The sequence below is a fragment of the Streptococcus sp. 32226D021BW genome (genome assembly GCF_053545015.1).
Window position 1 is genome coordinate 57,672 of the sequence record NZ_JBPPVC010000002.1, and the last position, 57,671, is coordinate 115,342.

Genomic DNA, 57,671 nt, shown 5'->3' on the forward strand with positions numbered 1-57,671 from the left:
TACAAGGCATAGTAGAATGAGACATGAGGATAGATATTTTTCAAGTAGCCTTCTTCCACCGTAGGGTCATCAAAGGTCCCACCGCTCCTCAATACGGTTATCCACTTACGGTAAGTTGCCAAGATAGACTGGTAATTATGATGAAGAGTGGGTTGGCTAGATGAACCTGCTTGATTGTTTTCCTCTGACTGGCTAGTCTGGGTTTGACTGGAACTCTCTTCCAATACGCTTGAGCTCGTACTACTTAGGCTTGAAGCTGAGGTTGACGAGCTGGTTGATTCTTCTAACTTGCTGCTTGAAGCATCGGTTGATGAGCTTGTTTTTGTAGAAGAGCTAGAACTTGTTAAGCCTGTTTCTATCGAAGAGGTCTGGCTTGAACAAGCTAGTAGGCTGACTAACAGAATAACAGATAAACTTGCATAGCTTATATACTTAGTGAGCAATTTCATCGCTACTCCCTCCGACTATCTATGCTTTAGGCTTCCTGCATATCTAAGTATTCAATCTTGATACACTTGTTCATGACGATGTCATGACGACCGGCCTGGCGCAAGATTTCCTCTGCTTCTTGACTTTCCAATCCAAGCTGAGCCCAGAAAACCTTGGCTTCTGTCTGGACAAACTCACGCGCCACATCTGGCAGAAACTCACTCCGACGAAAAACATTGACAATATCTATAGGTTGGTCAATTTCTGCTAGACCGGCATAGACAGTTTCACCTAAAATTGTACTGCCTGCGGCCTTAGGATTGACAGGAATAATCTTGTAGCCAGCCTCTTGCATAAGTTTAGAAACACGATAAGCTGCAGTTTCTTCACGGCTAGATAAACCAACGACTGCAATGGTTTTAGAATGCTTCAAGTAGTCAAAAATGACAGCTTGACTAGGGTTTTGAAATGAATAGGTCATAGATTCCTCCATCTATGTTTGAAAAACAAACAGATAAGCCCATCAATAAACTAGTTCAGCATAGTGTAGATGAAAATGGACATATCCATCAGAATGAACAGTTATTTCTTAGAAATATTGAACAAAACGTCCTTGAGCTCGCCAATTGTTTTCTTAAGGTTGGTACGGTCCTTGTCCAAACCTGGATCTAAAGAGTAATAAATGGAACCAACTACAACTGAATCATCATAGGCACCAGTCGATTCCATACGGTAGAAGGTAATACGAGCCATTTTTTGATCCTTCATAATTTGACGACCAACTTGCCATTCTTGGTTGTTTATGGTGACAATTGTCTTTTCAATAAAAGAATGGTTGGTTTCAGCCATACGAGCCTCCAGCTCTTCTGGTGTCATATTACGGCCTTCTTCAAGAGGTGATGTATTAAATGCATTGATATTATACAGCTGAACCATAAAGTTACTAGAATTGATCTTTACATCATAGACAGCTGCAATCGTTTCATCTTCCGTATTCTCAGCATTAATAGTCCAAGTTGTCGGCACATCATAGTAACGGAAATATTCCTTAATATTGCCAGCCTCATCCTTTTCTGCAACACCATTGTTGGCAGCATGGATTTTGTGACCTTTTTGAGCTGGATCTGCTGGTGGATTAGCATTAACAACCACGACAGGTGCATTAGCAAGAACATTCATGGTTTCGTTGCTTGTATCTTGTTTTTCTTTTAAAATAGGTAATTGTGTTGAAAAATCAGCTCCAGAAGGGTTGGTACCCTTGTTTTCCGTTTTTTCTCCACAGCCTGCCAAAAGCAAGCTACATAATCCAATACATACTAGTGTTTTCTTCATGTCATTCCTTTCTATTTGGCTTCGTACCAGGTCTGGCCATCATTTTCATCGGCAATCAGTGGAACTGACAAGGCAACTGCAGATTCCATCGTCTCTTTCACCAAATTTTTGACCGTTTCTAATTCAGACTTCGGTACTTCAAGCACAATCTCATCGTGTACCTGAAGGAGCATGCGCGTTGACAGGCCTGCTTCTTCAATCGCCCTGTCCAAGTTAATCATGGCCACCTTGAGTATGTCTGCTGCCGAACCTTGAATAGGCGAGTTGATGGCTGTCCGTTCCGCAAAATTACGGACATTGAAATTACGTGAGTTAATCTCTGGCAATTCCCGACGGCGTTTGTAGATAGTCTCTACAAAGCCCTTATCTCTGGCTTCACGGACAATGGTTTCCATATAGTTCTTGATACCAGGGAAACGCTCAAAGTAGGTGTCAATGTAATCCTTGGCTTCCTTACGGCTAATGCCCAAGTTATTGGACAAGCCAAAGTCTGAGATTCCATAAACCACACCAAAGTTTACTGCCTTGGCATTGCGGCGGTCATTAGCTGTCACATCTTCAGCCTTTTCAATACCAAAGACCCGCATGGCAGTCGAGGTATGGATGTCTACGCCCTTCTGGAAGGCTTCGATCAAATGCTCATCCTTAGAAATATGAGCCAAGACACGGAGTTCAATCTGTGAATAATCCGAAGCCAGAAGTACGCTGTCTTCAAGCGAAGGAACAAAGGCCTTACGAATGAGGCGACCTTGTTCTAGACGAACAGGGATATTTTGCAGGTTTGGATCTGTTGAGGACAGACGACCGGTCTGGGTCAAATCCTGTACATAACGAGTATGGATCTTACCATCTTCTAAAATGGCATCCCGCAAACCGATAACGTAGGTCGATTGGAGCTTGGTAATCTGGCGATAGTCCAAGATCTTAGAAACCACTGGTGCAATTGGGGCCAGGCGTTCTAAAACATCTACTGCTGTTGAGTAACCTGTCTTGGTTTTCTTGGTGTATTCCAAAGGCAAGCCCATGTCTTCAAAGAGGATAGTTCCCAGTTGTTTTGGCGAGTTGATATTAAATTCCTGACCTGCTAACTCATAGATTTCCTTGGTCAGTTGTTCAATCAAAACTTCATTTTCAGCCTGCATGGTTTGTAAAGTTTCTTTTTGAACCTTAATCCCTGTGATTTCCATTTTAGCTAGGACATTGGCCAAAGGCAATTCCATATCAAATAGCAATGAAACCTGCTGGTTTTCTTCTAGTTTTTCCAGCATAACTGACTCGGTTTCGATGAGGACCTGTAGCTTGTTGGCAAGATGGGGGAAGAAATCTGCTCGCTCTGGAAGTGCCAGTTTTGCCCCCTTGCCATAGATTACTTCGTCGGGTACTAAACGAGTCTGACCATAAAGGTTGGCAATAGTGGTAATGGCGTTGTCCTCTACTGTTGACAGGAGGTACTTTGCCAACCGGCTGTCAAAGCTAGCCAGCGGTAAGTCCAAGCCGTGACGAGCTAGGAGGACTTTTCCACGCTTGAAGTCATAGGTTTTAACAGGCTGTTTTTCTAAGAAGTCACGCAAGATTGGGCTGTCGAGGAGTTCTGGCCCTCCAACATAAATCTGCTCTTTGTCACCCCAAGCTAGTCCCACCAAGTCTTCTCGGTGGTAGTTCTCACCCAAGATTTCAAAATAGAAAAATTGATCTGGGTGTAGCATATCCTCTGTCAATTCGGTGACTGTTTGAAACTCGACTGCAGGAAGTTCTTCCTCAGCGCTAGTTCCCAACTGAGCCCGTAATTGTTTGAAGCCCATGTCATCATAAAATTGTCCTAGTTCTTCGACTTTTGGTCCCTCGTAGATAAGGTCATCAAGTCCTATTTCAATAGGAGCATTGGTGTCAATGGTGGCAAGGGTTCGAGAAAGAAATGCTTGTTCCTTGTCAGCAATCAGATTTTCCTTCATCTTTGAAGCCTTCATGCTGTCGATGTTTTCGTAGATGCCGTCTAGGGAGCCATGTTCTATCAGGAGTTTGAGGCCTGTCTTTTCACCAATTTTGGTCACGCCTGGGATGTTATCGGACTTATCACCCATGAGTGCCTTGAGGTCAATAAATTGAGTGGGGGTAATGCCCATTTTTTCCATGAGGTAGGCTGGGGTAAATTCTTCGAATTCAGCTACGCCTTTCTTAGAAATCTCAACTACGGTATTTTCGTCTGTCAGCTGGATCAGGTCCTTGTCACCGCTGACAATGGTCACATCGAAAGGAATCTCTGTCCGCTCTGCCATTTTGTCCAAGGTACCGATAATATCGTCTGCCTCGTACTGAGCTAGCTCATAGTGCTTAACCCCCATGGCATCCAACATCTGACGGATAAAAGGGAACTGCTCGCGGAATTCGTCAGGTGTCTTGGCCCGGCCCGCCTTGTAATCGGCGTACATCTCAGTACGGAAGGTGGTCTTTCCAGCATCAAAAGCCACGAGAATGTGGGTCGGCTCAATCCGCTTCATCATGTGGTCCAGCATGAGGTTGAAGCCGTAAATGGCGTTGGTATGCAGACCGTTGGCATTCTTGAAACGGTCGATTTGATTATAAAGTGCAAAGAAAGCACGGAAGGCTACGGAAGAGCCATCAATGAGTAATAACTTATTTTTTTTCATAGGTCTATTATAGCATGACTTCGATATTTCTCCTAGAATATAAGAAGTCAAAAATAGATATAAAATAGCTAGACTTGGATAGCCCAGACTTGTCAAATATCCTCGATAGGTTTACAATAGAAACATGATTACAATTGAACGTGTATTAGAAATCTTGAAGGCGGATGCTAACTTCTGCCATATCAAACAGAATGACCAGACTGACAGCACATGGACGGATGTCCAGTTTGACGCTCTCAGCTACGACAGTCGCACGGTTAGCCCGACGACCCTCTTTTTTGCCAAGGGCTTGGCCTTTAAGAAAGAATTTCTGGAAAAGGCTATCGAGGCTGGTCTTGCTTTTTACGTGTCTGAAATCGACTATGAGGTCGGCATTCCTGCTATCATCGTCCATGACATCAAGCAGGCTATGAGCCTGATTGCTATGGATTTTCATGGTCATCCCCAGAAACAGCTCAAACTCCTAGCTTTCACCGGCACCAAGGGTAAGACAACGGCGGCTTATTTTGCTTTTAACATTCTCAAACAGAGCCACAAGCCTGCCATGCTTTCGACCATGAACACCACACTGGACGGCAAGACTTTCTTTAAGTCTGCCCTGACCACCCCTGAGAGTCTGGACCTCTTTGCCATGATGGCGGAGGCGGTCCAAAACGGCATGACCCACCTGATTATGGAGGTGTCCAGCCAGGCCTATCTGGTCAAGCGGGTTTACGGGCTGACCTTTGATGTCGGCGTTTTTCTCAACATCAGCCCCGACCACATCGGCCCCATTGAGCACCCGACTTTTGAGGACTATTTCTATCACAAGCGTATGTTGATGGATAATAGCAGAGCAGTCATTGTCAATACTGGGATGGACCATTTCGAAGTGGTGAGAGACCAAGTCAGCTCCAAAGACCATGACTTTTACGGTCCAGCTTCTGAAAATGAAATCACCCAGTCAGCAGGTTTTGACTTCACAGCGACCGGCAAATTGGCTGGCCATTACGACATCCAGCTGATCGGTGGTTTCAACCAAGAAAATGCCATCGCAGCCGGCCTCGCCTGTCTCCGCTTGGGAGCAAGTCTGGAAGATATTCACACAGGGATTGCCCAAACCAATGTCCCTGGCCGTATGGAAGTCCTGACCCAGCAAAACGGTGCCAAGGTATTCGTGGACTACGCCCATAACGGCGATAGTGTCAAGAAGCTGATTGATGTCGTCTTAGAGCATCAGACAGGTAATGTCATCTTGATTTTAGGCGCTCCTGGTAACAAGGGAGAAAGCCGCCGCAAGGACTTCGGTCTGTTGCTCAATGACTATCCTCAGGTTGAGATGATTCTGACCGCTGATGACCCCAACCGTGAGGACCCAGCTGCTATTGCTGAACAAATCCGTACCCACATGACCCGACCAAGCGACTTTATCTTGGACCGGGAAGAAGCCATACGCACAGCTATGAGCCAGACAAACTCTCCGAAAGATGCCGTCATCATCGCCGGTAAGGGGGCTGATGCCTACCAGATTGTCAATGGTGAAAAGGTCGCCTATGACGGTGACATCGAAGTAGCAAAACGCTATCTATAACGAAGAATCCTTGTCCATGTGACAGGGATTTTTTATAACCATTCTCATCAAATTAAAATTGTCAGAAAACTCTTTGTTTCTATCAAAAACTATGATATAATGGATATCTATGTGAGTAAAGGAGGGCGTATGGCAACCATTTCAGCCAAGGATTTAGAACTTTCTTATGGACAAAAAACTGTTCTATCCGAGCTGTCCATTGAAATTCCGAGTGGAAAAATAAGTAGTATTATCGGTCCCAATGGTTGTGGAAAATCCACATTTTTAAAGAGTCTTAGTCGCATTATTCCGGTTGATAAGGGAGCGGTCTATTTAGATGGAAAAGACATGCAACAAATTCCGACAAAGGAAATTGCCAAGCAGTTGGCCCTACTCCCTCAGGTCCAGGAAAGTTTGGATGGAATTCGTGTCTATGATTTAGTATCTTATGGTCGCTTTCCTCATCAAAATGCCTTTGGTAGATTGACGAACTTAGATAGGGAGAAAATAGCTTGGGCAATGGAAGAAACGCGAACTTTGGAATTTGCTGAATTGCCTGTGCAATCACTTTCAGGAGGTCAACGGCAACGAGTTTGGATTGCTATGGCGCTAGCTCAGGATACCGATACGATTTTTCTAGATGAACCCACTACCTATTTGGATATGCACCACCAGCTAGAAGTGCTAGAATTATTAAAGAAACTCAATCGAGAAAATGGCAAAACGATAGTCATGGTTTTACACGATATCAATCTCGCTGCCCGTTTCTCTGACTATCTGATTGCTATGAAAGACGGTAAGATGATTCAAAATGGAAATGTGGAGGAGGTCATCACGGTTGAACACCTACGACAAATTTTTGACATTGAAGCAGAAATATTACCTGCCAACCACTATGGTTATCCGATATTAACTACCTATACTCACACCAAACCTTCTACAAAAAATAAGGAGTTATCATGAAAAAGTTTTTACTTTCTCTTAGTCTCGTTTTGTCAGTTCTAGTCTTGACTGCCTGCTCTGCTATTTCACAAAAGGAAAGCCAAACTAGCCTATCCACTATGCCAACTATCGAGGGCGTCTCCTACTTTGGTGATGTACCAGCTCAGCCTAAAAAGGTTGTCAGTCTCAACTTTGCCAACACTGGCTATTTACTGCAATTAGGCTTCGATGTAGTCGGTGCTACCTCCTACGACTTGGAAAATCCAGCCTTCTCTGAAAAACTCAAAGGAGCTACTGCTGTTACCAGCGAGGATTTGGAAGCTATCGCTGCGCTGGAACCGGACCTTATCGTAACCGGTTCATCAGATGAAAAAATCGAACAGCTAGCTGAAATTGCACCTACCATTTCCCTAGAATACGGCAAGCATACCTATACTGAAACCTTGACAGTCTTTGGTCAAATCTTTGGTCAAGAAACCGCCGTTGAAAAATGGCAAACATCTTGGAAAGAGACAGTTGCAAGTGCAGCCAAAGATATCAAGGCTAAAACGGGTGACAATGTAACCTTTACTATCATGGGTTACCTTGGTCAAGACCTCTACCTCTTCGGAAATAACTGGGGACGTGGTGGGGAGATTATCTACCAAGAACTGGGCTACACAGCTCCACAAAAAGTCAAAGATGAAGTCTTTGGAGCTGGTTTCCTTGCAGTATCACAGGAAGTCTTACCAGATTATGCTGGTGATTTCATCATCTTGGCTGTCGAAGACGAAAGTGTTGCTTCTAACCTATTAAGCAGTGATATCTGGAAAAACCTTCCAGCTGTTCAAAACAACCGTGTTATCAAGGTAGACAGCAAGGCCTTCTACTTCAATGACCCGATTTCACTTGAGTACCAACTGAAAGTTCTCAAAGAGGCTATCACAAAATAAGGATTGATTTTCTATGTTTTTAAAACAATTAGGGAGAAAAAATGGGGAAGAGGTTACGGCTAGCTTCAAGGCTAGTCTGTCACCTATCCCTCTTTTTTTCCTTCTTCTCTTTATACTCTTATTGGGTTCCTACTGGGGCTTTCGCTTGGGCGCCATTTCTTATTCGCATGACCAAATTCTCTCCGTCTTAAAAGCACCTTTGCGGCAGTCTGAACTACAAGATGTTCTGATTGATTTGCGCCTACCCCGCATACTTGCGGCTGGCTTAGTTGGAGCAAGTCTAGCAACTTCTGGAAGCATTATGCAAGCTGTGACACGCAATCGCTTGGCGGACCCTGGACTACTGGGAATTCCTGCTGGTGCGGGGCTATTTCTGATTTTGAAAATGGTCTTCCTGCCACATTCTTCTGAACTCTTCAGCATCCTGGCCTGCTTGTTAGGTGCTGGCATAGCGGCTAGTTTGGTCATCTTTCTAAGCCAGCAAAATAAAGGAAACAAAAGTCCGCTCCATCTGGTTTTAGCGGGAATCATGGTCACTGCCCTCACACAAGCCTTAGGACAGGCAATGGCCTTATTATTTGACTTATCCAATCACATCATCGGACTAGAGGCAGGTAGCCTGACCTCGATTCGTTGGCAACATCTTTTCTGGCTAGGTCCCCTCATCCTACTATCACTTCTTCTTGCACAAGTATTTGCCCATTCCCTGACCATTCTCAGCTTGGACGATACGGTAGCAAGGACCTTGGGACAAGATACGCAGAAAATGACCCTCTTCTTCCTAGCCATCGTTGTCCTCTTGTCTGCTTCTTCCGTTGCTCTTGTCGGTTCCCTCTCCTTTATTGGCTTGATTATCCCCAATCTCTTGACCTCACTACTTCCCAAAGATTACCGTTATATCCTGCCATTTTCATCCTTGGCTGGTGCTGGTTTTCTCGTTTGGTTGGATTTGATTAGTCGAACTCTCCATCCACCTTATGAAACTCCCCTGTCCAGTCTGATTAGCTTTGTTGGCCTACCAATCTTTCTCTGGCTCATTCGGAAGGGGGAATGGCAAGCATGAAGAAAAAAGTAATCTTTCTCACTTTTTCAATCCTCCTCATCAGTCTATCCTTACTTTCACTTGTAATTGGTTATAGTAAGCTTGGTCTAATGGACCTGTTAGCAACCATCGGTGGTCATGCTAGTTCAGCAACTCAGCTGATTTTTTGGAAAATCCGTCTGCCACGCCTGATGGTATCCATTCTTGCTGGTGGTGCTCTGGCAATCAGCGGACATCTTTTTCAAACACTCACTCGAAATCCCTTGGCAGACTCTGGTATCCTTGGTGTCAATGCTGGTGCTGGACTTCTACTAACCCTCGCACTTACTTGGAATATTTCTTTCCAACTTTCTCAGCCTCTTCTGGCGTTAATTGGAGGTTTCCTAGCATCTGGTTTGGTTTATCTATTGGCCTACAAAAATGGACAGGCATTAAATCCAACTCGTTTGGTCCTAACAGGTGTTGGTCTGGCTAGCTTGTTTTCAAGTAGCATGGTTAGCCTCATGGTTCGGTTTGATCGCTACAAGTTAGATAGTATTATAGGCTGGTTGTCGGGAAGATATGTTGGAGATGATTGGCAGACCATCAGCCTTGTCGGTCCCGGCTTGCTTGTCCTCTGCCTGTTTAGTTTTATCCGCTTCTCCAGACTAAATATTTGGCCAGTCATTTGGCCAAACAATTGGTCGGCAAACAGCACCAGTATAGTCTGCCCCTGGCCTTTCTAATCGGTAGCATCTTGCTCATCCTAGCCGACATTATCGCACGGTCCCTACTGGTTGGCACCGGTATTCCAACTGGCTTGGTCGTTACTCTTGTTGGCGCTCCTTATTTTCTCTTATTGCTTAAAAAAGAAGGCTAGATTTCTCCAGCCTTCTTATTCTTTTGCCAAATAATGTTCAATATCCGCTGTCAATCTTAGCGGGCTAGTCGTTGGTAAATAGCGTTTGACCACGCGCCCCTGTCTATCCACCAAAAACTTAGTAAAATTCCATTCTATGCGACCTCCTAATAAGGTCCTTTTCTCTTTTTTCAGATAACGATAGAGCGGACTAGCATCTGGACCGTTTACAGCAATCTTTGCAAAACGTGGAAAATTTGTCCCATAATTCAAACTGCAGGTCTGATTGATTTCCTCCGCAGAGCCTGGTGCCTGCTCTAAAAATTGATTACAGGGAAAATCCAATACGACAAACCCCTGGTCTTTATAGGTGTCGTAGAGTTCCTGTAATTCCTTATATTGAGGAGCCAAACCACAACCTGTTGCTGTATTAACAATCAATAAAACCTGTCCCTGAAAGTCACTCATAGCCTGGTCTGTACCGTCTTGTTTTTCCACCCTAAACTTGTATATGCTCATAATAAAAGCCTCCTTAATCAAAATAGGTTAATACATGCTGGATTTCATCTGAAGTAAGCTCACGGTAAGCTCCACATTCCAAATCCCCCAATTCAAATCCGCCAAAGGCCATGCGTTTGAGATAGGTGACCTTGACACCATAGGCTAAGAACATCTTCTTGACCTGATGAAATTTGCCTTCTGCCAACTGGATGGTCGCTCTGCTATTTCCCAAAGAAACCTCTAAAATGGTCAGCTCCGCTGGCTGACACCGGGTACCATCCAAGAAGGTGACGCCCGAGGCAAAAAAGGTTTGTGCGTCTGACCCCAAGGGACCATTGACTTCCACATAGTAGAGCTTATTGACATGGTGGCTGGGGTGGAGCATGCGGTAACCGAGTGGTCCGTTGTTGGTGATGAGGACTAGACCTTCGGTGTCCCTGTCTAAGCGACCAACTGGATAGAGTCCTTCCCTACGGTCTTGAGGAGCAATCAGGTCAATGACAGTCTGATGCTCCTGGTCTGTCACGGCAGAAACCACACCCGCAGGCTTATGGAGTAGATAATAGACCGAGCCTTCTAGCTCAACCCTTTTTCCCGATACCTGTATATCTTGCAAGTCAGGATCAACAATCTGACTAAGACTACGAGCCGACTGTCCATCTATCCTGATTTGTTGGGCCTTAAATAATTTTTTGACTTGCTTGCGCGAGCCAATTTGGGCCTTTTCTAAACATTTATCCAATCTCATACATCTATTCTAGCATAAATCATTTGGCTTGACTTTATTGGGAAATGTTTTATAATACTAATTAGTGATATATACAAAAAATCTGTTTAATGGATTTTCTATTTTTGATAAAGGAGAATAGTATGGGACTTTTACAAGATGGCAAATGGGTCGATCAGTGGTATGATACCAAATCAACAGGTGGCAAGTTTGTTCGGAGTGTCACGCAATTTCGCAACTGGATTACGCCAGATGGACAGGCAGGTCCGACAGGCAAAGGCGGTTTCAAGGCCGAGTCTGGTCGCTACCACCTCTATATTTCTCTGGCTTGTCCTTGGGCCAGTCGGACCTTAATCATGCGAAAACTGAAAGGCTTGGAAGACCATATTTCCTTGTCTGTCGTTCATCCCCTCATGTTAGAAAATGGCTGGACATTCGAAGATGGGCCTGGTGTTATCAAGGATCCCCTCTTTAACAGCGACTATCTCTATCAGGTCTATTTGAAGGCTAACCCACACTATACAGGACGTGTCACCGTTCCAGTTCTTTGGGATAAGCAGACAAAGACCATCGTCAGCAATGAATCTGCTGAAATCATGCGCATGTTCAATACCGCTTTCAATGACATCACAGGCAATCATGATGATTATTATCCAGCAGACTTGCAGGCTGAGATTGATGCTATGAACGACTTTGTCTATCCAAACATCAACAACGGAGTCTACAAGGCTGGATTTTCAACCAAGCAGAAAGTCTATGTAAAAGAAGTCAAAAACCTCTTTGCTGCCTTGGACAAACTAGAAGAGCATTTGGCAGATAAGGACTATCTGGTGGGCAACCAGCTGACAGAGGCAGACCTACGTCTCTTTACCACCTTGGTACGTTTTGACCCTGTTTACTTTGGGCATTTCAAATGCAATATCAAGGCTTTGGTTGACTATCCAAACTTGTGGAATTATACCAAGCGAATTTACAACCATGCTGGCATTGCGGAGACGGTTGACTTTGACCATATCAAACAGCACTACTACGGTAGCCACAAGACCATCAATCCTACCGGCATCGTTCCTGTTGGACTCGACTTGGACTGGACACTTGAAAACTAAGAACAAATGTGTTCACTAACCGAGCTTAAAAGTTCAGAAAACTAAGCATAAGAAAAACACCCACGGTGGTCGCCACGGGTGTTTTTTGTGCTTGCTCAAGGCACTCAGGCTAAGTTTCTTGTCGTGTTTGTCTTGCCACTTGCAAATTACCACTCCGCAATTCGTTCTACAATCACACTGACTATCAAGGGTAGCAAAACAAGTTTCAGGAAACTATCTAGCATAAGTTTTCACATCCCAACTTGCGCCGTTTAGTGAATGTGACTTAGACAGTAGGCCATAGCTATTCGATCAGACTACAAAAATAGACCCACCGAAAAGGCATTAACATGAAGTTTTCAGCGGGTTCATTCATATAAAGTGGTTTTGTCTATTATGCTAATTTACTAGCTGCTGCTTCATCGATGATGAGGACGACATCAGCATGGTTTTGGAGGACGCTAGCAGGGACTTGCTCTGTCACTGGTCCTTCCACCGTCGCCTTAATGGCGTCAGCTTTTTCAGGACCATAAGCCATGAGGACAATGGTCTTGGCTGCCATAATGTTGGCGATGCCCATCGAAATGGCTTGTTTTGGCACATCTTCTGAATTGTCAAAGAATCGAGCGTTGGCTTGGATGGTTGATGGCGCTAAATCAACAACACGTGCAATTCCATCAAAAGAGGCACCTGGTTCGTTAAAGCCGATATGACCATTCCGACCAATTCCAAGGATTTGGAAATCGACTGGATGGTCTTCCAGAATGGCATTGTAGCGCACCAACTCTGCATCAAGATCTGCTGCTAAACCGTTTGGCAAATGGTTTGCCTTGAATGGTTTAGCATTGAAGAGATGTTCTTTCATAAAATAAACATAGGATTGGTCACTATCTTCACCCAAGCCGACATACTCATCTAAGTTAACTGATGTCACCTCAGAAAAATCCAAGTCGCTCTCCCGAACCTGCTTATAGAATTCGATTGGGCTGGAACCTGTTGCCAAGCCAAGAACCTGCGCACCAGCTGCTAATTTCTGCTTGAGAATATCAAAGGCAATAGCTCCCCCTTCCACTTGATTCTTAACGATATGAACTTTCATCTGCTTTTCCTCCTTTTTGGTATAGACCATTTTATAAATCTATTATATGGTATATACCAATTTTTGTCAAGCCTTTCACATTATATTTTTTGACTAATATTAGTATAATAAATTAGAAAATTATTGCTAACTCTTTCTCGTCCACCAAGACTTAGGAATACAACTATGGTATAATGAAAGTATGACAAATGTACTTATATACCTATTTTTTCTCGGTATTCTGAATTGCCTGGCAGGCTATCTCATCACCAATTCGAGAACATTAAAAATGATCTTTTTCTCAATTGGTCTGCCCTTGTTATTGCTTCCATTTGGCCTGCTCATCTATTTTTTAATACTAATTTAAACAGGAGAACACATGAATACCGCAGATTTTGATTTTGAATTACCTGAAGAACTGATTGCCCAAGTCCCACTTGAGAAGCGTGACAGCTCTCGTCTACTCATCCTCGACCACCAAAAGAAAACCATGGTCGACAGCCACTTCGACCACATCATTGACCAGCTAAACCCTGGTGATGCTCTGGTCATGAACAACACGCGCGTGCTCCCTGCTCGCCTCTACGGATACAAGCCAGAAACCAATGGCCATGTTGAGCTATTACTTTTGAAAAATACCCAAGGTGACCAGTGGGAAGTGCTTGCTAAACCAGCCAAACGCCTGAAAGTCGGTACCACGGTTGCCTTTGGTGATGGCAGATTGACAGCCACTATCATTGAAGAATTAGAACACGGTGGGCGAATTGTAGAATTTGCTTATGAGGGTATCTTCCTCGAAGTGCTAGAAAGTCTTGGGGAAATGCCTCTGCCACCTTACATCCATGAAAAATTGGAAGATCGTGAGCGCTATCAGACAGTCTATGCTAAGGAAAACGGTTCTGCCGCTGCTCCTACTGCTGGTCTGCATTTTACCCAAGAATTGCTTGAAAAGATTGAGGCAAAGGGAGTGAAATTAGTTTATCTAACCCTTCATGTCGGTCTTGGCACCTTCCGACCCGTTTCCGTTGACAATCTTGATGAACATGAAATGCATTCTGAATTTTACAACCTATCTGCTGAAGCAGCCCAGACCCTCAATCAAGTCAAGGCTGCAGGCGGTCGGATTGTGGCAGTGGGTACAACATCTATTCGTACCTTAGAAACGATTGGCAATAAGTTCGATGGTCGCTTAGAAGCTGATGCTGGCTGGACAAATATTTTCATCAAGCCAGGCTATGAATTCCGCATCGTTGATGCCTTTTCAACCAATTTCCACCTACCCAAATCAACTCTGGTCATGCTGGTATCTGCCTTTGCTGGCCGAGAATTTGTCTTAGAAGCCTATAAACACGCTGTTGAAGAAGGCTACCGCTTCTTCAGTTTTGGAGATGCTATGTTTCTTCAATAGCGACACTTTCCTTGTCCATGGCCAATCCAGTCAAGACTTTCTGCTGATTTTTCCATGTACAACCACATTTGTAGGAGGTTCCTATGAACAAGATTGAAAGTCGTCACCAATTGATTTTGTCCCTGGTTATGGAGAAAAAAATCCATACCCAACAAGAACTACAAGAACTCCTCAATTTAAACGGTGTAACTGTCACCCAGTCCACCCTATCCCGCGACATCAAGATGCTCAATTTGGTCAAGGTCAATGAAGATGATTCTTCTCATTATGTCATCAATCCCATTGCTCCAAGTCGCTGGGAAAAACGCCTTCGGCTCTATATGGAAGATGCCTTGGTCATGCTTAAGCCTGTTCAGCATCAGGTCATCTTGAAAGCCCTGCCTGGTCTGGCCAATTCCTTCGGCTCTATTTTGGATGCCATGGAAATCCCTGAAATCATTGCGACAGTTTGTGGCGATGATGTCTGCTTGATTATCTGTGAGGATAATGAAAGTGCCCAGTCTTGTTTTGAGTACCTCAAACAGTATGCCCCTCCTTTCTTCTTTAGCAAGGCTTGATTAGAAAGCTGTCGAATAAAAGAAATGTTCTCAGACCAAACAATCTGAGAACATTTCTTTTATTCCACCGCCAACCGGTAAATTGCTTCCGCATAAATATCCATCGTTTTATACAAATCTTCCAATGGCATACGTTCATTTTCTTGGTGTTCCGTCTGCTCTGTTTCAGGGAAACAAGCTCCAAAGGCCACACAGTTTGGCATGGTTCGAGCAAAGGTCGCTCCGCCAGATGAGATTGGCTGGCTATCCATATCTCCAGTCTTATCCTGATAGACGGACATGAGGGTCGATACAAGCTGGCTATCCAGTGGTACATAGAGAGCTGCTAAGTAATCATATTCTTCATAGGTCAGACCACATTCCTGAGCCTTGGCTTGCAGGGTCGCCACCAATTTTTCCTTGTCCGCTGTGACTGGTATGCGGATATCCAAACGTATTTCTGATTTCTTAGCGCTTATGGTCAGACCGGCAATATTGAAACTCAAGGTGCCTGACGGTTCATCGGTTACATCGCCAAACAACTTGAAGCCTGTGGCATCTTCTCCAATAGCATTGACAATAAAGTTTAAAGTCGGATGGTCTTCAAATTTGTCCAAGGCCTTGGCCAAACGTACGATGGCATTGACACCCTCTGCCGCATCCTTAGCATGACGAGAAATACCCAGAACGGTCACTTGGTCATCATTGCTTTCATAATCAAAGCCCAGCTGGTCCAACTCCGCCATGACCCCAGCTAATAAGTGGCCTGAATAGCTAGCCTTGGCAGGTACGACATTATAGGCAGTTCCCGCTTCGATACTCAGACAAGGGTGGCCTGGTCCATGCAATTTGGCTTGTAACAAGCCTTTTTCCGCATAGGTCAAGGGGAAGGAGGAATCTGGTGCAAAGCCCATGGTCGCTACTTCTTCTAGTTGATTGTAGCGATTCATACACCTCCAAAGTGTTTCTTCATCGGTACCAAAAATAAAGCGAATACGTTTGGTAAAAGTGACACCTGCATCCATCAAAGCCCTGACCGCAAAGAGAGCCGCCATAGAAGGTCCCTTATCATCTTGGACACCGCGACCAATCAGGAAGCCATCTTTTACGACTGCTTCAAATGGCAGTGTGTTCCATTGCTTGAGATCACCAGCAGGTACGACATCCAAATGACAGAGAACAGCCAGCAAGTCTTTCCCTTGACCAATTTCTGCATAGCCGTAATAGCCTTCTGGATCCAGATAGGTAGTAAAGCCCATCTTCTCAGTCATGGCTAGGGTGTGTTCCAGAACATCCTGAATAGCCTGACCAAATGGTGTTTGGTTTTGACCTTCATGCAGGACAGATGGAAAAGCTACTAGTTCCTTAATCGCCTCGACACAAGCCTCTTGATGCTGTGTTTGAATAAAACTTGTTTCCATTGTTTCTCCTTTCAACAGATTAAAATATAGTTCTTTCTGTTTTCATTCTATCACAAATGGAAAAACTGAGCCAGATTTCATCTGTATTAGGACAAAATCCGACCCAGAATTTCAATTAGAAGAATGTCGCAATGACAAGTATAGCAATTGATGCAAGAACGATAGCTGCAATCAATTTACCTACAAATTTATACCAAGTTCCGATTTCAACACGACCTAAAGCCAAGGCACCCATTACAATACCTGAGGTAGGAGCCACCAAGTTCAGTACACCAGAAGCAGCTTGGAAGGCTGTGATAATCAAATGAGCTGGCACATTAACAAACTCACCGAGAGGTGCCATGATACCCATGGATGCCCCTGCAAGACCTGATGTTGACGGAATTAGGAAAGACATTGGCAGGTAGAAGAGATAGGTCAAGATGATAAAGACTTGTGAAGACAAACCTTGCAAGCCAACTTCACCCCAGTGTAGAATTGTCGCAGTAATCATACCGTCATTCATGATGACTTGAATACCACGCGCCACCGCACAGATAAGGGCAACACTGAGCAAGTCCGCAGCACCATTCATAAAGGCCTTGACCAGACGCGCTTCGTCCATGCCATAAACAATACCGACCAAGACACCTGCTACTGCAAAGAGCATAGCTCCTTCAGGGAAATACCACCAGCCAAATGGATAAGCCGAACTACCAATCACCTGACCGATACCTGGCAAGCCAAGCAACCATGTATTAAAATCGGCAAAGATAGACACACCCAAGTCTTCCCAAGGAATAAAGCTACAAATCATGACAACAAAAGTCAAGACGAAGACCCAAAGAACACGTTTTTGAGCAGGCGTTAAGACAGCATTGACTTCTTCAGATGTGTTGACATTGAAGTGAGCCATATCTGCTTCACGTTGTTTGTAAACCAGGGATTTAGTTGGGTCGTTTTTCACTTTTTCAGCATAGTTAGCAACGAACCACACACCCAGGCCCAAAATAACGATAAAGAAGATAATCCGCCATATCATACCATCTGCCAAGGAAACCCCTGCTGCATCCGAAGCCACACCTGTCGCAAATGGGTTGACAGTCGAAGCCAAACAGCCGATTTGAGAACCCAGCAAGATAATGGCAACACCAGTTATACTATCAAAACCAACCGCCATCATAACTGGAACAAGAAGTGGGAAGAAGGCCATGGTTTCCTCACCCATACCATAGGTAGAACCACCCAAGGCAAACAAAGGCATGAGGATGTAAATCAACATTTTCTCGCGGCCCTTGAAGCGTTTCACGATGGAGGCAATCCCCACATCAAGAGCACCCGTTTCATTGACCACGCCCAAGAAGGAACCAACCATCAGGATGAAAAAGGCAACGTCAATAGCCTTGCTAGTGTCACCATGTCCCAACATGGCCCGAACTGGCGCCATCAGAATATCCCAAATTCCCTGCGGATTTTGAGCTACTGCTTGATAAGTGCCTGTGATAAATTTTCCAGCTTCGTCTTTTTCATACTGACCAGCTGGAATAACCCATGTCATAACTGCCATAAAGGCAATAATGAGCATCAAAATAGAATATGATGAAGGCATTTTAAAGCCTTTTTTCACTTTTTCGCTCATCGCAAAAACCTCCTATAATATTTTTTAAGTGAAATTATATCCATAATGACCGTATCAAATATCCACCTATCTTCAAGAGATTGCCATCTCTTTCAGAGTATCGTCTGAAAACATTGCTTATAGATAGATACTTGATAGAATGGATGGAAGGGGGAGGACCTTGAAAATATGAAGGAAGACACATATTGGTCAGACATTTTCTCCAGCCTATCCATTTCTTCCCCCCAGTCCATCTCAAAAGAACTCGTTACTCTTTCACAATAATCGTACCGCTATCTGATTCAATCAAGGCACCCAAGTTTTCGAGCGATGTAATGACTGCTTTTGATTGCGGTTTATGATTGACAAAAGCAATCGCTGCTTCAACTTTTGGTAACATGGAACCTGGCGCAAATTGGTTTTGCTTGATATATTCTTCCAATTCAGCTACGGTCACTGTTTCTAATTTTTCTTGGTCTGGTTTGTTGTAGTTGACAAAGACATAGTCCACACCTGTCAAGACGATAAATAGGTCTGCATCGACTAATTCAGCCAAACATTGGGAAGCAAAGTCCTTATCAATAACCGCTTCCACACCTGTCAAGGTACCATCTGCTTCTTGAACGACTGGAATACCACCGCCACCAGCAGCTACGACTACCTCACCAGCATTGAGAAGGGTACGAATGGTGCCGATTTCCTTAATGCCTACTGGTTTTGGCGAAGCAACAACCTTACGCCAACCACGACCCGCATCTTCTTTGAAGGTCGCACCTGTCTTTTCTGCTTCTAGCTTCGCTTCTTCTTCTGTGTAGAATGGTCCAATTGGCTTGGTCAAATTTTCAAAGGCTGGGTCATGTTTATCAACAATAACCTGGGTAACGACGGAAGCTACATCCTTTTCAATACCTTCCTTAGCCAATTCGTTTTCCAAGGCATTTTGAAGCCAGAAGCCGATGGAACCTTCTGTCATGGCTACCAAGCTATCCAGTGGAAAAGCTGGGTTCTTTTCTGAATCTGCTGCCAGGTTTTGGAGCAACAGGTTTCCGACTTGAGGACCATTACCATGGGTAATAATCAAGTCGTCGCCATTTTTGATTAGTTTAACAAGGTGCTTGGCTGTTTGTACCAAGGCTTCCTTTTGAGCTTTAGCCGATGGGTCCGATGATAGAATGGCATTTCCACCCAAGGCTACTACAATTTTTCTATTGGTCATATTTTGTGTTTTCGCCTCACTTCTATGTTAGAAATCGTTTACATTTACATCTCCATAAAAGGGGGCCGGGTTCAGCCCCCAGGAGGTGCGATGCATGATTAAATAGTTCCTTTTTACACGCGTGGAACAAATGGGTCTCCCAAGGTCGCCGCCATCACTGCTTTAATAGTGTGCATACGGTTTTCAGCCTGGTCGAAGTGACGTGCATATTTGCTACGGAAGACTTCATCAGTTACTTCCATTTCTTCTACGCCGAATTTTTCAGCAACATCTTTACCATAAACAGTATTTGTATCATGGAAGGCTGGCAAGCAGTGTAGGAAGATAAGATTGTCGTTTTCTGCTTTTTTCACCAATTCCATATTCACTTGATAAGGTTTCAAGAGGGCGACGCGTTCAGCAAATTTAGCTTCTTCACCCATGGATACCCAAACGTCTGTATAGAGAACATCTGCGCCTTTAACTGCCTCGTCAGCATTGTCAGTGATAAGAACACGCGCGCCACTTTCTTGGGCAAAGCCTTCTGCCAATGCCACAACAGTTTCATCTGGGAAGAGTTCTTTTGGAGAGAAGATATGGACGTTGACACCAAGGATGGCACCTGTCACCAAGAGAGAGTTGGCAACGTTGTTACGACCATCACCACAGTAAACCAAAGTCAATCCTTCCAACTTGCCAAAGTTTTCTTTGACAGTCAAGTAGTCAGCCAACATTTGAGTTGGGTGCCATGCATCTGTCAAACCATTCCATACTGGCACACCTGAGAATTCTGCCAATTCTTCCACCATCTTTTGGCTGAAACCACGGAATTCAATACCGTCGAACATACGTCCCAAAACCTTAGCAGTATCTTCTGTCGATTCCTTCTTGCCAAGCTGGATGTCATTTGCACCAAGGTATTCTGGATGCGCTCCAAGGTCAATGGAGGCTACTGTGAAGGCAGCACGGGTACGAGTGGATGTTTTTTCAAACAAGAGGGCAATATTTTTACCTTCTAAATAACGGTGTGGAATATTACGTTTTTTCAAATCTTTCAAATGAGCCGAGAAATCAATCAACCATTCCAATTCTGCGCGTGTGAAATCTTTCTCTGCAAGGAAGTGTCTGCCTTTAAAAATGTTTGTCATTGTTTCTTCTCCTATCAGTTTATTCTATTTCATACAGTTTTATAGGTCTTCCCGTTCAAATGGCATGGACATACAACGTGGTCCACCACGACCGCGAACCAACTCACTTCCGCTAACCTTGATTAAACGAAGCCCCTTGGATTCCAAAATAGCATTGGTAATGGTATTACGCTTGTAAACAACAACCACACCTGGTGCAATGGTCAGGGTATTGGAACCGTCATTCCATTGCTCACGACCTGCTGCAACGATATTATCACCACCACAACGGATGAGTTCTACTTTTTCAAGACCCAAATTACTTGCCAAAACCTCTGCCAGATCACCATGTTCTTCTTCGATATGGAGAGTTTCATTTTCATAAGTCACAGAGAAGACACGGAGGGTTCCTTCGATTTCAGGGTGAATGGTAAATTTATCGTAGTCCACCATGGTAAAGACAGTGTCCAAATGCATAAACTTCCGACTATTCGCAAACTCAAAAGCCAAGACTTTCTTGAAACCAACGCCCCGTTCAAAGATATTAACTAAGAGTTTTTCGATAGAGGCAGCATCTGTCCGTTGGGAAATACCCACTGCCAACAAATCTTTGGAAAGAATTAACTCATCTCCACCTTCGATACGGGTGGTTTCATCACGGTTATAAACCAGTGGAACCTTTCCAGCATAGTCTGGGTGGTAGGTGAATATATACTTACCGTAGAGGGTTTCACGGTTACGGGTTTCAGCATACATATGGTTGAGTGATACCGCATTACCAACGGTTGCAAATGGATCCCGTGTGAAGTAAAGGTTCGGCATTGGATCAATGGCAAATGGGTAGGAGGATTCGACTAAGTCTGTTAACCCTTTTTCATCAGCTGGAACCGGTGGCAGTTCTGCCTTTTGAACACCAGCCATGGTTTTTTCTACTAACTCCTTGTTATCCTCAATAGCTAGCAAGAGCTTACGAATAGCTTTCTTAGTAGCTCGCCCACGGATATTTGCTTCATCAAGATACTCATCGATAAATTGCTCACGAATTTCTGGCGTTAGCAGTGATTCAGCGACCAATTGCTCCAGATAGAGCACCTCAACTCCTTCGTCACGAAGGGCTTGAGCAAAGGCATCGTGTTCCCTCTGAGCATCTTCTAGGAAGGGAATATCATCAAATAATAAACGCTCCAAGTGGTCAGGCATCAAGTTTTCAATTTCTTTACCCGGCCTATGTAGCATAACTTTTTTCAGTTTACCAATTTCTGAAAACACATGGATTGGATGATGTGACATGATCTGTCCTCCTAATATTTTTTTCTTTGATTGGAAAGGTTAGTGGACCGTACGCTTTCCACCCTTTCCTTGACACCCACAGTCTATCAAAGAAACAAAGCCAAAACTTGAAAAGGTTCACATTTTTTTGAGAAATTCATCACATTTTTTAAAGGATTTTTAGATAAATATTTATAATATTGCCTATCATATGCATATTATCTCTCTGCATATCATTATGTGAATTTTTATTTTTTGTAAAAAAAGAACGAAAACTTCAATAAGTTTCCGTTAAATTGGCTAGAAAATATTCAATGTCTAGATAGGTCAAAATTTTTCGCCTATAGATAATCTTTTTATCCTGCTTTAATTGCTTGAGAACATGGCTAACTGTTTCCCTTGTCGTTGCGGCCAGGCGGGCAATTTCTTGGATATGTATATCAAAGGGCAGACTTAGCAACTGTTCCCGTTGACACATATCCCAATAAAGGAGTGCTAAGGCCTGAACAACCCGCTCCGAAGCCTTGGACCGCATACTATTACGCAGGCGCAGTTCCTGAAAGGCTAGAATTTTCGATAATTTTTGACAAATATAGACCAGCTGACAAGGATTTGTCTTGGACATACTCTCAAATAAAGCCATAGGGATGATCAAACACTCCAAGTCTGTCATGGCAATAGCCGTATAGTGATAGGGCTTATCTTGAAACATATCACCAAAAGGAAATGCTCCACCCTGTCGGATATAGTCCAGATAGGTAAAACTATCTGTTTCATCATACTGCTCAATTCTGGCATAGCCCTTCTGCAAGACAAATAAATAATCCCTAGGATCTTGGGCATAGAAAAATATCTGCCCTTTGGGAACCTTTCGAAAGCGGATATACTTGGCCAGCTGGTCAAAGCTATCTCGGGTAAGGTTTTCAAAGGTTGGATGTTTCCTAAGATAGCTATACTGCTCACGGCTGATCATTTTCAAGCTCCTTTATCAATCATTCTCCTACGATTATAACATATATTAACTTATAAGACGAATGATTATAAGCAAATCTACAACAGAAAAACCAGCTCATACTCAATGAAAATCAAAATCAGACTAGCTCCAAAGGTTTGGGGAACCTTTGGAGGTTGGAGATAGGCGAACGTAGTTCGTTTCTACCTATTATACAGATAGAACCCTGTTACTATTTTATTTCAAGGTAACAGGCTGAAAGGCTCCACTGGAGCCTTTCACTCATCAAATCAAGTCAACAATGTCTGCTTTTGATTTTCGAAGAGTATCAAAAGAACTGGTTTATCTAAACTTTATAAATCATCCGCAATCTTATTGATTTTCCTTAGACGGTGATTGACACCACTCTTGGTAATGGGAACTGTCAAACTATCTGCTAACTGCTGAATCGAATAATCAGGATGTTGGATACGGAGTTGGGCAATCTCTTGCAGGTCACCAGTTAGCTGATCCAAACCAATGCTATCCATAATCTTGATGATATTGTTGATGGTCTTCATACTAGCTGTAACAGTTTTAGCAATATTAGCCGTTTCTGCATTATTGGCACGGTTGAGGTCGTTTCTAGCCTCACGCAGGAGCTTAATATCTTCAAAGGCTGTCTTGGCTTCCTCTGCCCCTATGACTAAGAGAAAGTCCATAATATCTTCTGCTCGTTGCAGATAAGTAATGGTTCCCTTGCTTCGCTCAATAACCTTGGCATCCAAGAGAAATTTTTGTAACAGATTAGCTAAGTCATGGGCATGGTCACTGTAAACAGAGGCAATTTCTAACTGATACCGTCCCTTTTCAGGATCCTTGACGGAACCTGCTGCCAAGAAAGCCCCACGCAAATAGGCTTGGCACCAGCTATCATTTTCAAGAACAAGAGGCGAAATCCCTGTTTCTAATCCAAAAAAACTATCTGCCAAATGCAAATCATTTAAGATGTCATTGACCCCCTCCTCAATGATTACTGCATAAACACGGTTCTTTTTGAGATTAGGTTTTTGATGGTGACGGATTTCAGCTTTTACCTGATAAAAATGCAGGAACAATTCGTAGATATGTCTGGCAATCTTGGCATTTTCCGTCGAGATGGACAGGGTCAGACCTGTTGAAGCCAGCCCCAGACTGCCAGACAGTTTGATAATGGCTGACAGTTCACTCTTATTTTGACTGGCTTGTATCAAAAGTTCTTCTTTGACTTTTATGGTAAAACTCATGACCGCACCTGCAAAATCTTGAGCAATTCTTCTACCACCAAATCACCATCATGAAAAGCTCCGCCATTTTCCAAACGTAAGAAATTAGATGAAATCACACGGCGAGCTTGCTCTTGCAAACCAGCAAAATCATGCTTAACCTGAACCAGATATTCATCAAACTGGTGGGTATTCATGTAGTCTTGTGGAACGGGTTCGCTGTTGACCAAAACCGTGTCAATAAACCTCTCTCCCAAATGACCATTCAAGACGGTCACATGGTCAGCATCTGAGAAAAACTCCGTCTCACCCCGCTGGGTCATGATATTGCAAACATAGGTCACCTCAGCCTTGGTTTCTTTCAGAGCCTTGCCAATATCCGAAATCATGAGATTGGGCAGAATGGACGTAAAGAGCGAACCAGGTCCCAAGACCACCATGTCACTCTCCATAATGGCCTCAACTACCTGACGACTGGCCTTAGGCTCGTCATCATTGTAGGAATTGGTCACATAGACATGACCAATCATTCCCGCATGTTTGGCAATTTTACTCTCGCCAGAAACCTCAGTGCCATCTGTAAATACAGCATGGAGGGTCAAGGCTTGTTCACTAGAAGGGTAAATCCGACCAGTCGTATGGAAAAATCGAGTTAGCAGCCGCATAGCATTATAGGTTGAGCCCTGCATCTCCGAAATTCCAGCGATAATGAGATTACCTAGAGGATGTCCGGCCAGAGGACCGTCCGAATCTGCAAAACGGTACTGGAAAATCTGCTCATACAATTTGGGCATATCCGACATGGCTAGAAGAACATTGCGCAAATCTCCCGGAGGAGTCACCTGCAAGGCCTGACGAATCTCACCCGACGAACCACCATCATCAGCTACAGTCACAATAGCTGTAATTTCGACATCCTTGTCCCGCAAACTCTTCAAAATGACTGGAATTCCCGTTCCGCCACCAATCACTGTAATCTTTGGTTTTCTCATGAGCGGTTGACCGTTTCCTTCCTTCTGTCCTTGTCGCGATGGCTACGGTTGACAATCCAGTTTTTCTCCAAATCATCTGCCAAGCGTTTGGCAAAAGCAACGCTTCTATGTTGACCGCCTGTGCAACCAACAGCAATGGTCAGTACAGACTTGCCTTCCTTCTGGTAACCTGGCAGAATTGGCTCAATCAAGCCGAGTAGATGGCTGTAAAATTCTTCAGATTCCTTATGGTCCATGACATAGTCGAAGACAGGGGCATCCAAACCAGTCAAATTCCGCAATTCCTTTTGATAATAAGGATTTGGCAAGAAACGCACATCAAAGACCAAGTCCGCATCCAGAGGCAGACCATATTTGAAACCAAAGGACATGACCTCCACACGGAAAGAAGGTTGGTTTTCTTGACTAGCAAACTGCTCTGAAATAGCCATCCGCAAGTTACGAGGTGTCAACTCAGTTGTGTCAATGACATTCTGGCTCATGTTTTTCAAGGGTGCTAATAGCTCACGTTCAAGCTGAATCCCGTCCAAGACCCGTCCATCTGCCGCAAGAGGATGTGACCGACGGGTTTCCTTATAACGTGCTACCAGCTCACCGTCTGTCGCATCAAGGAATAATATCTTAAAGTCCAGATCTTCTGCCGATTCCAAATCGTCCAAAATGTCACGAATTTCCGCAAAGAATGACCGACTCCGCATATCCACCACCAAGGCAATCTTATTGTTGTCTTGACTATGGCGAATCAATTCTAAAAATTTTGGCAAGAGGGTCGGTGGCATATTGTCAATGGTAAAATAGCCCAAGTCCTCAAAAGACTGAATGGCTACTGTCTTACCAGCTCCCGACATCCCTGTCACAATAACTAAGTGGAGTTTGTCTACCATGACATTCCCTCCTTTTCTCTTTAATCAATAACTGCGATCACTTCAATCTCAACCTTAACATCACGTGGCAAGCGCGCCACTTCTACCGCTGAGCGAGCTGGGAAATCTGCTGAAAAGGCTGTTTTATAAACTTCGTTAAAAGCCACGAAGTCATTCATATCCTTGAGGAAGCAAGTCGTTTTCACCACATGGTCAAAATCTGTACCAGCCGCTTCCAAGATAGCAGCGATATTTTTCAAGACCTGCTCAGTCTGCTCCTGAATGGTTTCTCCAACTACCTCACCCGTTTCAGGTGACAAGGGAACCTGACCAGAGGCAAAGAGGAAATTTCCTACAACCTTACCTTGTACGTATGGTCCGATAGCGGTAGGTGCCTTATCTGTGTGAATAGTTTTCATCTGTCAATCTCCTTTATTCTTTCTAAGTCTATTATAGCATACTAGAGGGTGAAAATGAGCTTGTCATCACCTCCTAGCAAAGCAAAATCTACACAACTTATCAAACAAGCACATTTCATAAGAAAACAGACCACATCTGTAGTCTGCTTATGTATCTCTATCCTAGTTTCCTAGGACCTTACTTTTTATAAATTTCTTTACGATGCCCAACTTCAAGAGCTAAAATGACCATTTTATTGTCAATGATATCACAAATCACACGGTAATTTCCTACTCGATACCGCCACAGACCCTTGTACTCTCCGACCAAGGCCTTGCCAAACTGCCTTGGATGTTCCAAACCATCCAAACGTTTTTTCAAATCCTTAGCAAGCATCAGTCCCACATGCCTGTCCATTTTTTTCAACTGCTTCAATGCATCATCGCTGAGCACAAGTTTATAGGCCATCTTCTAACTCCGCAAGCACATCATCTATCGAATGAGTTACTGGATTTTCTTGGAATTTCTTCAAAGCTTTGATACCAATCTCATAATCCAGCTGGTCTTCAATCTGTTCCGCCAGTGCAGATTTGAATAACTCAGACAAACTTTTTCCCGTATAAATAGCATAGCTTCTAAAAATTTCCTCTTCTGCTTCATTTAATCGCAAGGATACAATTCCCATTATTCCACCTACTTCCTTATTGTAATACATTGTAAAACAATTATTCGGAAATGTCAACTAAAAGAAAACAGACCACGTTTGTAGTCTGTTTGTAAATATTTATTTCGCAGTCTTTCAGTTTACTTGAGTACTAGCTCTAACAGTCTAGGAATAGACTGTTAGAGGTCGGAAATAGAGCGAACGAAGTTCGTACCCAAAACTGCAGACTGCTTGTTCAGTCAAACGACTATATTACGGATGCAAGCGGTGCAACATACGTGGGAACGGAATGGCTTCACGGATGTGTTTTGTACCAGCGACGAAGGTTACCATACGCTCGATACCGATACCGAAACCACCGTGTGGTACTGAACCGTACTTACGTAGGTCAAGGTAGAATTCGTATTCTGACTTGTCCATACCGAGTTCATCCATTTTAGCCACCAAGGCGTCGTAGTTGTCCTCACGCATAGAACCACCGATGATTTCACCATAGCCTTCTGGTGCCAAGAGGTCCGCACAAAGCACGCGCTCTGGATTGCCAGGAACTGGCTTCATGTAGAAGGCCTTGAAGCTTGCTGGATAGTTAACCACGAAAGTCGGTACACCAAAGTAGTTTGAAATCCAAGTTTCATGTGGCGATCCAAAGTCATCCCCATGCTCGATGTGTTCGTAGTCTGTATCTTCATCTGCTTCGTGTTCTTGCAGAAGAGTAATAGCATCATCATAAGCCACACGTTTGAATGGTTCTGCAATGTAGCGTTTAAGGGCATCCACATCACGCTCAAGAGTTTCCAAGGCTTGTGGAGCACGGTCGATAACACCTTGAATCAAGGCTTTGACATAAGCTTCTTGCAAGTCAAGTGACTCGTCATGGCTGAGGAATGAATACTCGGCATCCATCATCCAGAACTCAGTCAAGTGGCGGCGAGTTTTTGATTTTTCCGCACGGAAAACAGGTCCGAAGTCGAAAACACGACCAAGGGCCATGGCACCAGCTTCCAGGTACAGCTGACCTGATTGACTGAGATAAGCTGGTTGACCAAAGTAGTCTGTTTCGAACAATTCTGTCGAATCTTCTGCCGCATTTCCAGACAAGATTGGGCTATCAAACTTGATGAAGCCATTCTTTTCAAAGAATTCATAAGTCGCATAGATGATGGCGTTACGGATTTGCTGAATAGCGACCTGCTTACGCGAACGCAACCATAGGTGACGGTTGTCCATAAGGAAGTCCGTACCGTGTTCTTTTGGTGTGATTGGGTAATCTTGTGACTCACCGATCACTTCAAGGTCTGTCACATCCAACTCATAACCAAACTTAGAACGCTCATCTTCCTTGACAATCCCTGTCACATAGACAGACGTTTCTTGGCTGAGGCGTTTTGCTACATCAAACTTCTCAGTACCAGCTTCTTCACCGAATTTTTCGATGAAGTTTGGTTTGAAGGCAACTGCTTGGAAGAAGGCTGTTCCGTCACGCAATTGCAGGAAGGCTAACTTGCCCTTGCCTGATTTGTTGGCAACCCAGGCACCAATGGTCACTTCTTGACCAACATAATCTTTTACTTGGTTAATGGTAATCAATTTTCTAGACATTGTTTTTCCTCTTTTGCTTTTTCATAAATGTGTGTAGTCGAGCCACTGCTTCTTTGAGCGTGTCCATATCAGTCGCATAGCTGAGGCGGATATTTTCAGGAGCACCAAAACCTGCACCTGTCACCAAGGCTACTCCTACTTCTTCCAAAATGGCTGTGGTAAATTCAGTTACTTCTGTGTAGCCTTTCATTTCCATAGCCTTTTTGACATTAGGGAAGAGATAGAAGGCTCCTTCTGGCTTAATCACTTCAAAACCAGGCACTTCGGCTAGCAAGGGATAAATGGTATTGAGTCGCTCTTCAAAGGCCTGACGCATGGTTTCTACCGTATCTTGCGGACCTGTAAAGGCTTCAATGGCCGCATACTGAGCAGCAGTTGTTAAGTTGGACGTCGTCTGACCGACAATCTTGCTCATAGCCGCAATAATCTCAGGATTGCCAACCGCAAAGCCAACCCGCCAACCTGTCATGGCATAGGCTTTTGCAACACCATTGACCACAATAGTCTGCTGGCGAATGCTCTCTGAGATACTTGAAATCGGCGTGAAACTATTACCGTTATAGACCAAACGGCCATAAATATCGTCTGCCAAGATGAGAATGTCGTGTTCCACAGCCCAGTTTCCAATAGCTTCCAATTCCTCACGACTGTAAATCATACCTGTCGGATTGGACGGGCTGTTGAGCAAGAGGACCTTGGTCTTGTCTGTACGCGCTGCTTCCAGCTGGTCAACCGTTACCTTGAAATTATGTTCTTCTGTTGCAGTAACAAAGACTGGCACGCCCTCGTTCATCTTAATCTGGTCAGCATAGGAAACCCAGTAAGGTGTTGGAATGAGAACCTCATCACCAGGATTGATGACCGCCGCAAAGAAAGCATAAAGAACAAACTTAGCACCTGTGGCAAGGACCACCTGATTACGCTCAATGGAGTAGCCGTAGAACTTCTCAAAATAAGTATTGACCGCATCCTTCAATTCTGGCAGACCTGAAGCCACTGTGTAAAAACTGGCCTTGCCATTTTCAATAGAACGAATAGCTGCTTCTTGAATATTCTTGGGTGTGACAAAGTCTGGCTCACCCAGGGTCAACTCTAAAATATCACGACCTTCCGCCTTCAAGGCCTTGGCCCGCGCACCAGCTGCCAGCGTGACACTTTCTTCCATTTCTAAGACACGTTTTGATAGCTTGCTCATAAGCCCTCCTTCTTGACAAAACTTCCTGTTTCAAACTCTACTAAATAATAGGCTGTTCCTGATTTGACTTCCCAAATTGGTTTATCATCTCGGATACCAAGAAGAACACGCTCTACCTGACCTGCACCATTTTCCTTGGCAATAGCTTGCGCTTCTTCTTGCGAAATTCCCTGCGCTAAAGGATAGACATACACAGTGCTAGAAGCCTCTGGAATCAAAACTGCAACGTCTTCTCCCTGACTAGTAGTACCAAATACACTAAAATAGGTTTCCGTACCATTGTAGATAGAAAAATCCTTGACAGTTTGCAAGTCTGCATATTCTGTAGCTACTGCAACTGCGTGACTACGCGCCTTGTTGAAGGGTGCTGCAGCCATATCCCAAATAGTAAAAATTGAAAAAGTTACAACACTGAGGAGGATAAAAGAGCCCAACACCAACTGCCCAGTCTTAGAAGCCATCCACTCCAAAAGTTGAAATATCTTTTTTTCCATAGTAGTCCTATTATACTACAAGTCACAAGAGATTTCCATTCTTTCAGCAAGTGAATAAGAATTTTACAGACATAATTTGCCATTTGACTTGCATATGGGACTAATTATTGCTAAAATATTCTCATGAAAACTGTCGAACAATCTTTAAATGAAAACAAGAATGCACTCCATAGCCTTGTCGTCTTTCGCAGAGCTGCCAATACCATCACAAAATCCGAATTAGAAACCATCAAAAAATACGGACTGACCGTCTGTCAGTTTGGCGTGATGGAAGCACTTTACAACAAGGGTAACCTCCGCATTCAAGACCTGATTGATAAATTACTCAGTACATCTGGAAATATGACCGTCGTCATCAAAAATATGATACGAGATGGCTATGTCTATAAAACCAGTGACACAAGCGACCGTCGCGCCTCCCTGATTGCCTTGACAGACAAAGGACGACAAACCATCGAATCTATCCTGCCAGAACACTACGATCATGTCGGACATATTTTCTCTGTATTAAGCCCAGAAGAACAAGAACAGCTGGCAAACATTTTGAAAAAATTTAAGAAATAATGACAAATCCCAAAGCCTACACTTTGGGATTTTGATATATTTTGCTTGATACAAAACTTGATCAGAACTTGAAAATAGACAATATATGGCCTGCTATAGAAGAAATTTGACCTACCTATGACACCATTCTAACTATACCAAAGGTCCTACTTCTTTTCTGACACACTGCAAGGCTGCTCCAATTACCTGGTGCATATCGTAGTAACGGTAGTGACCTAGACGTCCACCGAAAATAACATTCTCTTGTTGCTCCGCAAGACGCTTATAGGCAGTATAGAGTTTGTTATTGCGGTCATTGTTGACTGGATAGTAAGACTCATCGCCACGTTTCCAAGTCTTCGAATACTCGCGTGTAATAATGGTTTTCTCTTGCGTACCAAACTCAAAATGCTTGTGTTCGATAATACGAGTAAAAGGTGTTTCACTATCTGTGTAGTTGACAACCGCGTTACCTTGGTAGTTCTCCATGTCCAAGACTTCAGTTTCAAAACGAAGGCTACGATACTCCAACTCACCAAGTTGGTAATCAAAGAACTCATCAATCATACCTGTAAAGACAACCTTTGGATAGTTTGCCAAGTACTCTTCCTTATTAGCAAAGAAATCAACATTTGTCTCTACATCGATATTCTCATGGTCCAACATTTTTTCAACAATCTGCGTGTAACCGCCAATTGGAATACCTTGGTAAGTATCGTTGAAATAGTTGTTGTCATAAGTCAAACGCACTGGCAAGCGACGGATGATGAAGGCTGGTAACTCCGTACACGGCTTTTCCCATTGTTTCTCGGTGTATGACTTGATCAATTTTTCATAGATGTCTGTACCGACTAGTGAGATGGCTTGTTCTTCCAAGTTCTCAGGCGTTTTTCCTCCCAAAACAGCTCGTTGCTCTGCAATCTTCGTTGCTGCTTCAGCAGGGGTCACCACGCCCCACAGTTTATTGAAAGTATTCATATTGAATGGAAGGTTGTAGATTTCACCCTTGTAGTTGGCGACTGGTGTGTTTGTATAGCGGTTGAACTCCGCAAACTGATTCACATAATCCCAAATTTCTTTTTCAGAAGTATGGAAAATATGTGCGCCATATTCATGGACTTGAATACCTTCTACTTCTTTTGTATAGATGTTACCTGCAATGTGGTCTCGTTTTTCGATAACCTTTATTTTTTTACCCTTTTTAGCTGCCTCATGAGCAAAGACCGCACCGAACAGACCTGCACCTACAACTAGATAATCGTAATTTTTCATATTGTTTTTATATTAAACTTTCTAAGGAAGTCATTTCTCCGAATCTTTTACTAGACTATCATTTGTACCATCGCCTCATAACTAATAAAGAATGAGTTGTGACAATCTCTTCCCTAAAACCTTTCACTTAAAGCTTGCAATATCCAATATTATAACAGACAATACAACCTTCATCAAGTTTAGCAATAATAGAGAGAATAGTAGGAACTGTTCTAGAATGAGAGTAACCGTCCTTCAAAAACGCATTTTAATCGCTTTGAACATAAAGAAAAAGAGAACGAATTTCGTCCTCTCTAGGTGTTAGCTGACATTTACCCACTACAGTTGATAAAGAGTTGTAAAAATCTCTTTATATCATGAACTAGCAGATTATACTACCTAAACATATATATAATTTTCTAAAATTATAACTGAAACTTCCTGATAATACACATTTACACTACATTCTCAGAAGATTTTTTAAAGAAATATTTTTCTTATTAAAAGTAATAAAATAATACGCCATAAGCGAAATGAGATAGAGGATGAGTGAAATTCTCATATCAAGGAAAATATTGCCACAAATAAAAATCAATACCATTATAAATTCAAGAAATAAATCTTTGAATATGTTGAGATTTAATAATCTAGTAACCTTCAATTCAAGCAATGTACTCCTAAAAGACAACAAAATCACAATAGAAAGCACTGAGATGGATAAGCTCTTCAAAATTACTACCGATAAAACTGCCATAAAAATACTAATAATAGTCGTTAGAAAATTAATTTTAAAAATTAGTTTTTCTTGACGCATAGCTTTTAAGTAAGTATTTAAAAGCAAGGAAGTTTTTCCTTCAAATACAATCATCGGGAAAACCATTCCCATGAATTCTAAGCTATCTTTATAAGCTGGTAACCAGTATTCTAGAATAATCCTCAATGGATAATATACAATAAGCATCGTTAACATCGTTAACATCAATATTAAACGCATAGACTTATAAACTAAAGCAAGTTTATCTGAACTTGTTCGCTTTAGCATTGGAAAGACAACTATCCCAATTGCATTTATAAAGGTCATAACTAAGTTCGACAGACTCAGAGTCAAAGAAACCTTTCCAAAAGTCGCAATATCCCATCCTTTTTGGATTGCAAATCTAACAACACCAATAATCAAACTACTTGCAATATTGGCAAGCATTAAATTACTACCAACTTTAATATTATCCCAACTATCTTTAATTTGGACTAACTTCCTATCAGAAATAAAAGTTATATCTTTACAAATATAAAGTGCACAAAATAAAGAAATAACTCGGGCAATATTATCAGCGATAATCATTCTCTGAAAACTTGTGTTATTACTAAACAACAAAAACAATAAAAAGATCACATAGATAAATCGATCTGAAATTGTAATAATGGATGCTTCTTTAATTCTATTAGTTGTTTGTAATGTATATATAAATAACAATCTAGTATTCGTTATAACAAAATTTAATGATAATGCTAAAAAAATAAATAAAGTTGACGAATTTTTTGAAAAAAGCAAACTTGCTATTATACTTAGTAAGGAGATAATTGATTGAAAAATAATAAAACTTGACACTTGGGAAGCGAAATATTTTTTATCTAAATCTGAGTAATTTTCTCCACCAAATTTTAGATAAATGCCATCACACCATCCAAAATGAAAAAATCCAATATAAGTAAGATAAAAAGTATACAGCTGCCAATATCCATATTCATTAACACCAATAACTTTAGGTAAAATTAGAATAACAACTGAAGACACAATCAATGTCAATAAATTTGACGATATCACATATCCAAAATTTTTTAATATATTAAAAATCTTTTCTTTATTCAAAATAGTACCTTATAAATTTTTCAATAAAATATCTGCAATCTGTTTTGAAGCAGTCCCATCACCATATGGATTGCTTGCCTTACTCATTAATCTATATTCTTCATCATCAGAAAGTAGGAGTTTGAAGTTTTTGTAAATAACTTCTTCATCGGTACCAACTAATTTTAAAGTACCTGCTGCAACTCCTTCTGGACGCTCTGTTGTATCACGCATAACTAGAACTGGTTTTCCAAGCGAGGGTGCTTCTTCTTGAATACCTCCCGAATCCGTCAAAATCAAATAACTCTTGTTCAGGAAATTGTGAAAATCAATTACTTCCAAGGGTTCAATTAATTTAAGACGTTCATCATCTCCAAAAATTTCATTGGCTGCATCACGTACAACTGGATTTTTATGTATTGGATATACAGCTTTTACGTCTGGATGCTCATTCAGAACTCGTTTAATAGCTTTAAACATATTTCGCATCGGCTGACCCAAGTTTTCACGTCTATGAGCTGTAATCATAATCAGTTTAGAATCACCAACCCAATCAAACAGTTCATGATAATAATCAGGGTTCACTGTAGTTTTTAAAGCATCAATTGCTGTATTCCCTGTGACGAAAATACTATCTTCATTCTTCCCTTCTGAAAGCAAATGTTTTCTAGAAATATCAGTTGGTGCAAAATTAAAATCAGAAACAATTGAGACAGCTTGTCGGTTAAACTCCTCTGGAAACGGACTTTGAAGATTGTAAGTACGTAATCCTGCCTCCACATGTCCCACTTTAATTCCTGAATAAAACGCAGCTAAAGAAGCAGCAAAAGTTGTCGTTGTGTCTCCATGAACCAATACCACATCTGGCTGAAAATCATCAAATACCGTTTTAATTTTTTCCAATATACTTGTTGTAATAGAAAATAACGTTTGATTAGGTTGCATGATTTCCAAATCATAGTCAGGAACGACTTGGAAAACATCTAAAACTTGTTGCAACATTTCTTTATGCTGTCCAGTCACACAAACCTTTACATCAAAGTTCCCAGATGATTTTAATTCATTAACTAGTGGGCACATCTTAATCGCTTCTGGACGCGTACCAAAAACCAACATAATTTTTTTCATTTAAAATTCCTCCCTCTGAATTTCATTATCCCTTCTGACAAAAGCTACTCCTCTTGGTGTGAAAGTGAATTGCCAATAAAAAATAGATAATAAGTAAAATAGAATAATAGCAATCAGAGTAAATACACTAATGATTGTCATAGAATATTGCTCTATTGATGATAGGAAAATCCAATAAAACAAATAGGAGTAAACCATCACATTCATGTCCCACAAATCACTTCTACGTTTTGAACGAATGACAACGTAATAAAGATATGCAAATAACACACCAACCAGAAAAACAAATAAATACATTCCAACTGGTCCGAAATCATGTAAGGGGCGTCTAAAGAATGTATAAACATTACCAATTGTAACGCCAAGTTGTCTAAACTCTAAATGTACAGTTTCATTGTAGTCTATTAGCCCCAAATCACCTAATATATTTAATATCGGAGTAAGCGACTCTGATCCAATATATCTTGATGGTGATGTCGGATTCTGCACAAATTGGTTAAAATGCTGAATAGGTCCACCAATGTAGGTAGAGACTGATTCCATCATTGAACGTGTTGTTGTTCTTCCGACTAAGAATAATCCATAATAAAAGCTAGGAATCCCGAACAGCAAACCTGTGAGGCCTATCATCATGTATCTGCCAGAAATAACCTTTCTCCATCCAACCTTAGCTTTCTGTAAAATGTAGGTCTGGACGACTGCTGCCACTAATAATTTAAGAATATCTTGTCTACCTCCGGTCAATGAAGTTTTATATATAAATAGAAAAACCGGAACCAGTAATAGCAAATTACTCTTTCTTCTAATATCATAGATAAAATTATTGATGAAGGTAAATATAAAAATGTAGGCCGTAATATCAACAAAGCGCACTAATAAACGGATTTTGGCACTAAATTCAATACTCCCCTCATAACTAGTAGAATTTCGAATAAACCATTGTATGCTTTGACCGCTATAACCTGCTTGTGCTGCCAATTGGTACATTTCTTTACGATATAGATAAATGATGACTATATCTACTAAAATAGCAAAGATAATCTTCCATGTTGAAATAGATAATTTTCGATAAGATACAATTTCAGGAATAGCTCCTACCTTATTTGAAGCAATAGTTACAGGAATACTAAAAACGACTATGCCACTTAGTATGTAAAATGTAGATAGCGGTTCATAATCAATATTCCAGTTTTGGGCATTGATTAGAGCGAACAGCGTGCTGACAATAAACATTGCGACCATTACAACAGATGGAGATAAGATATCTCGCTGGGATAAGAGATAATTAAAAAAGAGTAATAAAAGTAATCCTATAAATAATGCTAGTAATAGTTCCACTACTGATCTACTCCGTTCTCTTGGAATGATTCCATAACTTTTAAAAATACTCCTGTCGACTCATAGTTACATTTATTAGCAAAGATGGTCTTTTTGAGCATATTATTATACACTACATTTGTAGATACATTTTGATGATGTAAAACTTTCAACTCAGGACTATACATTGTCTTATATTCTTTTTTATAGCAAATATAATCTAAAATTTCTGTTTCATAATAGAAAAAAGTACCTGGTTGAAAAGCAAACTCTTCTTTTACTATGAATAATTTTGAATAAATCACACATGAGCCATGTAATGGAACATTATAGTAAATCTTGGTAAAATCAATATCTTTGCTTTTTACTCGCGATTGATAAACGAAAGTACGTAGGAAATCATTCGATTTTAACCATGACTTTAATTTGAGAGAGAATGTAATCTCTTTTGATTTTTTAAATTTATTATGAAGCGATAATACTTCCTGATAAGTATAATGCTCAAGTCTCTTTGGACTTTGGTGTAATTCGTATGTAGTTGAATAAATATCTGGCCCTAGAATAAAGAATTTTTCTTTTTTATAAACTTCACGAAGTTTTTCATCAAAGTTTTCTGAAGCAAGCTCGACATCGTTATTCATAATAATCATAAAATCAGGATTGTACTTTTCTTTCGTATAGCTATATCCAACATTATTACCGCTCGCAAATCCTGCATTCTCATCATTCAACAATACATCTACAATATCATTTTCTTTATAGTATTCAAATAATTCCTGTCCGGAATTATTAGGAGACAGATTATCGACAATAATAATCTGTATATTATCCATTTCTCGTTCCAAAATGGACTCTACACATTTTATCGTTTCTTCCTTGACCATGTAGTGTAAGATAATAAAACAAATCATATTTTTTACTTTCTTCTATTCGTGATGCGATTTTTTATTCGCAGGCTCCTCCGTCAAATAATTCTCACCATACATTCTTTTTAAATATTGATCATACTGAGCGGGGATAAGATACTCCTCTGTCTCAAATTGATGTAGAATACCCTCACCCCAAATTTCAGTAGGCATTACCTCTTTTTTAAACAGAGAAGCTGTAATTGTACCAGCATATTGTTGTTTTTCCCAATCATATCGAGTATATAATTTATCAAGCATAGCATAAACTTTTTGCTGTGGGAATAGCTTATGCAGTTGTAAACATTTAGCAGTATTGATTAACAACTTTTGTTTTGCAGTATGCATATCAACATGCCCTTCTGTATAAGTTGTTCCTAAACTTGCCAAAAAACGTAAAATATAGACCTTACAAAAATAAATATTTCTAGAAACTTTGTTATTTGGAGCACCATCTAATGGTAAAATGTCTATTAAATGTAAACCGAGATGAGTATTCGAAGGTAGTCCTAATTTCTCTCGTTCCGACTCTAGTAAAAATAGGCGTGGGAAATAGCAATGTAACTCTGGCTGATACTTACTATTCAAAACTTTATATTTCCCTGCAATCTCTCGATTATTAAAAATTTCAATTAAACGAACATAGTCTTTTCTTGGAACAGCAATATCCATGTCATCATCCCAAGGAATGAAGCCACCATATTTTACGGCCCCCATCACGCTGCCTCCTCTTAAAAAGAAAGTAATATTCTCCTCATCGCAAATTTTTTTGAACTCTTTTACAGCATCTAACAACGTTTCCTGGAGCTCTCTAATATCAAATTGTTCACTCATTTCATTTCTTCTCTTTCTTTGCCTTGACTATGCGCTTAATAAAAACAAAATTCCCGACAAAATATCTCTTAAAAAGACGTCTTGGTTCATTGGCAACACGGAAAAGCCATTCGAGATGCGCTTTCTGCATCCATATTGGAGCTCGCTTAATAGTTCCTGACAAAACATCGAAACTCCCGCCAACGCCCATAAAAATACTATTTACGCCATCTCTCATGAATCTTTCAATCAATATTTCTTTTTTGGGAGAAGTAATTCCTACAAAGACCAATTGAGGCGCCTTACTAGCAATATCTTGTGAAATAGCATCAATCTCATCGTCCTTAAAATAACCATTTCGATAACCAACTACTTTTAAATTAGGATAATCTACTTTAAAAGCACTAAGCATTTTTTGAACAACTTCTTCTTTTGCACCAAAGAAATAGACAGTATACCCCTTTTTTTCTGATAATGTCAGTAATTTCTGCATCAAATCGATGCCTGCAACCCTTTCCGGAATATCAATACCTAGATATTTACCGGCTAGAACAACTGAAGCACCATCTGCATTCACAATGTCACAATTATTTACAATATCCATCATTTCAGGATCATCAACACATTGATTTATTTTATCAGCATTTACCCCCATTAAATGAAGTGGCTTTTGCGTTTTAATAAAATGTTCTTCAATAACTTCAACAGTCTCTTCCATAGTTAGTGGATGTATTTTGACACCTAAAATAGAAATATTTTTCATAGTTTTATCCCTTTCATTATACCTCACTTCTCACACACTGTAAGGCAGCTCCGATGACTTGGTGCATATCGTAGCAACGATAATGACCAAGACGCCCACCGAATATAACGTTCTTTTGTTGTTCTGCGAGGTGTTTATAAGCAGTATAGAGTTTGTTGTTACGATTATTGTTCACTGGATAATACGGCTCAGCGCCTCGTTTCCAGGTCTTCGAATACTCACGTGTAATAATGGTTTTCGGTTGTGTACCGAATTCGAAATGTTTGTGTTCGATAATACGAGTAAATGGCGTTTCACTATCTGTGTAGTTCACAACTGCATTCCCTTGATAGTTTTCCATGTCCAATACTTCTGTCTCAAATCGAAGGCTACGATATTCCAATTCACCAAGTTGGTAATCAAAGAACTCATCAATCATACCTGTGAAGACAACCTTCGGATAATCTGATAAACAATCTTCCTTATTGGCAAAGAAATCAACATTTGTCTCAACACCAATATTCTCATGATCCAATGATCCAACATTTTTTCAACAATCTGCGTGTACCCGACGATTGGAATACCTTGGTAGCTATCGTTGAAATAGTTATTATCATAAGTCAAACGCACGTGTAAACGACGGATGATAAAGGCTAGTAACTCCGTACATGGTTTTTCCCATTGTTTTTCTGTGTAGGACTTGAACAATTTTTCATAGATGGCTGTACCAGCTAGTGAGATGGCTCGTTCTTCCAAGTTCTCAGGTATTTTTTCTCCAAAAACAGCTCGTTGCTCTGCAATCTTCGCTGCTGCTTCAGCAGGAGGGCACCACGCCCCACAGTTTATTGAAAGTATTCATGTTGAATAGGAAGGTTGTAGATTTCATCCTCATGAGCAAAGACCGCTCCGAACAGACCTGCACCAACAACTAGATAATCGTATTTTTTCATTTTTAACAGTAACTACTTACTCCCTTCCCGCTTAAACACAACTACGAAAGTCTTCAATAAAATTTTCACGTCCGACCAAATAGTCCAATTATCAATATATTCAACATCTAACTTAACAACTTCATCAAAGTCTGTAATATTACTTCGACCGCTTACCTGCCATAAACCAGTAATACCCGGTTTAAAGCTCAATCGTCTCTTTTGAGCAGGAATATATTCTTCAAATTCATCAACTGTAGGTGGACGGGTACCTACTAGACTCATATCTCCAATTAGAACATTATAAAATTGTGGTAACTCGTCTAAACTTGTTTTTCGTATGAAATGTCCAATTGGAGTAATTCTAGGATCGTTATCCATTTTGAACATCCCACCTTGCATCTGGTTCTGAGCCATTAATTCTTTCTTACGTTCCTCAGCATCCATATACATTGATCGAAATTTATAGAATTTGAAAATACGACCATTTTTTCCTACTCGTTTCTGAACAAAAACGGCTGGTCCTCCATCTCTTCTTATAATTGGAACTAACAAAATAGAAACTATACCACAAATAATTAACCCAACTACTGCTCCAAGTATATCTAAAAGTCGTTTCATCATGATGTGACTAGGCTTATAAAAATTTGTGGAAAATGTTACAATGCTATGGTCACCTAGTAGTTGGATTTTTTTGTTCTTCAACGCAGTAAAACCGAATGAATTAATATCGACACTTACATCTATACCTAATAATTCAAATTCTGAAACTAGTTGCTTTAAATCAAAATATTCACTTGGTAAATTTATAAAGACGTGGTCAACCACTTCTCTTGTTGAAAACTCTATGGCTTCTTCAACAGAATAATAGATCGGTAATGGTAAATTTATTTTATCTATTTCTGAACCTAAAACTACCAATGCAACAAGATTTTTTTGAAATAGTTTATCAGATTCAAATAAATCTTGCATATTTTTCCATCGTTCAGCCGTTGTAATTAAAACAGTCTTTCTTTGATAGGTTGTCGAAAATAGAAAATTATCCTTAAACTGCTTAATAATTATGTTAAATAGGTATACCAAAACGAAGTTTATTGATGTAAAATACACAACACCTCGTCTTGATAGTTCGAAATTATTCTCCAACATGAATGAAACTGCCGTAAGAAAAATTGCAAAAATAATGCTATAGTTAAATGTTTTTTCAAACTCTTTCAGATTACCTCTATACTCAAATTCAACTGGCATATGAGATACAAAAAATGCAAAATAATGAACCATCATTATGATAAAAATTCCAGAACGATTTAAATCAGCATTTGGTATTTGACTTGTTAAAATTGCAGAAATTGCAACTGCTATCATATCTAACAATGCCAATTTCGTTTGGCGATATCCTATTTCATTACTCATATCTCCTCCACTATTTCTATGAGGTTACTGTACTTGATTTTTCAATATCATCAAAGGATTTTTCTTAAACAAAGCCTTAGCTCTGTCCTCTCCATATTCTTCTTTAACTATTTTATAGGCAGCATTCATATATGGTGGGCGACTTGTGGTGTTATGCATATCACTTGCCACACAGTGAACCAAATCATTTTCAAGGAAAAACTCTACACGTTTCTTAAACTCCTTGGAGCGATCACCGATTAAACTAGGCTTTAATACATGGCTGCTATTTACCTGAGTCATGCATCCCTTATCAATGAGTTCATTAACTCTATCAGCATTGAAAGCCAAAGCATCGTATCTTTCAATATGAGCTAAAACCGGTGTTAATCCTAGCAGATTTACTTCATTAACCGCTTTTTGAATATCCTTCCATGGAGTATTCATACTAAATTCTAAAAGAATATAACGTGAAGCGTTAAGTGATGGGACTTTTCGTTTTTCTAATTTTTCCATCAAACTCTTGCTATAGTATAACTCTCCTCCATAGCATAACCTTAAGTCTGGATATTTTTCTTGAACAGCTTCTTTCAATTTAATAAAATTGGCCTTGATAATTTTTTCAGGAGTTTCAAACATACCTTTTCTTCTGTGAGAAGTAGCTACAATAATACGAACACCTTGGTTCTTAGCTAGTTTGATTAACTCAATACTTTCTTCGATGGTCGCTGGCCCATCATCAACACCAAAGATAATATGCGAATGAATATCAATCATACTAAACCTTTTTGTAATTTTTAACTATAATAAACTAAGCTTTTTTCCCGTAGTTCCCATAGTTTCCGTAGTTCCCATAATCACCATATTTTTCAGTAGTAATGTCGTATTTGTTTAAGATAATACCTAAAAATGGTGTTCCAGTTTGTTCCAACTGTTCTTTTACTTTTTTAACAGCCGAGCGTTTGACCGTTCCAGCCTCAACTACTGCAACCATGGCATCACACTTTTGAGCAATAATAGCCGCATCAATTACCATTCCAAGCGGTGGACAGTCTACAATCACATAATCATAGTAACGACGTAGGGTTGCTAAAAGATTTTCAAAATTTTTACTTTGTAATAGGGCTGTAGGGTTTGGTGAGACTTTACCAGATTCAATAACTGTCAGATTTGGAATATCCGTATCACAGAGTCCCTGTGAAAGATCCGTTGTGCCTGATAAGTAGTCTGTCAAACCGGTAATCTTTGTTGTTGGTTTAAAGAATCCTGACATCACTGAGTTTCGAATATCTGAATCGACTAGGACAGTCTTGTAACCTGTACGTGCATAAGCCATCGCCAAGCTCGCCGCTGTAGTACTCTTTCCTTCATTAGATTGGACTGAAGTAATACCAACAACCTTGATGTCTGAACCACTCAATTGGATATTCGTTCGAATGGCATTAAAGTACTCTTCCGTTTTATTGACTAATTCTTTCTTGGTACGCGCAATTTCTAAAGTTGCCATAGTTCACTCCTATTTCAATTTCTTAGAATCTGGTACAACACCTAACAAGGTCATACCCAATACTTCTTCAATGTCTTGTGGTCGCTTCACACGATCATCTAATACTTCGACGATTAATACTAGACCAACTGCTAACATACCACCAGCCAAAATACCAATTGCAATATTCCGTTTGGTATTAGGGGTAGATGGTTGTTCCGCAGGAACAGCTTCTTCTAGTGTCGTCACATCGCTCACCTTAGTAACTTCGATGATTTTCTGTGCAGCCACTGTTCGCAAGCTATTTGCAATCTGAGCTGACTCATTTGGGTCAGCATCACGAACTGTGATAGAAACGATACGAGTATCAACGGGGATGCTGACAGATATTTTATTTGATATGTCCTCTGTCAATCCTAACTCTGTTTTTACTCGTGATAACACATCTTGTGATAGAATGATTTCTTTATAGTCTTTAACGAGGTAAGTCCCAGCCTGAAGTTCTTGGTTTGTCAAACCAGCTCCTGCCTCAACATTTTGACTGACTACATAAATCCGTGTAGTGGAGTCAAATTGAGGGGTTACTAAAAAACTACTATAGACAAAAGCAATCCCTGCTCCAAAAAGAGCCGTGATGATAATAAGAAATTTCTTGCTCCATAAGGTTTTTAAAAGTGATAACACATCAATTTCGATTGTATTTGTTTCTTGATTATTCATAATCTCTCCTTTATTATTTTCCATCCAATACTGATTGAATAGCTGTTGTTACCTGTGTTAGGCTCGTCTGGTTGATTTCCATCATATAAAGTTGCGAACCTGGCATAGCATACGACGGTAAATCATTGCGACCGGTACCTGTCAATGCTTGTGATTCGACTGTAAATTGTGTACCTGATTCTAGTTGGGTATTCACTAAACTCATAATCGTTTCCAAGCTCAAATCTGTTTGAATTGAGCCTTCCAATCCAGATAGGATTGCCTGGTAATTTTTTAGATTCTCTGGCGCACTCATCTTTTTAATCAAGGCAGCAATCACTTTTTCCTGGTTTTTACCACGGTCATTGTCACCCCCTGTTAAAGAGTAGCGCTCTCGAACGAAGCCTAATGCTTGGTCTGAGTTTAAATGAACTTGTCCAACAGGGAAATGGTAATTCCCATGTAAACTTGTAAATTCTTGGTCGTTATAAACATCAATTCCACCCACCAAGTCGATTAATTGAAGGAAGGAAGTGAAATTCAGCCGCACATAATTGCTAATGTCAATCCCATAGAGATTTTCTAAGGTATGGACAGATGCATTTACACCGTAGATACCAGCATGTGTTAACTTGTCATATTGATTTTGTCCACCATCTGCAATAGCAACATAGGAATCCCGTGGCGTAGTTGTCAACAAGATTTTATGGGTAGCACGATTGACTGTCATTATAATATTGACATCCGAGCGTGAAACAGATGAAATCGGACCATATGTATCAATCCCACTAATGTAAATATTGAAACTATCTCCGCTCGCTTGTCCGACTGCTGTTTCAACAGCTTTAGTGATTTTAAAGCTATAAAGTTTTCTTACTTTTGATGAAAATTCTGGATCTTCACTTTCTAAGATATTGGTAAAGACTCCATTCAATACCATCGCTTGGCTCTCACCATTGATTAATGATTGGTAGGCTGTCAAATATGAACTAGACGGACTGATAGTCAATTGAACAGACTTCATCTTAGCGATATCATCCAGCAAGGCAGTTATATTATCCTGATCATAATCTGACGGTGCTACGACAGAAGATAGTTGACTGATGTCAGTAATTTCACTGTTGGCTGGCACGATGACGCTCATCTCATACTCTGTAAATACGGAATTCGAGTTCAAACGGCTCGAAAACTTAACGACTTCGTTCATACCATAGGCACCTAGTGAAGCTACGATTAACGATAATACCAGTATAACAGTTGTTAAGACACGCGCCTTCTTTCTTCCTATCAGCCAAGCTGTAATAAATACAATCCCGATTGATAGAACTGTTAGAATATGATTTAAATATCTGAAGTTTAAGATATTAAATCGATACATGGTAAACAAAGTCAATCCAAGGACTACGACATATAGTATCCATAGAGCGTAATTTACAATCTTTAATCGCGAAGATTTTCTACGTCCACTTCGATTTTTCATAAATAACCTTCCTAATAGTTGTAACTCTCCTATTATACCACATAAATATTGCAGTCACTAGTAAGAATTCTCTTTTGAAAACGATATTTTGCACATTATTTCACAAAAATTCAATATTTCTTGATAAATACAAGGAGATTATCTTCTGAACTGTTGTGATCAAATTGGAAACCATCAAGGTTAAATTCCTTCAATGTCTCCCGTTTTGTCACGTCATTTTTAACCATCCAAGAAAGCATCCGACCGCGCCCTTTTTTAGATATGGTTGAATGAACTTTCAATTGACCGTTTTTTTCTTCCTTAAATATTACTCTTGTCAACCGCGATTGGATAGCAGGTGAAAAAACGTGTTCAAACTCTGAAGAAGCGAGCGATAAGATAAAAGACTCATCTTCAACTTCAGAGTCAAAAAATGGTCGCCAGTATTGTTTCAAAGACTCTTGACCAATTTTTAAACTTATTTGAAAATCCAAACGATGAGGAGAAATACTCTCAAAAGGGTTAACTAAACCATACAAAGCTGTTGCTAATCGAACATGATTTCGCAAGTAATCTTCCTGTACTTTGGACAAATCACGACGATCCATGTATCTGTACATCAAACCATCATACATTTGCCAGGCAGGGTAGGTTTTTGCTTGCCCTAACTTGATTCTCTGCCAACGATCCCATTCCAACTGAGCCTTATCCGTTGAGACTTTATATAAATTAGCCAAATCGTCAGGTGATTTTTCTCCAATAAGATCTAGAACTTTTTGACTACTTGCAGCCAGTGTTTGGAAGGGGTGGCTATTTATTTGAGTGTTCAATTCTTTCGCATTTGGAATAATTATTCTCATTCTTTCATTATATCATATTAACCCTCAAACAATCTTTTAAAACCCTAATTCGAAAGCTTGTTTTTAATAGATTAATTGATTATACTATAAGCACAACATCTGTAGGGGGACAGTTGATATGAATAAGTATCAAGTCATCATTCATGATATTTTAAAAGCAATTGAAAAGAATGACTATAAACGAGGTCAAAAACTTCCATCTATCCGCAAACTTATCCTGAAATATAATTGTAGCAAAGATACTGTTCAAAAGGCTCTGCTTGAGTTGAAACATCAAAATAAGATATACTCCGTTGAGAAAAGTGGCTACTATGTTCTAGAGGATCAAGAATCCAAAAATCAGAATGTCGAATTGAATCCGGAAGATTTTCAAGAATTGCCCTATGAAGACTTTCGCATCTGTCTTCATGAAAGTTTAATTGGTCGTGAGAATTATCTGTTTAATTACTACCACCAACAAGAAGGCTTGGCTGAATTGCTCTCTTCTGTACAACAACTGTTGTTAAACTATCATGTCTACACAAAAAAAGACCAGCTAGTGATTACAGCTGGTAGCCAACAGGCTCTCTATATTTTGACACAGATGGATTTCGGGTCTGAAAAGACAGAAATCTTACTAGAAAATCCGACCTATTCACGGATGGTCGATTTGATTCAACACCAAAATATCCCATATCAAATTATTGAACGCGATTTTAATGGGATTGACCTTGTCAGACTGGAAGAAATTTTTCAAACTGGACGCATTAAGTTCTTCTATACGATTCCACGTCTACATAACCCTCTAGGTTCGACTTATACTATGGATACCAAGCAGTCTATTGTCAATTTAGCAAAAAAATACAATGTTTTTATCGTTGAAGATGATTATTTGGCAGATTTTGATTCTAGTCGGAGTCTACCTCTTCACTATTTTGATACAGATAATCGTGTCATCTATATCAAATCTTTTACTCCGACACTCTTTCCCGCCCTGCGAATTGGTGCCATTAGCCTACCCCAGCAATTAAAGGCTGCTTTTATAAAACATAAGGGTTTAATTGACTATGATACGAATCTCATCATGCAGAAGGCACTGTCACTCTATATAGATAGTGGAATGTTTGCTAGAAATACCCATCATCTCCACCAGATTCATCACGAACAATGGTCAACCATGAAGGGGCTGCTAGTGGACTTAGCTCCAAACATACCCTATCAAATTTCAAAGGGACATGTGACCTTTCAATTATCTAAACCACTTGCAGCTCCAAACTTGGCGAAACAATTTCCTGGTTGTTTGTACTTTGAAGGAAAAATCTATGACTTCATCCAAATGCCCAACAATACTGAATTTGAAAATAACTTATCTATTTTCAAAACTATAGTTGCAAAAAAAGTCTGTGACAAATAATCTCACAGACCTTTTTTTGGTATATTAACGGCTAACTTCATATCCCATCAAGAGTCCACCTTCTTCAGCGTAGAAGCTACAGAGTCCAGATGTTGCAACTTGATCAACAACAGCATTCGGGAAGCTTGCTTTTACAAGTTCTGAAAACTGTTGGAAAAACTTGGCGTTATTACGATGAGCCATGACGATACGGCCTCCATTGTAGCCTGCTTTCTTCATTTCCTCAAAAGCAGCTATGACAGATTTCTTATGACCACGCGCCTTTTGAAGCAATTCCAACTTGCCTTCGCTACTTGCTTCACCAACCATTCGGATATTCAGTAATCCAACGACTGTTCCAACAAGTTTGCTGAGGCGACCATTTTTCACCAAATTATCAACCTTGGCAAGGACAAAGAGCAATTTACTATTTTCTTGGTAGGCGGTGATGGCTTGTACAAGCTCATCAAACTCCAATCCAGTAGCAATCAGACGGTTGATTTCGTCAACAATGAGATCCATTTCTCCGCCAGCTGATAGGCTATCAATGAGATGGATATTGACTTCAGGATGTTCCTCGACAAACATATCACGCGCCACACGGGCAGCATTGAAACTACCTGACAAACCACCTGTCAAGGTTATAACAACAACATTTTCCGCTCCCTCAAATGCTGTCTGATAGGCCTGTGGACTTGGACAGGCAGAACTAGCTGCTTCAGAAGAGGCGTACATCACCTCCATCATCTTGTCAATATCCAAGTCAGCCTGGTCAACAAAGGTGTCTGCACCAATCTGAATGGTCAAGGGCACACTGACAAATTCTGTATCAGGGGCAAGGTTATTTAACTGACGATAATCACAGCCTGAATCTGCAACGATTTTCCATTTTTTCATGTTCTACTCATTTCTAGTATTACTTTTTTATTTGACAATAGCAGACTATTTCCTTACAATTATATCATTAAACTAGTCCTTCTGAAAGCATTTTCTTTCAGATGTAACAGTCAGGAAAGGAAAGCTATGGCAGAACGTAAGATTTCACCAACTTCTTTAAAAAATCTCTATCAATCCAATAAAGAAACCAATCAACTGACCAAAGAATCCATCGAAACAGCTCTGCTATTTCTCCTAGAAAAAAAGGACATCAAACAGATTTCGGTATCCGAGTTGGTCAGAAAGGCTGGTGTGTCACGCAATGCCTTCTACCGCAATTACAAGTCCAAAGAAGAGATTTTGGAAACCTACTACGAACGGACTTCTAGCAACCTTAAGAAGAAATGGCAAGACTTGCAGGACAAGGTTCAAAAAGATGGCGTCAAGCAGAGTTTTGCAGAGTTTGTCCAGGAGCAAAAACGCAAGGCAGAGCAAAGCAAAACCTTTTCCAATGTCAGTCAATGGATCAAAGACAAGACCAAACGAGATTAATGTCTCGTTTTTTTCTTACTCTCAAACGTAAAAAAACTTGACTAAAATAGCCAAGTTTTTAAGGAGATGTTGAAAAATATTTAGGATTGACTATAGTATATCTCAACTGCCAACCGTTTCCATCGGTCTTAGGACTGAAAAATACCTTGCAACCAATAATTTTCTTAAACAAATCTATTTTTTACCCAATTTTCTCGTCTTCTTAAGGGCGGCGGTGACTGCCTTGATAATGGCATAACGGAAGCCTTCTTTTTCAAGAGCAACAACACCTGCAATAGTCGAGCCACCAGGTGATGTTACTTCCTGTCGGAGCTGGGCTGGGTGCTTGTCACTTGTCAAGACCATCTGGGCAGTTCCGGCCAGGGTCTGAGCCGCCAAAACCTTGGCATCTTGAGCTGTCAGCCCGTTCTGCACACCGGCATCGGTCAGAGCCTCTATCATCTGATAGACAAAGGCTGGTCCGCAGCCTGCGATAGCCGTCGCTGCGTCGATTAGGCTCTCTGGCACCTGCTGGACCTTGCCTGATTTTTCTAGGATTTGTTCCAATAGCGGAGCGAGCTCTTGATTGACCAAGCTATAGGTTGTCATGCCTTGGCCGATAGCGACTGGTGTGTTGGGCATGATACGAATGAGTTTATCAGCCGACACATATTCTGCCAGGTTTTCAATGGTCACTCCCGCTGCCATGGAAATCCAAATGGCAGACGGATTTTGGCTAATCTGGTCCTGTAAACCTGACAAGACTGACTGAATCAGGTGAGGCTTGACCCCAAGGAAAATAATCTCGGCCTGCTCTGCTATTTCCCCATTAGACAAGAGCTGACCGCCCAACTGGACTTGTAGGGCCTGGGCTTTTGCTGGATTGTGGTTGCTGAGGAGGAGCTGGGTATCTGGCAGCTGGCTGACTGCATGAGCCAATGCTGATCCCATATTGCCCAGTCCGATAAATCCAATCTTCATCTTATCCTCCTAACGAATGTGGCCGTCGCCTGTGATGATGTACTTGTAGGTGGTCATCTCACGCAGTCCCATTGGACCACGGGCATGCATCTTCTGGGTGGAAATACCCAGCTCACAGCCCAGACCGAACTCACCACCGTCTGTGAAGCGAGTCGAGGCATTGACATAGACTGCTGCTGAATCGACATAAAGCGTGAAACGATCTGCCGTTTGGCTGTTTTCCGTCACGATAGCCTCGCTGTGTCCTGTCGAGTGTTGAGCGATGTGGCTGATAGCCTCTTCTACACTTGAAACGACCTTGACCGCCAAGATAAAGTCCAGAAATTCAGTATCAAAATCTTGTTCGCCTGCCGGTGTAGATTGGTTGAGAAGAGCCTGTGCCTGACTGTCAGCACGTAATTCCACCTGACCAGCCAGCGCTTCCGCCAAGCGAGGTAGGAATTGGCTGGCAATTTCTTCATGGACCAACAAGACTTCCGCTGCATTGCAGACTGAGGGACGACTGGTTTTGGCGTTGACCACAATCTGCAGAGCCTTGTCCAAATCCGCATCCTTGTCTACATAGACATGGCAGATACCAGTACCTGTTTCGATAACAGGAACTGTTGCATTTTCAACAATAGCTTGAATCAAACCTGCTCCACCACGAGGCACCAAGAGGTCAATCTTGCCTTTGGCGGTCATCAATTCCGTCGCAGAGACACGGCTGGTATCTTGGACTAGTTCGATGACCTTAGGTGATAGGCCAACTCCTTCTAAACCAGCTTTGAGGGCTGTGACAATAGCTTGAGCTGAATGAAAGGCTTCCTTTCCTCCACGCAAGATGACCGCATTGCCACTCTTGATGGCCAAGGCAGCAGCATCTGAGGTCACATTTGGACGACTTTCATAAATCATTCCCACCAAGCCAAAGGGGATTGATTTCTTGCAAATGTTCAAGCCGTCTGCCCGAGTAGATTCTTCCAAGACTAATCCGACAGGATCTGGCAAGTCAATCAAGGCACGAATGCCATCTGCCATGGCTTCAATTCGCTCTGTTGTCAGTAGCAATCTGTCTTGCATGACTTGGCTAATCTTGCCTTGGGCATGTTCCATGTCAATGGCGTTGCCTGCTAGGATTGCCTCAGTCTGGGCAACCAACTGGTCTGCCATGGCTGATAGGGCTTGGTTTTTCTGTTCTGTTATCGCTAGGTTGATTGAAGCCTTGTGGGCCAATAAACTGTCTAATAATGCTTGTGTTGTTGTCATAACTTTCTCCTATAGGCTAACCCAATCGTTGCGGTGAATAAACACGCCTTCCGCTCTGCTATTTGCCAACTGGTCCTGCAAGTCCCGGGATGAGAGTTTGACCCGCCCTTTACCAATCAAACGATGGTCTGCTTGACTGTAAACTTCCACGACCTGTCCTACTTCAAAGTCGCCTTCAAGGGCTTTGACGCCAGCAGCTAACAAACTGCGGCCCCGGTGTAACATGGCATCAACTGCACCAGCATCCACCTCAACTGCTGCATCTGTCCGAGCATAGAAGGCCATCCACTGCTTGCGTTGGTTCATGGCATGGTCATCAGCTAAAAAGAGGGTGCCACGGTTGGCTTGAGTGACCGCTTGTAAAAGTGCCGTATCCTCTTTTGAAGAGCAGATAAAGACTGGTACACCTGACTTGGTCGCAATCTGCGCCGCCTGCAGTTTGGTCGTCATGCCTCCTGTTCCGTTGGACGAGCCAGCTCCTGCTGCCATGGCAAATAAGTCTTCCGTAATTTCCTTAATCTCTGGCAAATGTTTGGCGTTGGGATCGCTGTTAGGATTGGCCGTGTAAAGGCCATCCACATCTGTCAAAAGCACCAAGAGATCCGCTTTCAGGAGGGAAGCCACCTGGGCAGACAAGGTATCGTTATCCCCCACCTTAATCTCCTCAATGGCAATGGTATCATTTTCATTGATAATGGGAATAGCCCGTTGCTTGAGCAAGACCTGCAAGGCCTGAGAGGCATTCTGATAGCGTCTGGCATCCGCAAAATCATCCTGGGTCAGCAAAATCTGAGCCGATACGATGCCGTCTTTCATCAGGTTCTGCGTGTATTCCTCAATCAGTAAGCCCTGACCAACGGCCGCAGAAGCCTGTTTCTCCGCAATCTTGGTCGGTCGCTTGTCAAATCCCAATCTCCGAAAACCAGCAGCAATGGACCCCGAAGTCACCAACACAATCTGGTAACCCTTCTGGTGCAACTGAGCTAGCTGATTGGTAATCCGAGCAATCTTGATGCGATCCAAACTGCCATTTTCTTGGGTCAGAGAGCTGGTTCCTACCTTAAATACAATCGTTTTTTCTGTCATAATCTCTTCTCACAAAAACTAATATTTGGAAAATTATACCATATTTTAGGTATAAAGAAAATCACTGTTATTCGGCAAGGAGAGAGGGAATAGATTCCTAATCATGAGTAGCATTAAAAAAACGCTGGAAACAAAAGGAAGCCTTGTGGCTCCCTTTCAACTTATTCAAAAAAATCTTCTACCGTTTTTAGTATTTCTACCTCTGTTGGTTTCAAAACAGTATATACTTCCTCAAAAAAGGATAGAATTTGCTGACCATAACGCTTGGTATGCACACGAGGATCCAATACTAAGACCACAGAATCTTGTTGGTCATGCCGATTGGTACGTCCGATGGCTTGTTTTAACTTAATCATCATCATAGGCAGGCTGTAATCGTAAAAAGGATTCTTGCCTTCTTCACGCAGATGGTGATTGATTTTCTGGACAAAACGGTCTTTAGGATTGTCGAATGGCAAGCGTGTAATAACCTGAATCAATTGGTCCTGGCTGGCAAAGTCAACTCCCTCCCAGAATACTCCTGTTCCTAGTAACATTTGGCTTTCCCCGCGTTCAAATTTGCGTTTGAGGGTCATTTCCTGGCCATGCTTGTGTTGGGCTAGGTGAGGAATGGTATTGTCTTCTAGTAAATCCGACACCTGCAAGAGCAGAGAAATCGAGGTAAACAAGACCAAAATCGGTCGGCCCAGCTCTGCTATTTTCCCTAAAGAATGCACCAAATAGGCAGCGTGCTCTTCCTTGGTCCAAGCGAGGATATCAGGGAGATTAGTCGGAAAAAGTAGTTGCTGGTTGGTCACTGCTTGTGTGGGAAGTAAGTCTATGGTGACCTGCTCAAAGCCCAGTAGGTCGGCCAGACTGACCTTCTTGCTGATGGTCAAGGTAGCACTAATGCAGAATATTTTGGTGTCTGGCAGGTAGTTGGCCCCATTCAAAAGGCTGTCCTTGGAGCCCCTCAAATAAGCAATCTGTTTGTCATCAAGATACTTTTCTTCCAGCCAAAAACTGTCATAATAGTCCAGGAGTTGATCCAGGTCCTGCAGGTCAATGTCCTGTAATTCAGCCAAATTCTGCTTGAGTTGACCTAAGTCTTCGTTTGCGATTTCTCTTTGACCATACTGGCGAAAACGATTCAAGAGGTGGTTGAGCTCAAATTGACAGGACTCATAGAGGCGTTGGTCTAAAACCTTATCAGCCCTATCTTTTTTACTCTGCAATATTTGTAATAGAGCTGTAAGTTCCTGAGAATCCGTCGCCAGATTTTCGGCAGCCAGGAGGAATTTCTGGGCCTCATCAATGACCACCAAGCGATTATCCATCAGGGGATCTTGGTCCTTGAGATGACTGAGGAAATAGGCGTGGTTGGTGATGAGCAACCTGCTGGATAAGGCTTGCTGGTTCAATCCTTGCCAAAAATCCCAACCCCAGAAAAGACTGGTAGGCTCCAAGTTTCCATCATGGGCAATCTCATCAAAGTAGGCTTGGTAGCGTTGTTTCTGCTTGAGCTCATCCAAATCACCTGTTCGAGTTTCTGTCAGCCAGACAAGGACCTGCATTTTAAATTGATTGACCAAGCGGTTGTCATCTTGTCGCTGCAAGGTCTTCCAAAAACTATCCAATTTGATAAAATGCTTGGGCGACTTGAGGGAAGCCATGGAAATATGGAAAATCTCTCTCAGCTTGTCCCCCTCATTTTCCATAATCTGCTCTTGAAGGAGCTTGGTTGGCACCGTCACCAAGAGAGGCTTTTCTGACCTGGCAAGCAAGGGCAGCAGATAACCGTAGGTCTTGCCCAAGCCTGCCTGAGCCTGAATAAAATGCACTTGTTCTACATCAGCCAGTCGTTTTTCAACCACTTGAGCAAAGGCCGTTTGTTTTTTGCGTTCGTGAAGACCTAGAAGGGCAATATTGGTCGCAAAATCTTCTGACAGATGATAGGCTGGCTGGGCTTTGACTGGCTTTCTCAAAACCAAGCCGTGAACACTTTCTAAACTGGTCGAAATCCTTTCGGACAGGTAAGGCTGCAGTTCATCAATGACCAGACGGGATTCAAAGAGCAGATTATCCGCCAAATCAAGAATTTTATCAACTACAGTTCGAGGCAAACTCTTGACTTTCTCTTGAATTTTGATAAGAAGTCGAGCCGTTGCCAGAGCATCTGAAATAGCCGTGTGGGCCTGGTCCAGACCCAAGTCCAAATGCTCTGCTAGATTGCCCAGACTGTATTTATCAAATGTCGGGAAAAATAATTGTGCCAATTCCACCGTATCCACGCGCGGCGTCAGCAGTTCATAACCTTCAAAGAAAAGAGCTTCTGCCAAGAGATTGGCATCAAATTTGACATTATGGGCTACAAAAATAGCATCTCCAATCATGTCATAAATTGTTCCAGCCACCTGACCAAAATCAGGAGCCTGTTCCAACTGCTGGTCTGTGATTCCCGTCAGATTTTTAATATGGTCATCCAGTAGCTCGTAGGGATTGATGTCCGTCGCATAGCTGTCAATAATTTCTCCATTTTCAACCAGAACAATCCCGATTTGAATGATTTTTGCATCGGCACCTGTACCTGTTGCTTCCAAATCGACAACGGCATACCGATTGCTTATTCTTCTGTCTTTCATACTGTTCATTATAGCACAATCGACCGTCAGGAAAAAGCCTCAAACAAAATCCATGAAGTCACTGGATTTTTTTGTTAGACTACTTATATAAAAACCGTTTCTGTGAGGAGAACTACCATGATTATCCACAAATCTGTCAATCCTGTTGCCTTTCAAAATACCTACTATATTGAAAATGATAGCCACCTACTTGTCGTCGACCCAGGAAGCGACTGGGCTAAAATCCAAGCTACTATTGAAAAAACAGGAAAACCGATTGCGGCTATTCTCCTGACTCACACTCACTATGACCATATTATGAGCTTGGACATCCTACGTGAAACCTACGATTTTCCACCTGTCTATGTGGCTGAAAGCGAGGCCGACTGGCTATTTACACCTGAGATGAACCTGTCTGGCCTACCTCGTCACGATGATATGGAAAATGTAGTTTGCCGACCAGCTGAAAACATCTTCCAATACCAAGAAGATTACCAGTTTGACGGTTTTCATTTCAAGGTTGTGCCAACACCAGGTCACTCCATCGGTGGCGTATCCTTTATCTTTCCAGAAGCGGAAGCTGTTGTCACAGGAGATGCTCTATTCCGTGAAACGATTGGACGTACAGACCTACCAACCAGCAACTTTGATGACTTGATTGCGGGTATTAGAGAACACATTTTCACCCTGCCAAACCACTACACTGTCCATCCTGGTCATGGTCAAAATACCAGCGTTGGACATGAAAAAAACTTCAATCCGTTTTTTAGACTGTAAAAATAAATACTGCCCAGTTCTGATTGAACCAGGCAGTTTTTTTATATTTCATCCAATGCGTATTCGGCTAGGACGATTGTTTTTCCAGCTATTTCTTTGACCTCGCCAGTTGGACAAAATCCAACTTTGGACCAAAAATAACTGGACTGGGGATTGCTTTCTACATAGCCTAGACGAACCTTTTTGAACCGAGTTGCTAATTGGGGCAGAAGCTCTGCCATTATTCTTGAACCAAGACCTTGACCAGAGAGATTGGCATCTATCATAAACAGTCCAATGTAGGCAATCTCCGCAGTTGGATAACCATCAATCAAGTCCAGTATAGCCACCAAGCGATTATGCTCCCAGAAACCCAGAAAATACTTGTCCGACAAGGACTTCCCAGGTGGACAATCGACCAGGTCATTGGCCAGGCTTTCCAGACTTGGTAAAGGTGGAAAATGCTCAAAATAGAGAGGATTTGTCTGATAGAGAGCCAAGACCTGCTCCAAATCAACTTCTGTCAGCTTTTGTACTTGATATTGGGTAGAAAATCGACTAATCTTCATCCTCTTCACTCCGACTTGGTTGCCCTATACTTTCAAAACTTGCCCGACCATCCGCAGCCAGTGCCTCCTGCTCGTAAGCGTTGATAATCTGGGCAACAACTGGGTGGCGGACCACATCCTTGGCTGAAAAATGGACGAAGTCAATCTGTGGAATTTTGCTTAGTTTCTCTGTCGCATCAATCAAGCCCGACTTAACCTTACGTGGTAGGTCAATCTGGCTAATATCCCCATTGACAATCATCTTGGAGTTGAATCCTAGACGGGTCAGGAACATCTTCATCTGCATAATGGTGGTATTTTGAGCCTCATCCAAGATGACAAAAGCATCCTCCAAGGTCCGCCCCCGCATATAGGCCAGCGGTGCAATCTCGATAATCTCCCGCTCCATTAAGCGCGTGGTCTGCTCCTTGCCCAAAATCTGATAAAGGGCATCATAAACCGGCCGCAGATATGGATCTACTTTTTCTTTTAAGTCCCCTGGCAAAAAACCTAAACTTTCGCCCGCCTCGACCGCAGGACGTGTCAGAACGATCCGCTTGACCTGTCCCCGCTTGAGGGCTGTTACAGCTAGAGTAACCGCTAAGAAGGTCTTACCTGTACCAGCTGGTCCAATTCCAAACACGATGTCATGACGCTTTACGCTATCCACATAGAGTTTTTGTCCAAGGGTCTTTACGCGAATGGGTTTGCCGTAGTTGTCCTTAATGATTTCTTCTTCGTAAAGGGCAACGAATTTCTCAATCTCATCATTTTTGACCATGGAAATAGCCGTGACCACATCTGGCGTATTGATGACCAAACCACGATTGACCAAGACAAGAAGGGACTGGATAACCAGGCGAGCCTGTTCGACATGGTCATCTTGTCCAATCACCTGCACTTTTTCCGTTCGTGCATGGATAACCACGCCCAATTCCTTTTCCATCAATCGCAGATGGCGTTCGTTTGATCCAAAAAGACTAAACAAATCATCTGGATGTTTTAATTGAATATCAATTGAATGTTCTAGCAAGAAACTTCTCCTTTGGTAGCTTTTCTATTATTATACCAAAATTTTCCACCAACTGAATTTTCGAGGTAAAAAGAAAAACAGTGAATATGGCGACATTCACTGTTTTAGAAAGACCAAACTTAAAATTTCTATCTGGGGGTGTAGAATAATAAAGAAAGGAAGGAAAGTTTGGTTTCCAGTTGTTTAACTGCCTCTTTTGTATATAAGTAACGACATTATACCCTACAAAATATCAGCAGCTATACCAGGACGAAGTTCATCCTGAATATTTATTTTACCCCCCCCCCCGAAAAATGCAAGTATATGGCTTGAAAAAATATTCTTGTTCATTTTTAAGCTATTTTTCAAAAAAGAGCAGTTGCACTTTTACAACTACTCTCACATATTCATATCATCAATGTCCCAAATAGTCTTCCCAAATGGCATCAAAGTCTGACATGGAAAAAGCAAAACTAGCAGATTCTTCCAAAAAACGACTGACCTCATCAAAATCATCTGATTGTTTGGGAAAATCAGACTCATCAAAAACATAATCTGCTAGGATTGCAACAGGCTCATTGCTCTTAGGATTGCGTTGGGTCATCAACCAAGAATAAAAACTTCTTCTCACAACTCTTACTTTCTAATATGATTTTCTTCGTAGAGAGCAATATAGCGCTCCATAGACATCTTACTCACCAATTGGCCAATCAACTCATAAGGAATATTCTTGGGATTTTTCATGCGAACGCAGGATTTACCCATATCCAATTTGGTCGGAACCTGTGCCTGATACTTTTCTACAAACCAGTCATTCAATTCCTTATCCATATAAATTCCCATATGATAGAGGGCAATATGAGCCTTTTGTGAGGCCAAGGCCAAGAAAGGTAAGGGTTCTCCAGGTGTACAATGGTAACCATTTGGATAGGAAGTCAGGGGGACGTAATAATTGATCATTCCACCCAGCACACCAACCTCAAAACCAGCAGGCAAATGCTCCACAATTACCTGATGAAGCCGTTCAACTGCCTCTCTGCGATTGTCTGGCAGGGCGGCCATGTACTCTTCTATTGTTTCCACTTCAATCAACATGACAAGCTCCTATCTCAACCCAAGCATGGCTTCTTTGGCATGAACCATCTCTGTAATCATTTGGCAATAGGGCGTTGGAATCCCTGCTCGCTTGCCTTTAAAAACAACAGCGCCATTCAGATAGTCAATTTCAGT

General features: G+C 41.5%; 57 protein-coding genes and 2 pseudogenes (2 of these 59 cut by a window edge). 13 read left to right on the forward strand and 46 right to left on the reverse strand.

Annotated features, from left to right (window positions below):
- From ACEE44_RS01765 to polA, 4 genes are all read right to left on the reverse strand, one after another.
- Nucleotides 1-449: the 5' portion of a hypothetical protein gene (locus ACEE44_RS01765; RefSeq protein WP_449171038.1), read on the reverse strand. It extends 358 nt beyond the left edge of the window; only the first 449 of its 807 coding nucleotides appear in the window; the start codon lies at nt 447-449; the stop codon falls past the left edge of the window.
- A 26-nt stretch (nt 450-475) separates the two neighbouring features.
- Nucleotides 476-910, reverse strand: coding sequence for a CoA-binding protein (locus ACEE44_RS01770; protein ID WP_449171039.1), 435 nt, complete (start codon nt 908-910; stop codon nt 476-478).
- 101 nt (nt 911-1,011) lie between these two features.
- A complete protein-coding gene (locus tag ACEE44_RS01775) occupies nt 1,012-1,761 on the reverse strand; it encodes a glucose-6-phosphate isomerase (protein ID WP_449171040.1) in 750 nt (249 codons plus the stop codon).
- A gap of 11 nt (nt 1,762-1,772) precedes the next feature.
- The gene (gene polA / locus ACEE44_RS01780) at nt 1,773-4,409 is read right to left on the reverse strand and encodes a DNA polymerase I (protein WP_449171041.1); all 2,637 of its coding nucleotides are present in this window, start codon (nt 4,407-4,409) and stop codon (nt 1,773-1,775) included.
- Between the two features lie 124 nt (nt 4,410-4,533).
- Here polA and ACEE44_RS01785 point away from each other — a divergent pair, with 124 nt between their 5' ends.
- The 6 genes from ACEE44_RS01785 (at nt 4,534) to ACEE44_RS01810 (ending at nt 9,733) form a co-directional block, all read left to right on the forward strand.
- Nucleotides 4,534-5,979 (forward strand): UDP-N-acetylmuramoyl-L-alanyl-D-glutamate--L-lysine ligase, encoded by a 1,446-nt coding sequence (locus ACEE44_RS01785; RefSeq protein WP_449171042.1) that lies wholly within the window; start codon nt 4,534-4,536, stop codon nt 5,977-5,979.
- Nucleotides 5,980-6,108: 129 nt separating this feature from the next.
- Nucleotides 6,109-6,921 carry an ABC transporter ATP-binding protein gene (locus ACEE44_RS01790; protein WP_449171043.1) on the forward strand — a complete coding sequence of 271 codons (813 nt, stop codon included), beginning with the start codon at nt 6,109-6,111 and terminating at the stop codon, nt 6,919-6,921.
- Nucleotides 6,918-7,832, forward strand: coding sequence for an iron-hydroxamate ABC transporter substrate-binding protein (locus ACEE44_RS01795; RefSeq protein ID WP_449171044.1), 915 nt, complete (start codon nt 6,918-6,920; stop codon nt 7,830-7,832). Before ACEE44_RS01790 ends, ACEE44_RS01795 begins: the two co-directional genes overlap by 4 nt.
- Nucleotides 7,833-7,845: 13 nt before the next feature.
- Complete coding sequence (locus ACEE44_RS01800) at nt 7,846-8,895, forward strand: FecCD family ABC transporter permease (protein ID WP_449171045.1); 1,050 nt, start codon at nt 7,846-7,848, stop codon at nt 8,893-8,895.
- Nucleotides 8,892-9,599: a FecCD family ABC transporter permease gene (locus tag ACEE44_RS01805; protein WP_449171046.1), complete on the forward strand. Its 708-nt coding sequence runs from the start codon at nt 8,892-8,894 to the stop codon at nt 9,597-9,599. The genes ACEE44_RS01800 and ACEE44_RS01805 overlap by 4 nt, the downstream gene beginning before the upstream one ends.
- Nucleotides 9,554-9,733, forward strand: a complete 180-nt coding sequence (locus tag ACEE44_RS01810; RefSeq protein WP_449171193.1) for an iron chelate uptake ABC transporter family permease subunit — start codon at nt 9,554-9,556, stop codon at nt 9,731-9,733. The genes ACEE44_RS01805 and ACEE44_RS01810 overlap by 46 nt, the downstream gene beginning before the upstream one ends.
- A 15-nt stretch (nt 9,734-9,748) precedes the next feature.
- Here ACEE44_RS01810 and ACEE44_RS01815 read toward each other — a convergent pair whose 3' ends face one another.
- Both ACEE44_RS01815 and ACEE44_RS01820 read right to left on the reverse strand, forming a co-directional pair.
- Nucleotides 9,749-10,231: a glutathione peroxidase gene (locus tag ACEE44_RS01815; RefSeq protein WP_449171047.1), complete on the reverse strand. Its 483-nt coding sequence runs from the start codon at nt 10,229-10,231 to the stop codon at nt 9,749-9,751.
- Nucleotides 10,232-10,244: 13 nt separating this feature from the next.
- Nucleotides 10,245-10,961, reverse strand: coding sequence for a pseudouridine synthase (locus ACEE44_RS01820; protein WP_449171048.1), 717 nt, complete (start codon nt 10,959-10,961; stop codon nt 10,245-10,247).
- Nucleotides 10,962-11,083: 122 nt separating this feature from the next.
- Between ACEE44_RS01820 and ACEE44_RS01825 the strand changes: the two genes are divergently transcribed.
- On the forward strand, nt 11,084-12,046 hold the full coding sequence (locus tag ACEE44_RS01825; protein WP_449171049.1) for a glutathione S-transferase family protein: 963 nt from the start codon (nt 11,084-11,086) through the stop codon (nt 12,044-12,046).
- Between the two features lie 373 nt (nt 12,047-12,419).
- Here ACEE44_RS01825 and ACEE44_RS01830 read toward each other — a convergent pair whose 3' ends face one another.
- Complete coding sequence (locus tag ACEE44_RS01830) at nt 12,420-13,124, reverse strand: glucosamine-6-phosphate deaminase (protein ID WP_449171050.1); 705 nt, start codon at nt 13,122-13,124, stop codon at nt 12,420-12,422.
- Between the two features lie 358 nt (nt 13,125-13,482).
- Here ACEE44_RS01830 and queA point away from each other — a divergent pair, with 358 nt between their 5' ends.
- Complete coding sequence (queA, locus tag ACEE44_RS01835; RefSeq protein WP_449171051.1) at nt 13,483-14,511, forward strand: tRNA preQ1(34) S-adenosylmethionine ribosyltransferase-isomerase QueA; 1,029 nt, start codon at nt 13,483-13,485, stop codon at nt 14,509-14,511.
- An 83-nt stretch (nt 14,512-14,594) separates the two neighbouring features.
- Nucleotides 14,595-15,068: an arginine repressor gene (locus ACEE44_RS01840; protein WP_105118366.1), complete on the forward strand. Its 474-nt coding sequence runs from the start codon at nt 14,595-14,597 to the stop codon at nt 15,066-15,068.
- A 59-nt stretch (nt 15,069-15,127) separates the two neighbouring features.
- Here ACEE44_RS01840 and ACEE44_RS01845 read toward each other — a convergent pair whose 3' ends face one another.
- The 15 genes from ACEE44_RS01845 to ACEE44_RS01915 form a co-directional block, all read right to left on the reverse strand.
- Nucleotides 15,128-16,468 carry a dipeptidase gene (locus ACEE44_RS01845; RefSeq protein WP_449171052.1) on the reverse strand — a complete coding sequence of 447 codons (1,341 nt, stop codon included), beginning with the start codon at nt 16,466-16,468 and terminating at the stop codon, nt 15,128-15,130.
- A gap of 115 nt (nt 16,469-16,583) precedes the next feature.
- Complete coding sequence (locus ACEE44_RS01850; protein ID WP_449171053.1) at nt 16,584-18,086, reverse strand: YfcC family protein; 1,503 nt, start codon at nt 18,084-18,086, stop codon at nt 16,584-16,586.
- A 247-nt stretch (nt 18,087-18,333) separates the two neighbouring features.
- Complete coding sequence (gene arcC, locus ACEE44_RS01855) at nt 18,334-19,281, reverse strand: carbamate kinase (protein WP_449171054.1); 948 nt, start codon at nt 19,279-19,281, stop codon at nt 18,334-18,336.
- A gap of 113 nt (nt 19,282-19,394) precedes the next feature.
- Complete coding sequence (argF, locus tag ACEE44_RS01860) at nt 19,395-20,408, reverse strand: ornithine carbamoyltransferase (protein ID WP_449171055.1); 1,014 nt, start codon at nt 20,406-20,408, stop codon at nt 19,395-19,397.
- A 39-nt stretch (nt 20,409-20,447) separates the two neighbouring features.
- Nucleotides 20,448-21,680 carry an arginine deiminase gene (arcA, locus tag ACEE44_RS01865; RefSeq protein WP_248033921.1) on the reverse strand — a complete coding sequence of 411 codons (1,233 nt, stop codon included), beginning with the start codon at nt 21,678-21,680 and terminating at the stop codon, nt 20,448-20,450.
- A gap of 253 nt (nt 21,681-21,933) precedes the next feature.
- Nucleotides 21,934-22,629 carry a Crp/Fnr family transcriptional regulator gene (locus ACEE44_RS01870; protein ID WP_449171056.1) on the reverse strand — a complete coding sequence of 232 codons (696 nt, stop codon included), beginning with the start codon at nt 22,627-22,629 and terminating at the stop codon, nt 21,934-21,936.
- A 332-nt stretch (nt 22,630-22,961) separates the two neighbouring features.
- On the reverse strand, nt 22,962-23,873 hold the full coding sequence (gene whiA, locus ACEE44_RS01875) for a DNA-binding protein WhiA (protein ID WP_449171057.1): 912 nt from the start codon (nt 23,871-23,873) through the stop codon (nt 22,962-22,964).
- The gene (locus ACEE44_RS01880; RefSeq protein WP_449171058.1) at nt 23,870-24,844 is read right to left on the reverse strand and encodes a YvcK family protein; all 975 of its coding nucleotides are present in this window, start codon (nt 24,842-24,844) and stop codon (nt 23,870-23,872) included. Before ACEE44_RS01880 ends, whiA begins: the two co-directional genes overlap by 4 nt.
- A complete protein-coding gene (gene rapZ / locus ACEE44_RS01885; protein ID WP_449171059.1) occupies nt 24,841-25,728 on the reverse strand; it encodes an RNase adapter RapZ in 888 nt (295 codons plus the stop codon). The genes ACEE44_RS01880 and rapZ overlap by 4 nt, the downstream gene beginning before the upstream one ends.
- Nucleotides 25,729-25,748: 20 nt before the next feature.
- On the reverse strand, nt 25,749-26,126 hold the full coding sequence (locus ACEE44_RS01890; protein WP_449171060.1) for a RidA family protein: 378 nt from the start codon (nt 26,124-26,126) through the stop codon (nt 25,749-25,751).
- Nucleotides 26,127-26,304: 178 nt separating this feature from the next.
- On the reverse strand, nt 26,305-26,574 hold the full coding sequence (locus ACEE44_RS01895; RefSeq protein WP_248050772.1) for a type II toxin-antitoxin system RelE family toxin: 270 nt from the start codon (nt 26,572-26,574) through the stop codon (nt 26,305-26,307).
- Entirely contained in the window at nt 26,564-26,791 is a 228-nt protein-coding gene (gene relB / locus ACEE44_RS01900; protein WP_449171061.1) for a type II toxin-antitoxin system RelB family antitoxin, read from the reverse strand. The genes ACEE44_RS01895 and relB overlap by 11 nt, the downstream gene beginning before the upstream one ends.
- 231 nt (nt 26,792-27,022) lie before the next feature.
- The gene (gene asnS / locus ACEE44_RS01905; protein ID WP_105128130.1) at nt 27,023-28,369 is read right to left on the reverse strand and encodes an asparagine--tRNA ligase; all 1,347 of its coding nucleotides are present in this window, start codon (nt 28,367-28,369) and stop codon (nt 27,023-27,025) included.
- Nucleotides 28,362-29,564: a pyridoxal phosphate-dependent aminotransferase gene (locus tag ACEE44_RS01910; protein ID WP_449171062.1), complete on the reverse strand. Its 1,203-nt coding sequence runs from the start codon at nt 29,562-29,564 to the stop codon at nt 28,362-28,364. Before ACEE44_RS01910 ends, asnS begins: the two co-directional genes overlap by 8 nt.
- On the reverse strand, nt 29,561-30,058 hold the full coding sequence (locus ACEE44_RS01915) for a cell wall elongation regulator TseB-like domain-containing protein (protein WP_248033869.1): 498 nt from the start codon (nt 30,056-30,058) through the stop codon (nt 29,561-29,563). The genes ACEE44_RS01910 and ACEE44_RS01915 overlap by 4 nt, the downstream gene beginning before the upstream one ends.
- 123 nt (nt 30,059-30,181) lie before the next feature.
- Between ACEE44_RS01915 and ACEE44_RS01920 the strand changes: the two genes are divergently transcribed.
- Nucleotides 30,182-30,622 (forward strand): MarR family winged helix-turn-helix transcriptional regulator, encoded by a 441-nt coding sequence (locus ACEE44_RS01920; RefSeq protein ID WP_449171063.1) that lies wholly within the window; start codon nt 30,182-30,184, stop codon nt 30,620-30,622.
- Nucleotides 30,623-30,754: 132 nt separating this feature from the next.
- Here ACEE44_RS01920 and glf read toward each other — a convergent pair whose 3' ends face one another.
- From glf to yaaA, 14 genes and pseudogenes are all read right to left on the reverse strand, one after another.
- Complete coding sequence (gene glf, locus ACEE44_RS01925; protein ID WP_449171064.1) at nt 30,755-31,873, reverse strand: UDP-galactopyranose mutase; 1,119 nt, start codon at nt 31,871-31,873, stop codon at nt 30,755-30,757.
- A 439-nt stretch (nt 31,874-32,312) separates the two neighbouring features.
- Nucleotides 32,313-33,722, reverse strand: a complete 1,410-nt coding sequence (locus tag ACEE44_RS01930) for a lipopolysaccharide biosynthesis protein (RefSeq protein WP_449171065.1) — start codon at nt 33,720-33,722, stop codon at nt 32,313-32,315.
- Between the two features lie 9 nt (nt 33,723-33,731).
- Nucleotides 33,732-34,829: a non-hydrolyzing UDP-N-acetylglucosamine 2-epimerase gene (gene wecB, locus ACEE44_RS01935; RefSeq protein ID WP_024402525.1), complete on the reverse strand. Its 1,098-nt coding sequence runs from the start codon at nt 34,827-34,829 to the stop codon at nt 33,732-33,734.
- Nucleotides 34,830-36,167 (reverse strand): O-antigen polymerase, encoded by a 1,338-nt coding sequence (locus tag ACEE44_RS01940; protein WP_449171066.1) that lies wholly within the window; start codon nt 36,165-36,167, stop codon nt 34,830-34,832.
- Nucleotides 36,167-37,057, reverse strand: coding sequence for a glycosyltransferase (locus ACEE44_RS01945; RefSeq protein WP_449171067.1), 891 nt, complete (start codon nt 37,055-37,057; stop codon nt 36,167-36,169). The genes ACEE44_RS01940 and ACEE44_RS01945 overlap by 1 nt, the downstream gene beginning before the upstream one ends.
- Before the next feature lie 15 nt (nt 37,058-37,072).
- Nucleotides 37,073-37,885 carry a LicD family protein gene (locus ACEE44_RS01950; RefSeq protein ID WP_024402526.1) on the reverse strand — a complete coding sequence of 271 codons (813 nt, stop codon included), beginning with the start codon at nt 37,883-37,885 and terminating at the stop codon, nt 37,073-37,075.
- Nucleotide 37,886: 1 nt separating this feature from the next.
- On the reverse strand, nt 37,887-38,627 hold the full coding sequence (locus ACEE44_RS01955) for a WecB/TagA/CpsF family glycosyltransferase (protein WP_074415985.1): 741 nt from the start codon (nt 38,625-38,627) through the stop codon (nt 37,887-37,889).
- A 16-nt stretch (nt 38,628-38,643) separates the two neighbouring features.
- Nucleotides 38,644-39,556 (reverse strand): annotated as a pseudogene (locus ACEE44_RS01960) (UDP-galactopyranose/dTDP-fucopyranose mutase family protein).
- Between the two features lie 12 nt (nt 39,557-39,568).
- Entirely contained in the window at nt 39,569-40,948 is a 1,380-nt protein-coding gene (locus tag ACEE44_RS01965) for a sugar transferase (protein ID WP_449171068.1), read from the reverse strand.
- Nucleotides 40,949-40,972: 24 nt separating this feature from the next.
- Nucleotides 40,973-41,704 carry a CpsB/CapC family capsule biosynthesis tyrosine phosphatase gene (locus tag ACEE44_RS01970; protein ID WP_449171069.1) on the reverse strand — a complete coding sequence of 244 codons (732 nt, stop codon included), beginning with the start codon at nt 41,702-41,704 and terminating at the stop codon, nt 40,973-40,975.
- 34 nt (nt 41,705-41,738) lie between these two features.
- A complete protein-coding gene (locus ACEE44_RS01975) occupies nt 41,739-42,434 on the reverse strand; it encodes a tyrosine-protein kinase (RefSeq protein WP_449171070.1) in 696 nt (231 codons plus the stop codon).
- 9 nt (nt 42,435-42,443) lie between these two features.
- Nucleotides 42,444-43,133, reverse strand: coding sequence for a YveK family protein (locus tag ACEE44_RS01980; RefSeq protein WP_449171071.1), 690 nt, complete (start codon nt 43,131-43,133; stop codon nt 42,444-42,446).
- 13 nt (nt 43,134-43,146) lie between these two features.
- The gene (cpsA, locus tag ACEE44_RS01985) at nt 43,147-44,592 is read right to left on the reverse strand and encodes an LCP family glycopolymer transferase CpsA (RefSeq protein WP_449171072.1); all 1,446 of its coding nucleotides are present in this window, start codon (nt 44,590-44,592) and stop codon (nt 43,147-43,149) included.
- Between the two features lie 110 nt (nt 44,593-44,702).
- A complete protein-coding gene (gene yaaA, locus ACEE44_RS01990) occupies nt 44,703-45,431 on the reverse strand; it encodes a peroxide stress protein YaaA (RefSeq protein WP_172097243.1) in 729 nt (242 codons plus the stop codon).
- 118 nt (nt 45,432-45,549) lie between these two features.
- Between yaaA and ACEE44_RS01995 the strand changes: the two genes are divergently transcribed.
- Entirely contained in the window at nt 45,550-46,824 is a 1,275-nt protein-coding gene (locus tag ACEE44_RS01995; RefSeq protein WP_449171073.1) for an aminotransferase-like domain-containing protein, read from the forward strand.
- A gap of 24 nt (nt 46,825-46,848) precedes the next feature.
- Here ACEE44_RS01995 and ACEE44_RS02000 read toward each other — a convergent pair whose 3' ends face one another.
- Complete coding sequence (locus ACEE44_RS02000; protein ID WP_449171074.1) at nt 46,849-47,700, reverse strand: DegV family protein; 852 nt, start codon at nt 47,698-47,700, stop codon at nt 46,849-46,851.
- 126 nt (nt 47,701-47,826) lie between these two features.
- Between ACEE44_RS02000 and ACEE44_RS02005 the strand changes: the two are divergent.
- Nucleotides 47,827-48,084: pseudogene (locus ACEE44_RS02005) on the forward strand (TetR/AcrR family transcriptional regulator); the annotation flags it as partial.
- Nucleotides 48,085-48,405: 321 nt separating this feature from the next.
- Here ACEE44_RS02005 and proC read toward each other — a convergent pair.
- The 4 genes from proC to ACEE44_RS02025 all read right to left on the reverse strand — a co-directional run bounded on the left by proC (nt 48,406) and on the right by ACEE44_RS02025 (nt 54,155).
- Complete coding sequence (gene proC, locus ACEE44_RS02010) at nt 48,406-49,191, reverse strand: pyrroline-5-carboxylate reductase (RefSeq protein WP_449171075.1); 786 nt, start codon at nt 49,189-49,191, stop codon at nt 48,406-48,408.
- 9 nt (nt 49,192-49,200) lie between these two features.
- Entirely contained in the window at nt 49,201-50,439 is a 1,239-nt protein-coding gene (locus tag ACEE44_RS02015) for a glutamate-5-semialdehyde dehydrogenase (protein WP_449171076.1), read from the reverse strand.
- A 9-nt stretch (nt 50,440-50,448) separates the two neighbouring features.
- Nucleotides 50,449-51,525 carry a glutamate 5-kinase gene (gene proB, locus ACEE44_RS02020; RefSeq protein ID WP_449171077.1) on the reverse strand — a complete coding sequence of 359 codons (1,077 nt, stop codon included), beginning with the start codon at nt 51,523-51,525 and terminating at the stop codon, nt 50,449-50,451.
- Between the two features lie 161 nt (nt 51,526-51,686).
- Nucleotides 51,687-54,155 carry a bifunctional DnaQ family exonuclease/ATP-dependent helicase gene (locus ACEE44_RS02025; protein ID WP_449171078.1) on the reverse strand — a complete coding sequence of 823 codons (2,469 nt, stop codon included), beginning with the start codon at nt 54,153-54,155 and terminating at the stop codon, nt 51,687-51,689.
- 108 nt (nt 54,156-54,263) lie between these two features.
- Here ACEE44_RS02025 and ACEE44_RS02030 point away from each other — a divergent pair, with 108 nt between their 5' ends.
- Nucleotides 54,264-54,902, forward strand: coding sequence for an MBL fold metallo-hydrolase (locus ACEE44_RS02030; protein ID WP_449171079.1), 639 nt, complete (start codon nt 54,264-54,266; stop codon nt 54,900-54,902).
- Nucleotides 54,903-54,943: 41 nt separating this feature from the next.
- Here ACEE44_RS02030 and ACEE44_RS02035 read toward each other — a convergent pair whose 3' ends face one another.
- From ACEE44_RS02035 to ACEE44_RS02055, 5 genes are all read right to left on the reverse strand, one after another.
- Entirely contained in the window at nt 54,944-55,450 is a 507-nt protein-coding gene (locus tag ACEE44_RS02035; RefSeq protein ID WP_449171080.1) for a GNAT family N-acetyltransferase, read from the reverse strand.
- On the reverse strand, nt 55,440-56,462 hold the full coding sequence (locus ACEE44_RS02040) for a PhoH family protein (protein WP_449171081.1): 1,023 nt from the start codon (nt 56,460-56,462) through the stop codon (nt 55,440-55,442). Before ACEE44_RS02040 ends, ACEE44_RS02035 begins: the two co-directional genes overlap by 11 nt.
- 394 nt (nt 56,463-56,856) lie before the next feature.
- Nucleotides 56,857-57,072: a YozE family protein gene (locus ACEE44_RS02045; RefSeq protein ID WP_449171082.1), complete on the reverse strand. Its 216-nt coding sequence runs from the start codon at nt 57,070-57,072 to the stop codon at nt 56,857-56,859.
- A 5-nt stretch (nt 57,073-57,077) separates the two neighbouring features.
- Entirely contained in the window at nt 57,078-57,536 is a 459-nt protein-coding gene (locus tag ACEE44_RS02050) for a DUF1801 domain-containing protein (protein ID WP_449171083.1), read from the reverse strand.
- 9 nt (nt 57,537-57,545) lie between these two features.
- A protein-coding gene (locus tag ACEE44_RS02055) for a 2-dehydropantoate 2-reductase (protein ID WP_449171084.1) crosses the window boundary here: on the reverse strand, nt 57,546-57,671 show its end. The gene runs 795 nt beyond the window's last position; 126 of the gene's 921 nt are visible here — the last part of the coding sequence; its start codon lies off the right edge, out of view; the stop codon is at nt 57,546-57,548.

Excerpts from the sequence above, each read along its gene's own strand:
- yaaA (WP_172097243.1), bottom strand. The coding sequence starts at position 45,431 with ATGAGAATAATTATTCCAAATGCGAAAGAATTGAACACTCAAATAAAT.
- ACEE44_RS01805 (WP_449171046.1), top strand. The coding sequence starts at position 8,892 with ATGAAGAAAAAAGTAATCTTTCTCACTTTTTCAATCCTCCTCATCAGT.
- proB (WP_449171077.1), bottom strand. The coding sequence starts at position 51,525 with ATGACAGAAAAAACGATTGTATTTAAGGTAGGAACCAGCTCTCTGACC.
- proC (WP_449171075.1), bottom strand. The coding sequence starts at position 49,191 with ATGAAGATTGGATTTATCGGACTGGGCAATATGGGATCAGCATTGGCT.
- ACEE44_RS01980 (WP_449171071.1), bottom strand. The coding sequence starts at position 43,133 with ATGAATAATCAAGAAACAAATACAATCGAAATTGATGTGTTATCACTT.
- ACEE44_RS01880 (WP_449171058.1), bottom strand. The coding sequence starts at position 24,844 with ATGAGAAAACCAAAGATTACAGTGATTGGTGGCGGAACGGGAATTCCA.
- ACEE44_RS02015 (WP_449171076.1), bottom strand. The coding sequence starts at position 50,439 with ATGACAACAACACAAGCATTATTAGACAGTTTATTGGCCCACAAGGCT.
- ACEE44_RS01910 (WP_449171062.1), bottom strand. The coding sequence starts at position 29,564 with ATGAGCAAGCTATCAAAACGTGTCTTAGAAATGGAAGAAAGTGTCACG.
- ACEE44_RS01800 (WP_449171045.1), top strand. The coding sequence starts at position 7,846 with ATGTTTTTAAAACAATTAGGGAGAAAAAATGGGGAAGAGGTTACGGCT.
- ACEE44_RS01965 (WP_449171068.1), bottom strand. The coding sequence starts at position 40,948 with ATGAGTAATGAAATAGGATATCGCCAAACGAAATTGGCATTGTTAGAT.
- ACEE44_RS01795 (WP_449171044.1), top strand. The coding sequence starts at position 6,918 with ATGAAAAAGTTTTTACTTTCTCTTAGTCTCGTTTTGTCAGTTCTAGTC.
- ACEE44_RS01995 (WP_449171073.1), top strand. The coding sequence starts at position 45,550 with ATGAATAAGTATCAAGTCATCATTCATGATATTTTAAAAGCAATTGAA.
- ACEE44_RS01920 (WP_449171063.1), top strand. The coding sequence starts at position 30,182 with ATGAAAACTGTCGAACAATCTTTAAATGAAAACAAGAATGCACTCCAT.
- ACEE44_RS02035 (WP_449171080.1), bottom strand. The coding sequence starts at position 55,450 with ATGAAGATTAGTCGATTTTCTACCCAATATCAAGTACAAAAGCTGACA.
- ACEE44_RS01975 (WP_449171070.1), bottom strand. The coding sequence starts at position 42,434 with ATGGCAACTTTAGAAATTGCGCGTACCAAGAAAGAATTAGTCAATAAA.
- cpsA (WP_449171072.1), bottom strand. The coding sequence starts at position 44,592 with ATGAAAAATCGAAGTGGACGTAGAAAATCTTCGCGATTAAAGATTGTA.
- wecB (WP_024402525.1), bottom strand. The coding sequence starts at position 34,829 with ATGAAAAAAATTATGTTGGTTTTTGGTACGCGTCCAGAAGCGATTAAG.
- ACEE44_RS02030 (WP_449171079.1), top strand. The coding sequence starts at position 54,264 with ATGATTATCCACAAATCTGTCAATCCTGTTGCCTTTCAAAATACCTAC.
- ACEE44_RS01915 (WP_248033869.1), bottom strand. The coding sequence starts at position 30,058 with ATGGAAAAAAAGATATTTCAACTTTTGGAGTGGATGGCTTCTAAGACT.
- ACEE44_RS01890 (WP_449171060.1), bottom strand. The coding sequence starts at position 26,126 with ATGAAAACTATTCACACAGATAAGGCACCTACCGCTATCGGACCATAC.
- polA (WP_449171041.1), bottom strand. The coding sequence starts at position 4,409 with ATGAAAAAAAATAAGTTATTACTCATTGATGGCTCTTCCGTAGCCTTC.
- ACEE44_RS01785 (WP_449171042.1), top strand. The coding sequence starts at position 4,534 with ATGATTACAATTGAACGTGTATTAGAAATCTTGAAGGCGGATGCTAAC.
- arcC (WP_449171054.1), bottom strand. The coding sequence starts at position 19,281 with ATGACCAATAGAAAAATTGTAGTAGCCTTGGGTGGAAATGCCATTCTA.
- ACEE44_RS01820 (WP_449171048.1), bottom strand. The coding sequence starts at position 10,961 with ATGAGATTGGATAAATGTTTAGAAAAGGCCCAAATTGGCTCGCGCAAG.
- ACEE44_RS01840 (WP_105118366.1), top strand. The coding sequence starts at position 14,595 with ATGAACAAGATTGAAAGTCGTCACCAATTGATTTTGTCCCTGGTTATG.
- ACEE44_RS01815 (WP_449171047.1), bottom strand. The coding sequence starts at position 10,231 with ATGAGCATATACAAGTTTAGGGTGGAAAAACAAGACGGTACAGACCAG.
- whiA (WP_449171057.1), bottom strand. The coding sequence starts at position 23,873 with ATGAGTTTTACCATAAAAGTCAAAGAAGAACTTTTGATACAAGCCAGT.
- ACEE44_RS01870 (WP_449171056.1), bottom strand. The coding sequence starts at position 22,629 with ATGATCAGCCGTGAGCAGTATAGCTATCTTAGGAAACATCCAACCTTT.
- ACEE44_RS01850 (WP_449171053.1), bottom strand. The coding sequence starts at position 18,086 with ATGAGCGAAAAAGTGAAAAAAGGCTTTAAAATGCCTTCATCATATTCT.
- glf (WP_449171064.1), bottom strand. The coding sequence starts at position 31,873 with ATGAAAAATTACGATTATCTAGTTGTAGGTGCAGGTCTGTTCGGTGCG.
- ACEE44_RS01790 (WP_449171043.1), top strand. The coding sequence starts at position 6,109 with ATGGCAACCATTTCAGCCAAGGATTTAGAACTTTCTTATGGACAAAAA.
- ACEE44_RS01775 (WP_449171040.1), bottom strand. The coding sequence starts at position 1,761 with ATGAAGAAAACACTAGTATGTATTGGATTATGTAGCTTGCTTTTGGCA.
- ACEE44_RS01895 (WP_248050772.1), bottom strand. The coding sequence starts at position 26,574 with ATGGCCTATAAACTTGTGCTCAGCGATGATGCATTGAAGCAGTTGAAA.
- ACEE44_RS01825 (WP_449171049.1), top strand. The coding sequence starts at position 11,084 with ATGGGACTTTTACAAGATGGCAAATGGGTCGATCAGTGGTATGATACC.
- ACEE44_RS02050 (WP_449171083.1), bottom strand. The coding sequence starts at position 57,536 with ATGTTGATTGAAGTGGAAACAATAGAAGAGTACATGGCCGCCCTGCCA.
- asnS (WP_105128130.1), bottom strand. The coding sequence starts at position 28,369 with ATGTCTAGAAAATTGATTACCATTAACCAAGTAAAAGATTATGTTGGT.
- ACEE44_RS02025 (WP_449171078.1), bottom strand. The coding sequence starts at position 54,155 with ATGAACAGTATGAAAGACAGAAGAATAAGCAATCGGTATGCCGTTGTC.
- argF (WP_449171055.1), bottom strand. The coding sequence starts at position 20,408 with ATGACAAACATTTTTAAAGGCAGACACTTCCTTGCAGAGAAAGATTTC.
- relB (WP_449171061.1), bottom strand. The coding sequence starts at position 26,791 with ATGGGAATTGTATCCTTGCGATTAAATGAAGCAGAAGAGGAAATTTTT.
- ACEE44_RS02000 (WP_449171074.1), bottom strand. The coding sequence starts at position 47,700 with ATGAAAAAATGGAAAATCGTTGCAGATTCAGGCTGTGATTATCGTCAG.
- ACEE44_RS01830 (WP_449171050.1), bottom strand. The coding sequence starts at position 13,124 with ATGAAAGTTCATATCGTTAAGAATCAAGTGGAAGGGGGAGCTATTGCC.
- queA (WP_449171051.1), top strand. The coding sequence starts at position 13,483 with ATGAATACCGCAGATTTTGATTTTGAATTACCTGAAGAACTGATTGCC.
- ACEE44_RS01845 (WP_449171052.1), bottom strand. The coding sequence starts at position 16,468 with ATGGAAACAAGTTTTATTCAAACACAGCATCAAGAGGCTTGTGTCGAG.
- ACEE44_RS01950 (WP_024402526.1), bottom strand. The coding sequence starts at position 37,885 with ATGAGTGAACAATTTGATATTAGAGAGCTCCAGGAAACGTTGTTAGAT.
- ACEE44_RS01970 (WP_449171069.1), bottom strand. The coding sequence starts at position 41,704 with ATGATTGATATTCATTCGCATATTATCTTTGGTGTTGATGATGGGCCA.
- ACEE44_RS01770 (WP_449171039.1), bottom strand. The coding sequence starts at position 910 with ATGACCTATTCATTTCAAAACCCTAGTCAAGCTGTCATTTTTGACTAC.
- ACEE44_RS01945 (WP_449171067.1), bottom strand. The coding sequence starts at position 37,057 with ATGATTTGTTTTATTATCTTACACTACATGGTCAAGGAAGAAACGATA.
- rapZ (WP_449171059.1), bottom strand. The coding sequence starts at position 25,728 with ATGGTAGACAAACTCCACTTAGTTATTGTGACAGGGATGTCGGGAGCT.
- ACEE44_RS01955 (WP_074415985.1), bottom strand. The coding sequence starts at position 38,627 with ATGAAAAATATTTCTATTTTAGGTGTCAAAATACATCCACTAACTATG.